The following is a 57,671-nucleotide window of genomic DNA, read 5'->3' on the forward strand; positions in this document are numbered from 1 at the left end:
CATTGGGATGTTGTTGAATTTCTAGATACCAAAAAAATAAATGCCGATGAGAAGTCGCGTATTCAAACTCTTTCTATTGGATTGATTGTGGAAAATAAGTTTTTCCAATTAGCAAAAGAAAATAAAGACTTGTATGTATTCGCTCCTTTCAGTGTCTTTAAGGAATATGGTGTTCATTTGGATGATATGAGAATGGACGATATGTACGAAGAGCTTGCGGCCAACCCAAATGTGAAAAAGCGCATCGTCATGTCAGCACGGGAAATGATTACAAAAATAGCGCAAATTCAGCTGGAATCAGGTTACCCGTATTTTATGAATAAATCCAATTCAAATAGAGCGCATGCCCTTAAAGATATTGGCCAAATTAAAATGAGTAATTTGTGTACAGAGATATTCCAGCTTCAAGAAACATCTGAAATCAATGATTACGATCAAGAGGATATCATCCGCCGTGATATTAACTGTAATTTAGGCTCTTTGAATATACCAAATGTGATGCAGCCTGGCGATGTCTTTAGGGATTCTGTCCATGTTGGTATTGAGGCATTAACAACTATCTCGGATATATCGGATGTGAAAAATGCTCCATCTGTTAAAAAAGCCAATGAAGAGCTTCATGCAGTCGGATTAGGTGCGATGAATCTTCATGGATATTTAGCGAAAAATAGAATCAGTTTTGAATCAGATGAAGCAAGAGACTTTACGGCGACTTTCTTTATGATGATGAACTTCTATTCAATTGAAAAAAGCATGCTGATTGCAAAGGAAAAAGAAGAAACGTTCAAAGACTTCGAAAAGTCGGAGTATGCAAAAGGAACTTATTTTGAAAAGTATAAAGAAGTAAGTTTTGCTCCGAAAACAGACAAGGTAAAGCAATTGTTCGAAGGGATTTCTATTCCGACGTGTGAGGATTGGGCAAACTTAGCGGAACAAGTGAAAAAGTATGGGTTATATAATGGGTATCGCCTTGCTGTTGCACCGACGCAATCGATTGGTTATATCCAAAATGCGACAGCGTCTGTTATGCCGGTTGTTAATCAAATAGAGTCTCGTACGTATGCAAACTCTACAACCTATTATCCAATGCCTTATATGGATGAAACGAACTTCTGGTTCTATAAATCTGCGTTTGATATGAACCAATTTAAGATCATGGATTTAATTGCAGCTGCACAAGAGCATGTAGATCAGGGAATATCTTCTATTCTTTATGTAAACTCAGATGTTTCAACGAAAGAGTTAGCCCGATACTATATTTATGCCAATGAAATAGGTTTAAAATCACTTTACTACACACGGACTCGCAATTTAGCAATTGACGAATGTATCGCATGTGCCGTTTAATAGGTGAAGAAATTGGGGAGCAATGTCTCCTCTTTATTTAAAGATAAGAAAGTTTAAAATTTTTTAACTTAGATTAGTGTCTAGCGCAAGCAGCTAGCTCTTGTGAAAAATAACCCCATGCCTCTAAAAGTAAAAAAACGCTTTTTGAATCATGTGAACATTTTTCTTCAGAGCTGTTCGAGGGCGCTTGCGCTGGTTTCTTATTGAATTACTGGGGGAAATGACATGACAAAGTATGCTGTTAACTGGAATCAACATGAAGATGATTTCACACAGATGTTTTATACGCAAAATACTAGACAGTTCTGGCTTCCAGAAGAGATTAGTCTTTCTGCTGATAAAAATACATGGGGAGAACTATCGCCAGAAGAGCAAGATACCTACAAAAAAGTGCTAGGTGGCTTGACGTTGTTGGATACAGAGCAAGGTGGAGAAGGAATGCCTTTGATTGGCATGCACGTAGAGGGACTGCAGCGTAAAGGCGTATTGTCCTTTATGGGAATGATGGAACAAATCCATGCTAAATCCTATTCTACTATTTTCACGACATTAGCTACAGATGAAGAGATTGACGAAGTATTTAATTGGGTCCACAATCATTCTCAATTGCAATTAAAGGGAAAACGGATCTCCGAATACTATCAAAAGCTGTTTAAGCCGGAAGTAACTAACTATGATCTTTATATGGCAACCGTTGCTTCTGTCTATTTGGAGTCCTTCTTGTTCTATTCTGGGTTCTTTTATCCGCTGTTTTTGGCAGGACAAGGAAAGCTAACGGCTTCTGGAGAAATTATTAATTTGATAATCCGAGACGAAAGCATTCACGGCGTATATGTTGGTCTTATTGCGCAAGAGCTATTTGCGAAGCTAACACCAGAGGAACAGGAAAAAGCTGCTCGTGAAAGATTAGATTTATTAAACATTCTTTATGAAAATGAACTAGAATATACACAGGATTTGTACAAGCAAATTGGCCTAGTGGATGAAGTGAATAAATTTATCCGCTACAATGCGAACAAAGCTTGCATGAATCTAGGAATTGAGCCTGTCTTTCCGTCAGAGCCAATCAACCCGATTGTGGAAAACGGCATGAAGACAGACACAAAAAATCATGATTTCTTCTCCGTGAAAGGAAATGGCTATGTAAAAGCAACAAAAGTAGAGCCATTGACGGATGAGGATTTTGTTTTTGATTGGAAGTCTAATAGATAGACAATACCAGAGTTTTTTAATCGTTTCAGAATAAGCCCTCCCTTTTTTAAAGGGGAGGGTCTTTGTGTTTCGTTTATGATATTTCCAATATATTGAAAACAAGCTGCATACGAGTGTGCTCCATTCATTAAATATTGTTTAAGAGAAGTTCCTTAAATAAAAATGGTATTTTAGAAATTTTCTAATATAACGCTATTACTTTAATTTTTTTATACGATTTGCGCTTTTTATTTAAAAATATAGAGAGTTAGTATAAAATAGTATCATCTACATAAAATAACAGTAAATGGGGAATGAATTCGTGAAAGGATATCAGTTTTCAGATTCATTAAGTCAAAATATTGTAAAAGGCATTGTAGAGGGATATACCAGTTACCTAGCTGAACGCAAGCAAAAGAAGGCAGAAATGAATATTAGCAGCGCCTATGCTTGGGTGAAAGGGAACCATATTGAACATGCTGTTTCGAAAGTATGTGGAGAAGGAATCGATTATACTTTATCAAAAGCTGGATATACTTGGGGATATTTACGTTTTATTAATAAGGAACATAAAGTTTTATTTATTATAAAAAATAGTTCTGCACTAGAACCAATTGTGCGATCAGCTAAAAAGGAAAATGTAAACGAAGAAAACTATTTGTCACAGTTAGCAGAAATAAATAAAAATTTGGATTTTCCAGAACCAATTAGACAAGTCGAGAATTCAGAGCAATTAGGCTTTACTTTATTTGAAGATGGATTTTTTGTCGATACAAAGGATGCATGTAATGAATTAGACAAAGTTAAAAAAGAATTTAATCGCTTTTATGTGGTTACATATGCAATCGATGAAGCAAAAATGATTTCTGAAATCCATTTAACACTTCCTAGTCCAGCATTATCTCATTTTTATCAAGTTGCGGACTGGACGCAGCTTATTGATAATTTGGGTATAGAGTATGATGAAGAAGCTTTATCTGCAGTTAGAGGTGATTTAGAAGCAGAAAGCAGAGTAGTGACAGGAGACTATGGAATTATTATTCCTAGCCAAAAGCGTACAAATCAAGATGAGTAATTTTAAAGGAGGAACCCAAGTTGTTTGTTGGAGAAAAATTAACCAACATGCGTATACTTCATGGCTTTTCTAGACAAGAACTAGCAAATAATCTTGGAATAACAGAGCAGGCAGTATGGCAGTATGAGAATGGTTACACGACCCCAGGGTTAGAAACGATCAATAAAATGAGGGATATCTTTCAGATAAAAGCTAAATTCTTTTATTCTCCAGATAGGCTTAAGAATCAAATAAGTGAAAATAATATTGCGTATAGAGCGACAGAACGCAGTAGTCGAAAAAAAGCTAAATCAGAAAGTGTTCATTTGGAATATCTTCATTTTATGCTCGACTTTATGGAGAAGTGGATTGCTTATCCCTCTAGCCTTTTGGTGGAAATAAGAAATCAATCAATCGAGCTGCAACATAAAAATGAAATGAATGGCATAGCAAGAGAAGAAACCATTGAGCAAATTGCTTTGTTAACAAGAGAATTAATTGGTTTAAATAAAGAAAGCAATGACCATTTCCTTTTTCTTTTAGAAAAAAGCGGTGCGTTTATTTTCGAAAAGTCATTAGGGACTGAAGTAGATGCATATAGCGTCTGGTCTAACCAAGATAGACCATTTATCATGCTTAGTAATAGGAAAAAATCTTCTGTGAGAAGAAATTTTGATTTAGCTCATGAATTAGGCCACCTATTATTACATCATCGCATCGATATATTTGAGTTAGAACAAAAAGAATTCGACCAAGTAGAAAAAGAAGCCAATTATTTCGCTTCTAGCTTTTTACTGCCTAAAAAGAAGTTCCTCTATGATTTAAAACATATTCAAAGGAAATCTAATCCAAAATCGTATATAGATTTAAAGAAAAAATGGCATGTATCTATTGCGGCAATGGGGCACAGAACGTATTCGTTGAAGGAAATGGATTATCAGCAATATCGATACTTTAATGCTTCATTAAACAAATATCAGTTTAGAAACAAAGAGCCATTAGATAATGAACTTGTTATTATGAGACCGGGGAAAATACGTCATGCCCTTAAATTTTTGGTAGAAAACAAGCTATGTTCGATTCAAGATTTAATAAATCATACAAATTTTGAAGTGGGTCTGTTATCGTATCTATTTAATATCGAAACAGATTTCTTTAAACAATACATGAATCAGCCAAAAGTGTATGAATTCACCCCTAAGGTTTAACTAATACCCTACCCGCTGTAGAAGAAGTTGATTTCCATTCTAGATTAGGATGGGAGTCGGCTTTTTTATTTGTTCAAAGCAATGATAGTCTCCTTTATAGAATCTAAAATGGTATCTTTTCTAATTTTGCATACAACGTAACTTCTACATTAAAGAGCAGCTATTATTAAACTGCTCTTTTTTTACATGGTTTTATTATAATAAAAGAGAGTCAAAGGAAAGACTAGTACATTTCCTGCTAAAATAAGTAAAAATCCATTTAGTGGGTCTTTAATCACAGCATAATTAAAGAGTAATAAAATAATAAAGGTAAAAATAATACTAAATAAATAGGATATATGTCCATTTCTAAGTTTTATCGCTTGTCTTCTTTCATCATTTGGTTCATTAGCAGAAAATAAAATATCTGTTACAACTGAAGTAATTCCGCTAATACAAAATATAACACCTAACATTTTTGAACCATTATCAATTAAGAAGTATGCCCCCATTACTATTAACAAAACACCTAATATAATATTTAATTTCTTCATGATTGATCGTTCCTTTCGTTGTTTGGAATAAAAATGTCTTCAATTCTGCAATTAAAATATTTTGCTATTGAAAAGGCTAATTCAAGAGAAGGGTTGTATCTTTGTTTTTCAATTGAAATAACTGTTTGCCTGCTTACTGTTAAAACCTTGGCTAATGTCTCTTGGGAGATATTGTTCTTTTCTCGAAAATACCTAAGTTTATTTTCCATTGTTTTACACTTCTCCTATATTATGATATGTCAAGTGACCTTTACTGTAAAGTGAACTTTACATATTTTTCCGTTTGTATTATTAACGTATTCTGTTACTTAACTACAAGAATAAGAGTTCAATAGCTTTCTATTGCTTCAAAATTTGAAGGGGAAACCGGTAGAAGTGGGTTGATAGCATATTGAAGTAGAATGATTGTTTCTTCTTTTGAAAAATGAACTGTAATGAAGTATAAATTAAAAATGAGGTGATGATTGCTATGTCAGACGATTTAGCTGATTTTTTAAGAAAGTAAAAGGCTGAGTATAGCCAAGGGAAAGTCGATTGGGATAAAGAGAAGATAAAATGAATTCAAGGTGTTAAAACATTTATGGAGCGGATAAAAGGATGGCTTACACCATCGCAAAAAGAAGGGTTAATTAATATTGTTGAAGGGGAAATAGAACTAACAGAAGAACATTTTGGAAGCTACAAAGTTCCTACATTAGAGTTGGTTATTGGAACAGAAAGCATCAAAGTAGTTCCGGTAGGGCGATTCATTATTGGAGCTAGTGGAAGAGTGCATATTCATTCACTTTTTAATCGTTATAGTGTATTGCATCATTCAGAAAAAGGATGGATCTATCGAAACAAGAGATTGAAAGGTAGCTTTCAATCACTCACTGAAGATGATTTTACAAAGATGTTAAAGGATCTTGTGTGATGAAAACAGAGTTAGATAAAGTTATGAAGTGGTATGAAATTTACTTGGATTGTCAGAAAATCATGAAAACAATCATTAGCAAGAATGCTGAAATAATCCCTCTCGAAAGTGTTTAAATAAAGTAGTTTAAAACTCAGCCAGAAAAAGAATAAAATAGTACCAATTAAAAAATCCTTCTTTTGTTTTTGCACTAGAAACGCAAAAACAAAAGAAGGATTCACTACATGTAAACAGCTTTTAACAACTAACCTCTTCTTCCTGCTTCTTTACCAACTCAATTTCAAATCCTAAATCCTCAATTAGCTTGTGATCTTGATTTGCTTCTTGTCCTTCTGTTGTTAAATAGTTTCCGAGGAAGATGCTGTTGGCAGCATATAAACCTAGTGGCTGCAAACTTTTTAAGTTAACTTCACGGCCGCCTGATATACGGATTTCTTTTGTTGGGTTGATGTAGCGAAATAATGCCAGCACTTTAAGGCAGTAGCGCGGGTTTAATTCGTGAACGCCCTCTAGTTTCGTTCCGTCTATTGCATGCAGAAAGTTGATAGGAATAGAATCGGCATCGAGTTTATGTAAGGAACGGGCAATGTCAATGACATCTTCTTTTGTTTCCTTCATGCCGATAATCGCTCCAGAGCATGGAGAAATGCCATGTTTTTTCACTGTTTCAATTGTATTCACTCGATCATCGTACGTGTGAGAAGTGGTGATATAATCATGATGACGTTCAGATGTATTTACATTATGATTATAACGATCTACTCCTGCGCCCTTTAATTGTGCTGCATACTCTTCTTTTAAAAGACCAAGACACGCACATACTTTCAGACCATATTTTTCTTTGATTTCTTCAACTGCCTCGCTAACCACTTTCACGTCTTTTCGTGTTGGTCCGCGACCGCTTGCCACGATGCAGTAGGTACCTACTTTATTTTCAAAAGCGGTTTTTGCTCCTGCTAAAATTTCTTCTTTTGAAATAAACGGATACTTTTCAATAGGCGCACTGGATTTGGAAGATTGAGAACAGTATCCACAGTCTTCCGGACAATAGCCGCTTTTTGCATTGATGATCATATTTAATTTTACTTTTTTTCCATAATAATGTTTGCGAATCTGAAAGGCACCGTGTAATAAAGGCAATAACTCATCGTCGTCGCATGTAAGAATGCTGAGTGCTTCTTGATCACTTATTATTTTTCCGTCAATCACTTCTTGTGCCAACTGTAACCAATTCATAGTATACTCTCCTCTTGCTTATAGATTTTATTTGTATTTCGAATACGATAAAACACTTTGTATAATCTTGCTGCTAAAAAGCCGGCAATAACAGAAATAATAATATCGCCAGCAATGCTGTATACAAAGCCAATCATGACGACATGGGTCCAGCTGCTTGGAATGTCCATCCAGCTATTCAGCGCCAAGTAAAGATAAGGAACACCAATCGCATAAACAACTAGAAGGCCAGCAAAATTGGCAAGAATAAACTGATAGATTTTTGGCTGATCTATGTGATCAATAATCCATCCGATAACATAGGCACCAGCAATAAAGCCGATTAAATAGCCGAATGTTGGCTGCAGAACATAGCCAATTCCTCCTCCTTGTGTAAAAACGGGAAACCCAACAAGACCGATAAAAACATATACAAGCTGACTTTGCATTCCATTTTTTTTCCCTAATAAACTACCAGATAAAAAGACAAACAAAACTTGCAATGTAAATGGAACATAGGGAAGAGGAATCTTGATAAATGCTCCAATGGCTGTTAATGCTGCAAACATCGAGACAACTGCCAATGAAATAGTAGTGTTTCTATTCATGTAAAAGTACCTCCTTTGAAAAAACGGATGTTTCAAAATACTGCTGAATGGATTCATTTGCGATAGAAATCATCGTGTTGATTTCTTCTTTTGAGATCACATATGGCGGCATAAAATAAAGAATATTTCCAAGGGGGCGCAGCAGCAAGCCCTTTTCGAGAGCAATTTGATAAATATGATAGCCAACTCTAGCCTCACTAGGAAAAGGCTCTTTTGTTGCTTTGTTTTTAACTAACTCAATCGCACCAACCATGCCTGTTTGCCTGTACTCGCCAACATAGGATTGGGGAGTGAAAACAGTGGAGGCAAGTTTATGCATATACCTGCTTTTTTGCTGAATCTGTTCTAGATAGTTTTCCTCCTCAAAAATCGCCAATACTTCAAGGGCTACTCTGCATGCTAATGGATTGCCTGTGTAGCTATGGGAATGCAAAAATGCTTTCATGCTTCCATAATCATCGTAAAAGGCATCATACACATCGTCTGTTGTTACAACGACTGACAATGGCAAGTAGCCGCCAGTTAATCCTTTAGACAAACACATAAAATCTGGTGTGATGCCTCCTTGTTCACAGGCAAACATCGTTCCTGTCCGCCCAAATCCAACGGCCACTTCATCGGCAATCAGATGGACATCATACTGCAAACATAGTTCTTTTAATTTTTTTAAATAAGAGGGAGGATACATTTTCATCCCGGCTGCTGCTTGAATTAATGGTTCGATAATAACGGCTGTCAGTTCTTCGTGATGCTTTTTTAATTTTTCTTCAACAGCTGAAAGGCAAGGTGCAAGACAGCTTGCCGGCTTTTCGTTAAAGGAGCAACGAAAGCAATCAGGACCCTGTGCTCGGATAGTATCCAGCAGAAGTGGTCGAAACACTTCATTATAAAGACCAACTCCTCCAACAGAGAGTGCTCCAAGTGTTTCCCCATGATAAGCATCTGTTAATGCTAGAAACCGTTTTTTAGTATGTTTCTTTTTTTGCTGGTGATATTGGAAGCTCATTTTTAATGCCACTTCAATGGCAGAAGAGCCGTTATCCGCAAAAAATACCTTTGTTAAACCATCCGGTGTAAGTTTCGCTAGTTTTTCTGCAAGCAAAACGGCAGGTTCATGAGTGAAATTCGCAAAGATAGCATGCTCCAATTGAAAGGCTTGTTCTGCTAAGGCTGTGCTTATCCGTTCATTACAATGCCCAAATAAATTCACCCACCAAGAAGAAACGGCATCTATATACTGCTTTTCCTTTTCATCATATAGATAGATGCCTTTGCCCCTTTTAATAACAATAGGAGGAAAATCTTCGTAATCCTTCATCTGGGAGCAAGGATGCCAAACATGTTGTAAATCTCTTTTTTGTAAATCGGAAAGGAGTGTCATCGTTTCTGTATCCTTTCAAAAAATTCGCTGTTCTCTATCTGAATTTGTGTTAATTCAGATGGGCTTTCTAACTTAGGAAGGGTAAGGGAAGGCAAGTTTGTATGCTGTTGAATCGTCTTTATGTTGTCCTTCTCTATATTAGTGCCTTCAAAACGATTAAATACAATCCCGGCAATCGGAATATGATTCTTTTTTAATGCTTCCACAGATAATAAGGTGTGGTTGATCGTTCCTAATTGTGTTCCCGCAGTTAAGATGACAGGAAGCTGTGATTGCTTGATCAGATCAAGCAAATAAAAGGAGCGCTGATCGCTTAATGGAACATATAATCCGCCTGCCCCCTCGCACAGCACATAATCATATGAATCTTTTAATTGGTCAATATGCTGAAGAATAATCTCTTCTTTTATGTCGCGTCCTTCTAACTTTGCCGCATAATGAGGAGAGGCAGCCTCTTTAAAAGAGTAGGTGTTTATATGATTTTCTACTAAAGGCTGTTTGCTGAAAGATTGATAGCATGCTGTGTCCTCATAGTATGGAGTTGAATTTTCTATCATGATGCCTGTTTGAATCGGTTTGTAAGGGATGACGGACGCCCCTTTTGATTGAAAATAGCGCATAAGGTATGTAGTGACGAGCGTTTTTCCTATATTGGTATCTGTGCCTGCTATCCAAAAATAATTTTCCATAAATCTCCTTTTTATATGTTAACTATTTTAGTAAAAAGGTTAACATATAAAAAGGAGATTTGTAAATATATTATTAGAATGAAACGGGCAAAAAAAATACTCTGGATGGAAAGTCCAAGAGTATTTTTTAAAAAGATTGAAATTGTAGAGAAATTGATTGATAGAGATGAAGTTTAAAAGAGCATGTAGAAAATGTTATGTAATTCATCTATAAAAGGAATGTTCATGTTAATCAAAGAGAAGATATCCTAAAAAGGATGGTTTATAAGCGATCGTCTTCCCATAATTTATAAAAATATTCATGTTCTTCTTCCGTATCTGGGCGTTTTTCAATGTTTTCCTCTTCTGTTAAATAAGCTAAGTCTTTCATGGTAATCCTCCTCTAAAATCGTTGTTGTAATAAGGTTTAATTTTAACAAATGATTCCAATTATCGTAATGAAAATCGTTAGTGTCATTTAGATAAACATCGACAGAATAATAGATGTTACTATTAGTAATCTTGCGTTTTTTGTGAAAGGGAAAGGTAATTTTAGAGAGTTTGTCGAAATGTTTTTTTCCTAATTGCATGAGGGAAGTCTAACGAATGATTTATTTTTATCCAAACCAAAAAAATAAAACTAGGTCCTTTTCCCCTAAGACATCTAGTTATTTCTTCTTAAATCATGGATATTTCCCACAATTTTCTTTAATCTTTTGAAAAGTTGTCGATATAATCTATAGAAATTCTAGTTGTTAATTACAGGGGGATGTAAAATGATTGAAAAAGTTGTTTCCCAACCGATATTTACTGCATCTAGACAAATGGAACATAATCCAATTATGACAAATACAAACATAGAAAAAACAAATCATCCGGATGAGACTCTTCAAAAGGAAGAAGCTGATTCTGGAACTCAAATGAATGGAAAGAAGCTGAATGACATCGTGCAAGGCATGAATGAATTTATGGAGCCATCTCATACTTCGGTGAAATTTCAGCTGCATGAAAAGTTAAATGAATACTATGTCACAATTGTGGATGATGTGACCGATGAAGTGGTCAAGGAAATCCCATCAAAAAAATTCTTAGATATGTATGCTGCGATGACCGAGTTTGTCGGTTTAGTAGTGGATAAAAAGGCATAAAGAGGTGAGTGGATTTTGGTTACTAGAATAAGCGGGCTAGCGAGCGGCATGGACATTGATTCCATGGTAGAACAGCTAATGCAGGCCGAACGAAAACCATTAGACAAAATTACACAAAAGAAAACTTACACAGAATGGCAAAGAGATGACTACCGTACGATGAATTCCATGCTGCTTGAATTGGATCAGCAGATTTCCAACGGTGTTTCAAGACAGGCAAGTTATATAAAAAAAGCGGTCAATGTTTCTGACCCGAATGCTGTTTCGATTAAAAACATTAATTCGACGATTGATTTTACCGGGTCTCTTCAAGTGAATAAGTTGGCTACGGCTGCGACGATGTTTAGTACAGCTGAAACGGCTATTACTAATTCATCGGATAAGCTAAATATAGGAGAACAAACAATTAAAATCAGTGCGATTGCAAAAGATGGGAAAATGCAGGAAAAGCCGTTTGAATTGAAAATCACAGCTAATGATACTTTAGATAGTGTAATCGCTAAAATTAATAAAGATTCTGGTGTAACAGCATTTTATGATGCTAATTCTAAAAAGATATCCTTTACTGCTAAAAACACAGGGGATATTGAGAATGGTTCAGAAATTGTCTTATCAGATGATGGAGCATCGGGAGAGAAGTTTTTTAACAATATCTTAAAAGTAAATAGTAATAATAAGCTTGCAGTGTCTTATAATGCTGGAACACAAGGAACCAACGCTGAACTTACCTATAACGGTATGGACATCACTCGTTCTTCTAATACCTTCCAAATTAATGGAGTGGAATTTACAGCAAAACAGGTAACATCCACTCCTGTCACATTTTCTTCAACAGCGGATGTTGATGGAATTATGGATACGATTGTTAAGTTTGTTGATAAATATAATGAAGTGATTGATAAAATAAAAACCAAAACTGGTGAATCAAAGTATCGTGATTATGCTCCGCTTACAACAGCACAAAAGAAGGATATGGAAGAGGATGACATTAAGCTTTGGGAAGAAAAGGCGAAAAGCGGAACTCTTCGCAATGATTCTATCTTATCTGGAATTTTGACGAAAATGAGAGGCAATATAAGCGGTCCAGTTTCCGGATCTACTGGATTTACACAGCTTTCGCAAATTGGAATTACCACAACAAGCAATTACTTGGATGGCGGAAAATTAACCATCGATGAAGATAAACTGCGTGCTGCTATCTCTGAAAATCCAAATGGCATCTATGAACTTTTTCAAAAAAGCGGAGCTGCTACTTCATCTGAGCAAGGAATTGCCCAGCGTCTTCGTGCCAGTTTAAAAACGGCGATGAATGATATCAAGGCAAAAGCAGGCGGGGCATCAAGTGTTAATAATACATTTACGATTGGCAAGCTGCTAAATAATTATGCAGACCAAATTACTCGTTATGAAGATAAATTAAAAACAACAGAGAACCGCTATTATACTAAGTTTACTGCGATGGAAACAGCAATAAGCAAAGCAAATAGTCAATCAACTTATTTAACCAATATGTTTAGTTCGTAATAAAGGAGTTTTAAAAACATGGCAACTTCCAATCCATATCAATCGTATCAGCAAAACGCTGTTACTACTGCATCGCCAGGGGATCTAACATTAATGCTTTATAACGGTTGCTTAAAATTTATTCACTTGGCAAAAAAAGCAATCGATGAAAAGAATATAGAGGTAAGAAATGTTAATATCCAAAAAACACAAAATATTATCCAGGAATTAATGGTAACATTAAATATGGATATTCCTGTTTCTAAAAACATGATGGCTCTTTATGACTATATGAACCGTCAGTTAATGAGGGCAAATATTGAAAGCAATCGCAGCATTTTAGAAGAAGTAGAACTATTAATTACGGAATTCCGTGATACTTGGAAAGAGGCAGTCCAGCTTAATCGTCAAAAGCAATATGGTCAAGGCGGTCAGATTTAATGGAAGCAATAAAGCAATGTTATACGATTACGGCAAGTTTAATTCGAGTATTGAAGGAAGACACTGATAAAGAGGAGTTTATTCCCAAAGTAGAAGAGTTGCTGAATCAAAGACAAGCTTGTTTGACCTTGCTATCCCCTCCACAAACGGGAAGAGAGAAGCAGCTTGGAAAAGCATTGTTACAGCAAGATGAAGAGCTGCTACAGCTTATGAATGAGGAAAAAAACAATATACAGCAGGAATTGAAAAAGCTGAAAATAAAAAAAGCATCCAATCAAAAATATGTGAATCCATATCAGTCCCTGCAGACAGATGGCGTATTTTATGATCGGCGTAATTAATAGAATACTAAAGCAAAGAAAAAATGCACGAGAGATTTCAAATACGAATCTCTTGTGCATTTTTTCGTGTAAAGGAATGATATAAAGAACAAAATGATGTGGAAAATCCGAATTCTATCCATCATCCATATTACATGAAAGCTAACAGAAGCAGGCAGCAGCTTTCATTTTTTATAAAAAACAAGAGGAAGGACACGGATGCCCTCCTCATTTATATATAAGCGAAGTTCAAATCACTTTTGACATGGCATTACGAGTTTGTTTAGCTACTATGTCTTCATCCACTAAAATAACATCTGAAGCTATGTTTTCAGGTGCAATAATAGTATGCTCGTTAACGGTTACATTACAAGCAACAACTGCTTTTTCAACCACTGCATTTTCTTTAACTACTGCACCAGGAAGAAGCACAGAGTCTTTTATAATCGCTCCTTTTCCAATCGTTACTCCGTTGAATAAAACAGAGTTTTCTACCGTTCCATAGACCTCGCAGCCTTCACTTATTAAGGAATGATTAACGTTAGCGGTTTCATCAAGAAACGAAGGAGGGTAGGATTGTTCATCAGTGAAGATGTTCCACTTTTTATCATTTAAGAAAATATTGCTTTCTTTATTTAATAAATCCAAATTTGCTTCCCAGAAACTATCAACTGTACCGACATCTTTCCAATAGCCTTTAAAGTTGTAGGCGAATAGTTTAAGATTGTCGTTTAGCATGGCAGGAATGATATCTTTGCCAAAATCCTTCGAGGACAATTCATTTTTTTCTTCTTTATCTAAGTAAGCTTTTAATGTTTTCCAATTAAAGATATATACACCCATGGAAGCTTTATTGGAGAGAGGCTTGGCAGGTTTTTCTTCAAAATCAATAATTCGATTTTGCTGACCATCTGTATTCATGATTCCAAATCTGCTTGCTTCAGCCCAAGGTACCTCTGTTACAGAGATGGTGGCTTCGGCTCCTGTTTTTATATGCTGTTGAAGCATTTTATCATAATCCATTTTATAAATATGATCACCAGAAATCACAAGTACATATTCAGGATCATACTGTTCAATAAAAGCAGTATTTTGGTAAATGGCATGTGCCGTGCCATTATACCAGCGTTCTTCATTTCCGCATTGATAAGGAGGTAGGATACTTAAGCCGCCTTGTCTACTGTCTAAATCCCAATCTTTTCCGTCGCCAATATAATTTTGTAAAATATGTGGCTGGTATTGTGTTAAAACGCCAACAGTATCAATTCCTGAATTGCGGCAATTACTTAAAGTAAAATCAATGATGCGGTATTTACCGCCAAATGGTACAGCAGGTTTAGCCAGCTGTTCTGTCAATTTTCTAAGTCTTGTCCCTCTTCCACCAGCTAAAAGCATTGCAACACATTGTTTCTTCAAATGAATTTCCCTCCTGTATGCGTTTTCTTTAAATGCATGTATAGTTACTATAACCGATCGTCTTCCCAAAGCTTATAGTAGTATTCCTCTTCTTCTTTATGTTCTAGCGTTTTCTCTAGATTTTCTTGGTGATCTGTTAATCGAAGTAATTCTTTCATGGTGTTCTCCTCTTTCTTCGTTGATATCTTGTTCAATTGAAATTATTGTAGCAGACTTTACTTGTTTAAATAATGAAAAGATTTAGAGTAATTTAGCTAAACATCGACAAAATCCTGCACTGAATTAAACGTTAATCGTCTTTTATTCGCTGAATTGAGATGTTTAATAGATAATTTGTCGAAAGGTTTTTCATGTAACTGGTTTAAAGCAGCCATAATGTAGGTAATCGACCTTACAATATGGTTGTAGTGGTTCGGTTTGATATGTAGAGGTTTCTACAAATAACAAACGAGCTGTCTTTCTTTTCCCATTTTCACAAGTTGAGTATCTTGATGTATTTATAGCCGTTTATTTTCTAAATGAAACCTAAATTTTTTTCGAGTGATTAGTTTTTTTATTTTTATTGGTGGCGTATACATTATGGTTGTGTGTTTTTAAGGCATCTGTTGTTGTAGCTCTCTCAATGGGGCCGCAGCCTGCATACACTTCGCTTTCCATGGGGCGGGCGGCGAGCCTCCTCGGAGCATGCTCCTGTGGGGTCTCGCCTGTCCCGCAATTCCCATAGGAGTCTTCGTGTATTCCGGCTGCTTCCTGTTTCAAACTTAGAGTATAAAACGAAATGGAAAGCTGCTTCTTTTCATGCGCCATGTAGCAAAATTAGTTTCATGGTTGTCTACCCTGAAAAAAGGATTTGGCTCTCTCAATTAGTCCGCAGCCTGCATACACTTCGCTTTCCTGCGGGCGAGTGCCGAGCCTCCTCGCTACGCTGCGGGGTCTCGTCTTTCTCGCATTCCCGCGGGAGTCTTCGTGTATGCTGGCTGCTCTTTGTTTCAATACCTATCAACGAACTTAATAAAATTGCTTATTTTTTGCCTTCATGTTGCAAATTTTGTTTGGATGGATGTGTATTCGAAAAGTAGGCTTGGGTTGAGTTGGTTCTCATTGGCTGATTTCATGCTTCGGGGAAAGCTGTAGCTTTATTTTTAAAATAATCTAAACTAGGTCGTCTCAAGGTATAAAAAGGAATTTATTGTTGCGAACTTTGCGTAATTATTTTAAAAATCACTTATTTTTCACAAATTTGTCGAAATTTCTAAAAGTTTTAGCAGGAAATGGACGGGGTAGACTAGAAATAGATAGTATAGTCAAAAAAATTCCTTTGAAGAATATTTACGATATTTATTTGGGAATATAAGACTTGCACTGGAAAATATAAAGGAGGAGTAACTATATGAACTTCAACATTAGAGGAGAAAACATTGAGGTAACTCCAGCGATTAGAGAATATGTAGAAAAGAAAATTTCTAAACTAGAGCGTTATTTTTCCGAAACACCAGATGCAAATGTGATGGTCAATTTAAAAACGTATAATGATAAAACATCAAAAGTCGAAGTAACAATCCCGATGAGTCAATTGGTGCTGCGTGCAGAGGAAGATCATGTGGACATGTATGCTGCGATTGATTTAATAGTCGATAAATTAGATAGACAAATTAGAAAACATAAAACAAAAGTAAATCGTAAATACCGTGAAAAAGGCAGTGTGACAGAATTGTTTGGAGCATTGGAAACAAGCACTGCAACTGCCGTAGAAGAAGATGAAGGTGAGTTCGAAATTGTCCGCCAAAAACGCTTTAATTTAAAGCCAATGGACAGTGAAGAGGCAATCTTGCAAATGGATATGCTTGGACATAACTTTTTTGTTTACACAGATGCGGAAACAAATTCCACCAATATTGTGTATAAACGAAAAGACGGGAAATATGGTTTAATTGAAGCAAAATAACAAATTGCAAATCGCAGGGCTAATGGTCCTGCGATTTTTTTGTTCTGAAAATTTAATAAATATGGCGGAAATAAGTGTATAATAGAAAAAATGTCGCCACGCTAACTAGTACATAAGTTGTCACTCTAGTATGGAAATGGTAAGATAGATTAGATTAGGAAATTATTTAATTGGAAAATGACGAATGATATATTGGTGAATTATCTTCCAAACTAATATAGAAAAATAATATTGTTAGGCTGCTTTCTATTCAGTTAATAACAATCTAAATGAAAAGTGCCTATTATGTTTCATTAACAGAAGAGACAAATTTTTTTCATGTGATTTTAATGAAGGATAACTATGCTAACAAGGCGAAAGAATCGGTAAAAAATAACCTGTTAGTGTTGAGTTTCTTCCTAACTATAACCATATAAATAAAGGAGCGTTTTTTAATGCTTGGAATTTTAAATAAAGTGTTTGATCAAAATAAGCGCGATTTGAAGAAATTAGTTAAAATTGCGGACAAGGTGGAACTGCTTGCTGATGAGACAGCAGCTTTATCTGATGAACAATTAAAGGCGAAAACAGAAGAGTTTAAAGCGCGCTATCAAAAAGGAGAAACATTAGACGAGCTGCTTGTAGAAGCTTTTGCTGTTGTACGTGAAGGCGCAAAACGTGTTCTTGGTCTATATCCTTACCATGTTCAGCTAATGGGTGGTGCTTCCCTTCACGAAGGAAATATTTCCGAGATGAAAACAGGGGAAGGGAAAACATTAACTGCAACTATGCCAGTTTATTTAAATGCACTTTCTGGAAAAGGCGTACATGTTGTAACAGTCAATGAATATTTGGCTACACGTGATGCAGCTGAAATGGGTGTGCTTTACGAATTCCTTGGATTAACAGTTGGGTTGAACTTAAACTCCTTATCAAAAGAAGAAAAACAAGCTGCTTATAGTGCTGATATTACGTATGGTACGAATAATGAACTTGGTTTCGATTATCTGCGTGATAACATGGTTCTTTATAATGATCAAAAAGTACAAAGACCGTTGTATTATGCTGTTATTGATGAAGTCGATTCAATTTTAATTGATGAAGCGCGTACACCATTAATTATTTCTGGTTCTGCACAAAAATCAACGCAATTATATGTGCGTGCCAATACATTCGTAAGCAGTTTAAAACCAGAAAAAGACTATATTTATGATGAAAAAACAAAAGGTGTTCAGCTGACTGAAGAGGGTATGTCAAAGGCAGAACGTGTTTTCCAAATTGAAAACTTGTTTGATGTTACAAATGTTGCGATTAATCATCATATTTCCCAGGCATTAAAAGCCCATGCCAGCATGCATAATGATGTAGATTATGTAGTGCAAGATGGCGAAATTGTGATTGTTGACCAGTTTACAGGTCGTTTAATGAAAGGTCGCCGCTATAGTGACGGGCTTCATCAAGCTATTGAAGCAAAAGAAAACTTAGAAATTCAAAATGAAAGCATGACGCTTGCAACGATTACATTCCAAAACTACTTCCGCATGTACGAAAAACTTGCTGGTATGACAGGTACGGCTAAAACAGAGGAAGAAGAATTCCGTAATATTTACAATATGAATGTTGTGGTTATCCCAACAAATCGTGATATCGTTCGTGATGACCGTGCTGATTTGATTTATGCGAGCATGGATGGGAAATTTAAAGCAGTAGTGGAAGACATAGCAGAACGTCATAAAAAAGGACAGCCTGTTCTTGTTGGTACAGTGGCGATTGAAACATCCGAAATTATTTCAAAATATCTTTCAAAAAAAGGCATTCCCCATAATATTTTGAATGCGAAAAACCATGAACGTGAAGCGGAAATTATCGCTAATGCTGGTGAAAAGGGTGCTGTCACAATTGCCACAAATATGGCTGGTCGTGGTACTGATATCAAATTAGGTGTAGGCATTAAAGAGGTTGGCGGTTTATCTGTTATTGGTACAGAGCGTCATGAAAGTAGACGTATTGATAACCAGCTTCGTGGACGTTCTGGACGTCAAGGGGATCCCGGTGTGACACAATTTTATCTTTCTATGGAAGATGAATTAATGCGCAGATTCGGTTCTGACAACATGAAAAATATGATGACAAAATTAGGCATGGACGATACGCAGCCTATTCAAAGCAAAATGGTTTCCCGTGCAGTAGAATCTGCGCAAAAACGCGTGGAAGGAAATAACTTTGATTCACGGAAACAGCTTTTACAATATGATGATGTACTTCGTCAACAACGGGAAATTATCTATAAACAGCGTAATGAGGTATTAACTTCTGACAATTTACGTTCCATTGTGGAAGGCATGATTAAATCTTCATTAGAACGCAATGTGTTAGCACATACTCCCGATCATGAAGATCAGGAAACATGGAATATACAGGCAGTTATTGATTATGCATATGGCAATCTTCTTCATGAAGGGGAATTGGAATTAAGTGAACTTCGTGGCAAAGACGGTGAAGAAATTGTCGACATCATTTTTGCAAAAGTAATTAAAAGCTATGATGAAAAAGAAGAACAATTATCGTCTGAGCAAATGCGCGAATTTGAAAAAGTTATTGTGCTACGTGCAGTGGACAGTAAATGGATTGATCATATTGATGCAATGGATCAACTTCGCCAAGGAATTCATTTACGTGCATATGGTCAAATCGATCCGCTTCGTGAGTATCAAGGGGAAGGATTTGCGATGTTTGAGCAAATGGTTATTTCTATCGAAGAAGATGTGGCGAAATATATTATGAAAGCTGAAATTCGCAACAACTTACAAAGGGAAGAAGTAATCAAAGGACAAGCGGTTAATCCTAAAGAAGAAGGCGAAAAGAAACCAAAGAAAAGACCAGTAACTAAAAAAATGGACGTAGGCCGAAACGCTCCTTGTTTCTGCGGCAGTGGCCAAAAGTATAAAAACTGCTGTGGAAAAAATGTATAAAAATCTTTAAATAAAACCTGTCTTTTATTTGAAAAGAGGCAGGTTTTTTGACTGTTAAGATGAATGTGGGGAACTAGGCGAAGGAAGACTAAATTAGAGTATTAAGGAAAAAACGTGGGGAACGCGGAATAACTGGGAGAAACGCGGAAAAAACTCGAGGAACGCGGGAAAAAAGGGAGAAACGCGGAATAAACTCGAGGAACCCGGGAAAAAAGGGAGAAACGCGGAATAAACTTGAGGAACGCGGAAAAAACGTGGGGAACGCGGAATAAACTCGAGGAACGCGGAAAAAACGTGGGGAACGCGGAATAAACTCGAGGAACGCGGAAAAAACGGGAGGAACGCGGAATAAACATGAGAAACGCGGAAAAAACTTGAGGAACGCGGAAAAAACGGGAGAAACGCGGGAAAAACCAGTGATTGTGCAATAAAAGTGGAGCGATTTTGTAATATAAGTGAAACGTTTCACTACTGAAACAACAGAGAAAAGAAAATCTCCTGATGGAAGCCTTCTCTAATCTTGCAGTTCAACTCTTTTCTTCTATAAGTATGGTGCTTGCGCTTATCACAAGGAAAGCCATATAATACATAAAGGAGTAATTAATAGCCATAAATTAAATAAAGGGTGACAAATAAATGGAATTAGCAGATATTCGTAATGAGTTAGAAAAGATAGAGGTAACACTAGAAAACTTTAGGGGGTCTCTTTGACTTAGATAATAAAGAGGCTCGTATTGCGGAGTTGGAAGATGAAATGTTGCAGCCGGATTTTTGGAATGATCAGCAGGCGGCACAAACGGTAATTTCAGAAAGCAATGCACTGAAGGACCAAGCGCATGAATTCTATAATCTTTTTGAAACATATGAAAACCTAGAGTTAACATATGAGTTAGTGAAAGAAGAAGATGATGCGGAGTTAAGAGCGGATTTAGAGGATGAACTTACCCAGTTAATGAAACGTTTAAGTGATTTTGAACTGAATTTACTGCTAAGTGAACAATATGATAAAAACAATGCTATTTTAGAGTTGCATCCAGGTGCTGGTGGAACGGAATCACAAGACTGGGGAAGCATGCTGCTCCGTATGTATACAAGATGGGCGGAGAAGAAAGGCTTCAAAGTAGAAACATTAGATTATTTACCTGGTGATGAAGCGGGTATTAAAAGTGTAACGCTTGCAATTAAAGGTCATAATGCTTTTGGCTATTTGAAAGCGGAAAAAGGAGTGCATCGTCTTGTACGTATTTCTCCATTTGATTCGTCTGGCCGAAGACATACAAGCTTTGTTTCTTGTGATATTATGCCAGAATTTAATGATGAAATTGAAATTGAAATACGCACAGAAGATTTAAAAGTTGATACGTACCGTGCGAGTGGTGCAGGTGGACAGCATATCAATACAACTGATTCTGCTGTACGGATTACCCATATGCCAACAGGTGTCGTTGTTTCCTGTCAAACAGAGCGTTCTCAAATTAAAAACAGAGAAACAGCAATGAAAATGTTGAAATCAAAACTTTACCAAAAGAAAATTGAAGAACAAGAAGAAAAATTAGCAGAGATTCGCGGAGAGCAGAAAGAAATAGGCTGGGGAAGCCAAATCCGCTCTTATGTGTTCCATCCTTATTCCATGGTAAAAGATCATCGTACAAATACAGAAGTGGGGAACACTCAATCAGTAATGGATGGAGATTTAGATATATTCATTAATGCATACCTTCGTTCAAAACTTAGTGTTAGTGAATAAGCTTCCATACAAAAATAACAATTAGAAGCAAAATCGAAAATGCAGTCCTTGAGCACCTGTCTCTAGGGCTGCATTTTTTTATTAGTAGTTTTGTCCGAAAAGAGGCAGGATAAAAATCCAATATAGGTTCTTCTGATTTTGTCGGTAAGCATCTTTTATGAGAGCGTAGAAGCAATGAGTTCTCGTCGATATTGCTATTCAACTCTTTAACACGCTAATCTAGCATGGTTTACACTATTCTTAATGGATGATATACTCTCTGCTGGGAAATAATAAAAAGAAGAAATCTGTCGTTTTATATAATCACTATTTTGGAAAAATTCCTTTATAACGGTTGTACTATCGTGATACAAATAGTAATCATAAAAACGGACAAATTTTTAAAGAGGTGTAGTTTCGTGCGTGAGTATATATACGTAATAATCGGGGCAGCGATTGTGGCGTTAACGTTTAATTTATTTTTACTGCCAAATCATATCGCATCTGGTGGAGTAAGTGGGATTAGTACCATCACAAATACGTTATTTCATTGGGAGCCTGCCTTTGTTCAATGGGCATTTAATATTCCATTATTTATTGCTGGAGTTATTTTATTAGGAAAAAAGTTTGGAGCAAAAACATTAGTTGGTACGATTTTTCTTCCGTTTGTCGTGTATTTATCGAAGGATGTAGAGCCTTGGACAAATGAGCCATTATTAGCAGCATTATATGGTGGAATAGGGATAGGTCTTGGAATTGGTATTGTTTTTAAAGGGAAAGCTTCTACAGGTGGAACGGATCTTGCAGCCCAGCTAATTAATAAATATACTGGCATGTCTTTGGGAAAATGTGTTGCCATGATTGATGGGTTAATCGTTATTACGGCAGCGATTGTTTTCAATATAGAACAAGGACTATATGCTTTGATTGCCCTGTTTGTTACAAGTAAAACAATAGACCTTGTTCAAGTTGGAATTGGAAGCTCGAAAATGGCTCTGATTATCACGGAGAAGCAGGACGCTGTCAGAGATCAAATTTTAACGAAAATTGATAGAGGAGTTACGCGGCTGACTGCACATGGGGGCTATACGGACAATGAACGCCCGATTCTTTTATGTGTGGTTGATCAATCACAGTTTACGAGATTAAAGACGGTTGTGCAATCGATTGATTCTACAGCGTTTGTTATTGTAATGGATGCTTCAGAGGTGTTGGGAAAGGGTTTTAAATAGAGAGATGCTGGGAAGGGAGTCTGTTGGAATATTTATTCGCATGGATTATCAACGCTTTTCCGCTTTTCTTTTGGCTATCCGGAAAAGAGGAATGCACGCTCAATTAGTCCTCAGCTGGAATACACTTCGCATTCCTGCGGGAGTCTTTGTGTAGTCCGGCTAAATTACTTTCTTCATGCATTGGTGTCTACTTGAAAAGGGATGCTCTAAAAAATACAAACTAGCCCTCTCCACTTTTGGTTGAAACGATAAAATTTCAGAAAAGAGCTTAAAATAAAAACAGAATTGGTATAATAAAGAAATGAATACTCATAAGGGAGTGTGTCTTGGGATGAAGAAGCTGCTTGTTCTGCTGTTTTTTATGTTGATTGTGTTAACTGGATGCGGTAATAAGGATGATTCGTCTTCTAGCTCTGCAAAAGCAGGCGATCCGGAAAAACTTTATAATCAGAAATGTTCCATTTGTCATGGCAGTAATTTAGAAGGCGGCGGCGGTCCGAAATTAGATGCTGTTGGTTCGGAGCTTTCTAAAGAAGACATCGAGAAGATTATTCTTGAAGGAAAAGGAACAATGCCTAAAGGAGTTTTAAAAGGGGAAGATGCAAAAGCAGTAGCTGAATGGCTATCTGAAAAAAAATAAAAAAAGAATGCCTTATTTTTTATCGATGGGATTAGAAAATCGATAAGAAAAAGCATTCTTTTTTTTAGTTTATTACAGAAAAATAAGGTGAAGGGAAAAAATCTCTATAACTTAAACCAAATTGTCTCAAAACGTGAAAAGAAATTTATAACAGTGAATTTGGAGTTATTATAAAAACATTTCATGAATGCTTCATTTATAAAAATAAGTAAATTTTTCCTTTTTTAGTGCTGGTAAATAGGTTAAAATATCTATAATAATAAATATTCGCAAAAAAAATGGGGGAAATGGTCGACATGTAGTACTATTAGAGCAGGAGATATACCCGTTAGATAATAAGAATAGTACTTTTTGAGATGTTTGAAAAGAAAATGTAATAATTTTTTGAGTTAATTTACCGTGTTATGATGATATAATAACTTAGGTAATAAAAATAACAAGCTAATTTTTTTTAGCTTGATTCATTTAAATGCTAAATATTTGTCGAATTGTGTTTTTTTTTGCGAAAGTTTCTAACAAATAAAAATCAGGTGTGATATTAAATGATAGAAATGAAGAATGTTGTCAAAAAATATTCCAATGGTGTAATAGCCGTCAATGGATTGGATGTTAAAATAAATCAAGGTGAATTTGTTTACGTAGTAGGACCAAGTGGTGCAGGAAAATCTACTTTTATAAAAATGATGTACCGAGAAGAAAAGCCAACACAAGGTACAATCACAATAAATGGAATTAATTTAGCGAAATTAAAATTGAAAAAGGTACCGTTATTACGGCGGAGCATGGGAGTAGTTTTCCAAGATTTTAAGTTGCTCCCTACCTTGACTGTATATGAAAATGTTGCCTTTGCACTGGAAGTAATTGAAGAAAATCCAAAATATATTAAAAAACGTGTCATGGAAACACTAAGTCTTGTTGGTCTCAAACATAAAGCAAGAATGCTACCAACAGAACTGTCCGGTGGAGAACAGCAGCGTGTGTCGATTGCACGTTCGATAGTAAACTCTCCTAAACTAGTGATTGCTGATGAACCAACCGGAAATTTGGATCCGGAGACTTCTTGGGAAATTATGAATCTACTAGAAGAAATCAATACTAGAGGAACAACGATTATTATGGCGACGCATAATAAGGAAATTGTAAATACGATTAAGCATCGTGTTATTGCAATTGAAAGTGGAAGAATAGTTCGGGATGAGCAGCGAGGTGATTACGGATATGAAGGCTAGAACAGTTCGTAGACACGCAAGAGAGAGTTTTAAAAGCTTATTTAGAAATGGATGGATGACATTTGCATCTATAAGCTCAGTAACCATTACGTTAATACTTGTTGGTGTCTTTTTCGTTATAATGATGAATTTAAATAAAGTTGCAACAACAATTGAGGAAAATGTAGAGATTCGTGTACACATTGATATTGCTGCAAATCAAAAGGAAAAAGATGTTTTACAAGAAAAGATTAAAGATATAGCAGAGGTTAAAAGTGTCAAGTTTTCTCCTAAATCAGAGGAATTAGAAAATTTGATCTCCAGTCTCGGTGATGATGGAGATGCCTTCAAACTGTTTCAACAAGATAATCCGTTAAACGATGTATTTATTGTTAAAACAACAGATCCGACAGACACAATAAAGGTTGCTGATGAAATTAAAGAATTTGACCATGCAGCGAAAGTAAAATACGGACAAGGTTCTGTTGAAAAACTATTTAAAGTGATAAAAGTCAGTAGAAATGTTGGTATTGTATTAATCATTGGTTTGCTCTTCACAGCAATGTTTTTAATTTCTAATACGATTAAAATTACGATTGTGGCAAGAAGAAGAGAGATTGAGATTATGAAATTAGTAGGTGCTACGAACTGGTTTATCCGCTGGCCATTCTTTCTTGAAGGTATGTGGTTAGGAGTACTAGGATCGGTTGTGCCGATTGCGGCAGTTTCAACCGTTTATTATTACGCCTACCAGTATGTAAAACCTAAACTAGCTGCGAATTTTATCCAAATTCTTGATTATACACCGTTTGTATATCAAGTTTCCACATTGCTTCTTCTAATGGGAGGAATTATTGGAATTTGGGGAAGCGTTATGAGTATTCGTAAGTTTTTAAAAGTTTAAAGTGACACAAATCTTATAGTGAGTAATAAGGGAAGACGATAGATCAATGGGGATGCCCCACATGGTGGTTTCAGATTCTAGTTTAATCATGTGGGGATATTTAATGTGTGCAAAATAAGTACTTACATAAATAGAGTGATTTGATAAAGAGAAAGGAGCTATAGGCTTGAAAAAATCAATAGTAAAATTAGCGGTTGTTGCTACACTTGGGATTAGCGGTGTAGTCATGCAAACACCAAAATCCACTACATATGCAGCTAGTTCCTTAAACGATCTAAACAAGCAGAAAGAAGAAATCGAAAATAAAAAAAATAAGGTTGAATCAAAATTAACCGATAAAAATGATGAAATAGCAGATGTTCAGGGGAAACAAACCGATGTAAAGGCGGAAATCGAACGATTAAATACGGCTATCTCCAGCACACAAGTGAAAATTATTGAAAAAAAGGAACAAATAGCGACCACAAAAGCAGATGTTAAAAAGTTAGAAGCACAGATTAAAGAAGTGGAAAAAAGAATTGAAAAAAGAAATGAACTTTTAAAAGAGAGAGCTAGATCTTATCAAGAAACTGGTGGTGCTGTCAGCTATATCGATGTGTTGATGGGGGCACAAAGTTTCAGTGATTTTATTGACCGAATGGGCGCAGTAGCAACCATATTAGCTGCAGACCAAGATATACTAAAAGAACAAGAAGCAGATAAAAAGCTATTAGAAGATTCAAAAACAGATTTAAAAACGAAATTAAGTGCTCTTGAAAAGATGTTAGGTGATTTAGAGGGCATGAAGTCCAGCTTAAATAAACAAAAAAAAGAAAAAGATAATTTAATGGCATCCCTTAAGAATAAAGAAGATGCTATTCATACAGAAATGTTATCACTAGAAGAAGAAGAATCTATTTTAGCTGATCAAAAGGTAGCGATGCAAAAAGCAATTAGCCTTGAGAAAGAACGTTTAGCTGAGGCAGCGAGACAAGCAGAGATTGCGAGAAAAGCAGAATTAGAAAGACAAAGAAAAGCAGCAGCTGCAGCAGCGAAGGCCGCACAAGCAGCAAAAGCGAATAATACAGCGGCTTCTAGTTCATCTGCTGCTGCTTCTAATACAGAAGCAAGCTCTGATAGTTCTTCGACAGAGCCAGCACCAGCACCACAAGTTTCATCTGGCAACTTTACGAAACCAGCAAATGGCAGGGTCACATCTGGATTAGGCCAGCGTTGGGGTTCATTCCATGCTGGAATAGATATTGCGGCAAGTGGAGCAGTACCAGTTGTTGCAGCAGCGGATGGAGTGGTTATTCGTTCTTATACATCTCCTAGTTATGGAGAAGTCGTTTTTATCTCTCATTCAATTGATGGCCAAATTTATACAACCGTGTATGCACATATGCGATCTGGCAGCAGAACGGTTGGAGCAGGCCAAGTGGTTCAAAAAGGCCAGCATATTGGTACAATGGGGAATACTGGGGATTCCCAAGGTCAGCATTTGCATTTTGAATTGCATAGAGGCGAATGGAATGCAGCGAAATCAAATGCAATCAATCCAATTGGTATTGTTCCAATGTAATAGTTAACTAGTTGTTTAAACAGTCTTGTGGTATTCCACTAGGCTGTTTTTTTGTCCGATTTATCGTTTTTTGTCGAAAAATCGATAAGTTGAACAAAAAAGAAGATAAATCCTCTGAAAAAGAGGAGAAAAGAAAAAATACGAAGATAAACCTCCCAAAAAAGAAGAAGCAGGAAAAACAGCTCCTGAAATAATGATTTTATGCCGACTGCTGTAGTTATTATTATCCTATTTTATTATTTATCAAACATCAAAACTGCTGATAGGATGGGGTTAGTTCTTTATTGCTTAAGGAGAGACTTCTCTATGTTATAATAGGCTATATTCTAGTTGATTGTTGATTTTTATAAGAAATAATGACAAAATAGCGGAGACTTTTGTGGAAAAATTGAGAGAAATAGACTTCAAGGAATTCAGTATGTTGATAACGATTAACATTATTATTGAACAAAGCCATTAAGAAAATGTTTGAAGCAGAGGGGAAAGTGGTAAGATGACAAGTTTTGAAAATAATGATCATCCAATAGATCATTCAAACAGCCAGTTGGATGAAGAGACTTTATTTATTGTTTCTCAAACATTTAAAGCACTATCTGATCCGACTAGAATTAGAATTCTTCATTTACTATCAGAAAAACCTCATTCTGTTAATGGAATTGCAGAAGGTTTGCAAATGCTGCAATCCACTGTTTCTCATCAATTAAGGTTTTTAAAGAACCTGCGTCTTGTTAAATATCGCCGAGAAGGAACAACGATGATTTATTCTTGTGATGATGAACATGTGATGGGAGTATTGAAGCAAATGATTGATCATGCAAGGCACCATTAAAATAAGGGAGAACGAAATTTTCTTCCCTTATTTTTGACAGAATGATGAAGAAGAATTCTTCCAATTATAAAAAAAACCAATATCCGTTGACAGTATGGAACATTCCTTCATATAATAAATATGTATATATGAATAATTGTGCATATATTAGTTTTTATAGTGTATTCCAAATAATATTATTTAAATAAATAATTTGGTGGAAATAAAAGAATCCTAATCGAATAACGTAATGGAAGATTTTATGGGGAAGAGGAGATTATTATGAATGAGGGGAAACAGCTGACAAAAAAAGAATATGTATTAGAAGGTCTTGATTGTGCTCATTGTGCAATGAAAATTGAAAAAGGAATTGCTTCTATTTCTGGTGTAGACAATTGTTCGGTGAATTTTGCTACTCAAACTTTATCGATGCACGTAAATAAGAAAGAAGTAGAGGAAATTGTATCAAATACCCAAAAAACGATTCTTAAATTAGAACCTCATATAAAAATAAAAGAAACAACAAAGCAACAGATTGCTAGTACTACCTTGTTGTTAGAAGGCTTAGATTGTGCCCATTGTGCGGGTAAAATAGAAAAAGAAGTATCGGATTTGAATGGTGTTTCCGAAGCTTCCGTTGATTTCGTATCAAAAAAACTGATAATAAAAGCACCAAGCAGCAAGCTTAATCACTTAGTAGAACAAGCAATAACTTCTATAAAGAGAATAGAGCCACAGGTAAAAGTGCAGCTTGCTAATCCAAAAGAACAGAATCACCATCATGACCATGGACATAGCCATGATCATGGCAGTGGCAATACGAAAAAAATGATTTTTCGTTTAGGGATTGGTTCAATTGTAGGTGCAATTGGATTGTTTGCGCCACTATCTGTTGTTACCGAGTTTTTTGTTTTTCTACTTGCTTATGTCATTATTGGTGGAGATATTGTTTTACGAGCGGTAAAGAATATTCTGCGCGGTCAATTGTTTGATGAACACTTTTTAATGGCGATTGCTACAATTGGTGCATTTGCAGTGAAACAATATCCAGAAGGCGTCGCGGTTATGTTGTTTTATCAAGTTGGAGAACTGTTTCAGGGAATTGCCGTTAATCGTTCACGCAAATCAATCAGCAGTTTAATGAATATACGTCCTGATTATGCAAATATCAAAATAGGGAACGAGCTGAAACAAATAGCACCAGAAGAAGTGAAAATTGGCGATATAATCATTGTTAAGCCTGGTGAAAAGGTGCCCTTAGATGGAAAAGTAATAGATGGAAATTCTATGGTAGACACTTCGGCACTGACGGGAGAGTCTCTGCCGAGAGAGATAGAAGCAAATAGTGAGGTATTAAGCGGATTTATTAATAAGAATGGTGTTTTAACAGTGGAAGTAATGAAGGAATTTGGCGAGTCGACTGTTTCAAAAATATTGGAGTTAGTTCAAAATGCAAGCAGCCGTAAAGCACCTACAGAAAACTTCATCACTAAATTTGCGCGATACTATACACCGGTTGTTGTTATTATAGCAGCTGTGCTAGCGGTTATTCCCCCATTATTTATAAGCAATGCTACATTTTCGGATTGGGTTTACCGTGCGTTGATCTTTTTAGTTATTTCTTGTCCATGTGCATTAGTTGTATCCATCCCACTTGGGTTTTTCGGTGGTATTGGTGCCGCATCTAAGAAAGGAATTCTTGTAAAAGGGAGCAACTATTTAGAGGCATTAAATGATGTAAAGTATGTTGTATTTGATAAAACAGGAACCTTAACAAAAGGAGTTTTTGAAGTAGCATCTATTCAGCCTGTTAGTGGATTTTTAAAAGAAGAAGTATTAAAAAATGCTGCATATGCAGAAATCCATTCGAACCACCCGATTGCTGTATCCATTCGTAAAGCATACAAGCAAGAAATCGATACAGAACTAGTCGAAGATTATAAGGAGATTGCAGGACACGGCATTCAAGTAACAGTAAATGGAAAACAAATTTTAGCAGGAAATTATAAATTAATGGAAAAAGAAAAGATTAATTTTAGCGTTAATAATGAGGTTGGAACAATTATCTATGTTGCTGTTGATCGAACATTTATTGGATCGATTGTTATTTCAGATCAAATAAAACAAGATTCTGCTGAAGCAATCAAGCTTTTAAAAGAGCTGGGCATGAAAAAGACCGTTATGCTAACAGGGGATAGCAAAGCGGTTGCAGAAAAAGTAGGCGAAGTGTTAGGGCTTGATGAAGTTCATGCAGAGTTGCTGCCACAAGATAAAGTAGAGCAGATAGAGAAATTGGATTGCATGAAAAACCGAAAAGAGAAGATTTTATTTGTTGGAGATGGCATAAATGATACGCCTGTATTAGCAAGAGCAGATGTAGGCATGGCGATGGGAGGTCTTGGTTCAGATGCAGCGATAGAAGCAGCAGATATTGTCATTATGACCGATGAACCATCTAAAATAGCAACAGCTGTGAAACTTGCAAAACGTACACGAAGTATTGTTTGGCAAAACATTGTATTTGCACTAGGAGTAAAAGGAGTATTTCTTTTATTAGGAGCATTTGGTATTGCAACAATGTGGGAAGCGGTATTTTCCGATGTAGGAGTAACATTGCTGGCTGTTCTGAATGCGATGCGTGTGCTGAGAGTGAAGGAAATATAAGAACAAATGAGAGAGGCGCTTCCATTGAAAAAGATGGAAGTCCTCTTTTTTAAAAGGTAAGAAAGTTTAATATTTGCATAGGAGGAAATTATGATATCACTCCATAGAATTATAAAATTGCGGGATTTAGAAATTTTTCATGTCTTAAAAAATGGAATAATTTTATCTTATGTAGTAATTGAAGATACTAGAAATCCATTTACAGAAGAAGATAAAAAACTAGAACCATTATGTTATATGGACGAAGAAGATATAAACAATATTTTAAATGTTTTTAGGATTTCATTAATTAATGATGAAAAATTAAATGAAGAAGATTCAATTCTTTTAAGATCATATTTTTCGGATTTTGTTAATAATACAAATTTAACAAATTTTGTTTTTAAGGAATATATTCAAGAAGATTTGTATGATAATGAAGTTAGTATAAAATCTATTAATAAAATTTTACATAATATAGGTTCAAATTATATTATTAAAGAATTTGATGAAAGAAATTGGATTTATTTATCTCAAGATTAAAATATAAACATATAGAAATTTCAAAAAGCTATAAACCTTTTTATATCAGGGATTATAGCTTTTTTTATTCTCCCTTGTTTTAAGATAGAGAATAGTAAGGGGGTGCGAGGGCTTCCCCAACAAGGAAATCGTTCGCAATATCTTAGACGATAAGTTTAAGATCACAATCTAGCGAATACGAATGGAACAACAACGCTGGTTTAGGTTATGCCATTTTAGGAGCATAAAAAATATTTTTCTCTCACCTCGCTTGCGCTTTTCTTATTTTTGAAGGAAAAAAATATGTGTTAAACGGAGAAGGAGGGTTCAGGACAAGTGATTCATGAAAGAACCAGAACGTCCACTCCCTCTCCTACTTCTTTAAAAAAATCATTTCATCATAACTTGTCCGGCATCATCATATAAATGAAGCAATGTGTGCTAGGAGTTTGATTGAGAAAGGACGATCATGATGAATCGAAAATGGCTTGTAGTTTGTATGACGGGATCGCTGCTTACAGGAGCGGGTGGAACCTATATTGGAATGAGTAGTTTTTATAAAGAAAAGCTAGAAGCGAATAGTTATACAAAGGATGGGGGACATACAGATTCATTAACAAAGGTGGAAACCGCTTATGACTTGATTTTTAACAATTATGTAGAAAAGGTGGACAAAAAGAAGCTGGAAGAAGGGGCTATTAAAGGCATGCTTTCTACATTAGATGATCCTTATTCTGTTTACATGGATAAAGACACAGCAAAGCAGTTTGACCAAGCATTAGATCCTTCCTTTGAAGGGATTGGTGCAGAGGTGAGCACAGAAGATGGAAAAATTGTGATTGTTGCACCAATAAAAGGCTCTCCGGCAGAAAAAGCAGGGGTAAAACCAAATGATGAAATTGTAAAAGTAGACGGGCAAAACGTAAAGGGAGAGGATTTGTATGAGGTAATTAAAAAAATCAGAGGAAAAAAAGGCTCTAAAGTGGAGTTGGAAATTGTTCGATCTGGTTTAGATAATCCTCTTACTATGTCGGTTGTGCGGGATGAAGTGCCACAAATAACCGTGTATTCTTCGATAAAAAGAGAGGGAGGAGAAAATATTGGCTATTTGCAGATCACCTCTTTTTCTGAAGAAACCGCTTCTGAGTTCGATAATGCAATGAAGGCATTAGAAAAAAAGGGGATTTCTGGTTTAGTTCTAGATGTCCGAGGCAATCCTGGTGGACTTCTTTCTAGTGTAAATAGTATTTTAGAAGAGTTTGTTACGGAACAAAAGCCGTATGTGCAAATTGAACATCGGGATGGACAAAAAGAAACATATTACTCGCATTTAAAAACTAAAAAAGACTATCCAGTTGTCGTGCTTGTAGATAAAGGAAGTGCATCGGCTTCTGAAATTTTAGCAGGTGCTTTAAAAGAAGCAGCAAATTATACATTAATCGGTGAAAAAACATTTGGCAAAGGGACCGTTCAACAAGCTGTTCCAATGGATGATGGCAGCAAAATAAAATTAACCTTATTTAAATGGCTGACACCAGATGGAAATTGGATTCATAAAAAAGGAATAGAGCCAAATTTAGAAGTAGAGCAGACGGAGCTCTATCAAACACATCCATTACAAATAAAAGAAACATTAAAAGTAGAAAATAATGATGAACAAGTAAAATACGCACAGGAGATATTAACGAGCTTAGGCTACAGAACAGACAGAGAAGACGGCTATTACAGCACCCAAACGGAAACAGCAGTAAGAGCTTTTCAGCATCAAAATGGCCTGCAGGCAACAGGCATGATTGATACACAAACTGCTGCGAAAATGCAGGAAGAAGTTCGGTCAGAGATGAAAAAAGAAGAAAATGATATACAGCTGCAAACAGCACTGCGGTATATTGTGAAGTGAAAATAATGATCAAATAGTAATTTAATGGTGGAAATGTTATTGTAACTTTGAGTAATTTCAACTGAAGTTTTATTGACCAAATTTCTTAAACTTTATTCTTTATTGTTTCATTTTTCTATAGGAAAGAACCACCAAGAAGGAATCTCTCCTGGTGGTTCTTTCCTTTTATTGATTCAAAATGCTATCCTCTAGCATTAATTTTTCATCGCCATATACCCTTGTAATATGTGTTTTTCCCCAATTGCATAATGCGTCTAGAATACTTTCTAAGCTTTTTCCGTATTCGCTTAATTCATATTCGACTTTTGGAGGGATTTGCTGGTAGATAATGCGGTTGATAACGCCGTCTTCTTCTAGTTCACGAAGCTGCTGTGTCAGCATTTTTTGTGTAATGTTTGGCATCAGTCGTTTTAACTCACTCGTCCGTTTTTTTCCATGAGTCAAATGACAAAGGATGACACATTTCCATTTCCCGCCGATCACCTCAAGCGTTGCTTCTACCGAAATATTGTATTTTTTATTTTGATTTTCCGCTTTTTTAACCGACATGTCCATAACCATTTCCTTTCATTGTAATTATTAGACAATCATGCAAATGAAAATTCGCACTATGAAGACTGAAGATAGGCAGTTTTCCGTTTAAAGGTAAGAAAGTATAAAGTTTTTCAAACTAGATTAGTGTCTAGCTCCAGCGCCTAGCCCCTGTGAAAGATAACCTCCTGCCTCTAAAAGTAAAGAACACTTTTTGAGTCAGGAGAACATTTTTCTTCGGGGCTGAGCAAGGGCGCTTGCGCTTTTCTTATGTTTGATGCACAGATCAGGTTGAATACACGAAGACTCCTGCGGAAAGTGAAGTGTATTCAATTTGCGGACTCTATTCAGAATAGCTAATAAAAATTGAACTTCCTTCAAAATAGGAAAGGAGATTTGTTTGCGAATGTATAGGCACTAAAAAGTACCTATATACCTTTTTAGTTCCTACATTACTTGAAAGTGCGTACTTTTTTTATTTGTCTATATGATTCATAATAACACTTGCCGGCAGAATTGCAATTTAAATTTATTTTTCGATAACATTCGGTCACTTGTGAGAATGTATATAGTTTTTTTATAAAAGAGAGGAGGATATTATGGCTTTAAATAAAAGTAGCATCTTAGCATTATTGGCTTTAGCAATAAGTGCTTTTGCAATAGGCACAACTGAATTTATCAGCGTTGGATTGCTGCCGCTCATTTCAGATGATCTAGGTATATCCATTACAACGGCTGGTCTTACTGTATCTATCTATGCATTAGGCGTTACGGTAGGTGCACCAGTCCTCACTTCTTTAACATCTAATATGCAAAGGAAATCATTGCTGCTTTGGATTATGGTTATTTTTATCCTTGGTAATAGTATTGCTGCAATGGCTACAAATATAACTGTTTTGCTTATTGCACGAATTATTTCGGCATTTGCTCATGGAGTGTTTATGTCTATTGGTTCTACTATTGCGGCAGATGTTGTGCCAAAGGATAAAAGAGCAACTGCTATTTCTATTATGTTTACTGGATTAACGGTTGCAACGGTAACAGGAGTTCCTTTAGGGACATTTCTTGGTCAGCAATATGGCTGGAGACTTGCCTTTATTGCGATTGTAATCATTGGTATTATTGCCTTTATTGCCAATAGCATTCTAGTTCCATCTAATTTGCAAAAGGGCAGCAAGGTAACTTTTAGCGATCAAATCAAACTCGTGCGAAACGGCCGTTTATTGCTAATGTTTATCATCACGGCGTTAGGTTATGGCGGTACATTTGTTGTCTTTACGTATTTATCACCGCTACTTCATGAGATAACAGGCTTTAAAGAAGGAACGGTTGCAGTCATATTGCTTGTATATGGAATAGCGATTGCGATTGGCAATATGATTGGCGGAAAACTTTCAAATAAAAACCCATTGCTGGCATTGTTCTATATGTTCCTTATTCAAGCAATTGTGTTATTTATTTTATTGGCGACCATTCCATTTAAAGTAGCCGGGCTTATCACAATATTCTTTATGGGATTATTAGCTTTTATGAATGTTCCAGGCTTGCAGGTGTATGTCGTTATACTTGCAGAACGTTTTGTACCAACTGCAGTAAATGTGGCATCGGCAATTAATATTGCAGCATTTAATGCTGGCATCGCAATTGGTGCTTATTTAGGAGGAATCGTTACAGATCAGCTTGGAATAATCCATACTACATGGGTTGGCGGAATAATGGTTGTATTAGCCGTTATTTTGACAGGTTATAGTTTAATGCTAGAAAAAAGAACTCCACAAAAGGAAGAATACTAATCCAAAACGAATAGAAAAGAGGAAAAATGAGATGACAAACTTACAATCAACGGTTGCATTAACAAATGGAGTAAAAATGCCTTGGTTAGGTTTAGGCGTATTTAAAGTAGAAGATGGGGAAACAACAACTTATTCTGTGTCTACTGCAATAAAAAATGGCTATAGAAGCATTGATACTGCAGCTATTTATGATAATGAAACTGGTGTTGGTAAAGGGATTGCAGAAGGAATTGCAGCTGCTGGCATTAAAAGAGAAGATTTATTTATTACATCAAAGGTTTGGAATGATGATTTAGGATATGAAGAAACTTTAAAAGCATTTGATGTAAGCTTAGAAAAATTAGGATTAGATTATTTAGATCTATATCTGATTCATTGGCCAAAAGAAGGAAAATATAAAGATGCGTGGAAAGCAATGGAAACATTATATAAAGCGGGAAAAATAAAAGCAATTGGTGTAAGTAACTTTCAAATTCATCATTTAGAAGATTTGATAAAAGACGCGGAAATTAAACCGATGATTAATCAAGTGGAGTTACATCCACGATTAACACAAAAAGAACTTATAAGCTTCTGTCAAAAACATGATATACAAGTAGAAGCATGGTCTCCATTAATGCAAGGTCAGTTATTGGATAATGAAGACTTACAAAAAATTGCTGAGAAATATAATAAATCAGTTGCACAAGTTATCATTCGCTGGGATCTGCAAAATAATATTATTACAATTCCGAAATCAATTAAGGAACACAGAATTCAGCTCTGAAGAGTAAAAGTTTTTCGAGATAATTCCACCTAACACTCGCCAAATATAGGATAATTAGGATATACAAAACCCTATTATATTGATATTTGGGAGGATTTTTTTTATGATAACTAGAAAAGACAAACGTGATAAAGAAAAAGGGATAAACTTTTTATTCGAGTTTCTGAAAACGCAGAAACACTTTTTTAAAGATTTTAATAAGTTGCTTAAAAAAGTAAAGGATCCAAGACACCAGGGCTATACCATTTATGACCCAGAAGTCCTTTTGATGATGGTTATTTTAAAAAACACCTGTAATCTAAAAAGCATGCGTGAAATGACGAATGAATTCAACAAGGACGAGTGCATTGAAAATATAGGAAAAATTTTAGGGATTGAACATTTGGAAGAATTACCCCACTATGACACAATCAATAATTTTCTTTCTCGGTTGAAACCAGCAGAACTTGAACATATCCGAACGTACATGATCAAAGAATTATTGAAAAAGAGGTGCTTTGATTCTTATCGGATTGAGGGGAAATATTGGGGCGTTATCATTGATGGTACAGGCATTTTCACGTTTAATGAAAAGCATTGTGACCACTGCTTGAGACGAAATTACAAGGAAAAGGATAAGGAAACGGGTGAAGAAAAAACAAAGACCATCTATATGCATCACGTCCTAGAAGCTAAATTGGTTGTTGGAGATATGGTGCTGAGTGTTGACTCAGAATTTATTGAAAATGAATCGGAAGACGTGGAGAAACAAGATTGTGAACTAAATGCTTTTTATCGATTGGCTACAAGACTTAAAGACACATTCAAACGGCTGCCCATCTGTATCATTGCCGATAGTCTTTATGCGTGTGAAAAGGTCTTTAACCAATGCAAGAAATATAAGTGGAACTATTTATTTCGATTCAAGGAAGATCGCATCAAAAGTATTGCCAGTGAGTTTCAGGTATTAAAAAATATGGAAGACAATGTCTTGAATATAAATGAAGATAGCCAACAAGGAAGAATTACTTGGGTGAACGGAATTGTTTATAGGGAACATCAACAAAGTGTGCTGGAATACGAAATGGAGACGAAAAAGGGAAAACAAAAGTTTCTTTTCCTTACCAACATAAAAATCACAAAAAAGAATGCCAAAAGGCTCGTTAACACTGGACGAAGCCGTTGGAAAATAGAAAACGAGGGATTTAACAGACAAAAAAACCTACGCTATCACATTCAACACGCAAGCAGTAAAAATTACAATGCCATGAAAAATCATTATTTATTGGCCCAGATTACAGAAATCATAATGGTGCTTCATGAGCAAGGGTCGAAAGCATTGAAGCGCGTCAAAAAAACGGTAAAAGAAATATCCTCGCGACTGTTAGAAGCCTTGCGCGGGCAAACACTAACAAACGAGGATATAGTACAACTGGGAAAACCAATGCAAATTAGATTTACCTAGTGCCATAATTATAACAAAAGGATGTGGTGTTGGGAAAGAGAAAAGTAGTTATCCACAATTTCACAATGGAAATGACGAAATTGGCTTGTCTTTTTTGGTAAAAAGGACGAAAATGACAATGGTAAATTTTTACATGTGAATAAGTTACTTTAACATCTTTCACATTTTTTTATCAAAGTTTACTCCTCGGAGCTGCACAGAATTATTGAAAATGGCAATGTCTTTGATTTTGTGTTAACAAAGGAAGAAATAGAATTGATTGATTCACTGAATCAAGATACAAGAGTAGGGCCAGATCCAGATAACTTCGATTTTTAATAGGATAAATAGATTTAATGATGCTGAAAAGAAGTTCTCTCGATGAGTCCGCAGTCAGAATACACTTCGCTTTCCTGTGGGTGAGTGCCGAGCCTCCTCGCTGTGCTGTGGGGTCTCGTCTTTCTCACATTCCCACGGGAGTCTTCGTGTGTTCTGACTGCTCTATGCTAGTTATATTAGACTATAAAATAAAGCGGGTATCTGCTTCTTTTCATGTACCATGGTACGAATTTTATTAGTGTAGGTGTCGACCCAAGGAGAAAAATATTTCTTCTTGGGTTATTTTTTTTGTTTTTGTATAGAGTGTTAATGTGAGATTCGCAGTTGAATTGTTTCCACTGTAAAGCGTTGATCTGGTTAGTAGGACTGGTCTCTATGAATCATATTTCAGTTGGAGTTTATGTGTTTTTCCCTTGTTTTGATCTGTGAATAAGGTTTATTTTATTACGGTCTTTTTTTAAGCTATTTTATAAAGAGTTGATGTTTACTAAGAATGTTACTGGGAAGGGGAAAGTTTGTTAGGGAGAAAGTAACTCAAGATAATACCTATTTTGAGAACTTTACTATATAATATTTTTAGAATAAACATGAGATAATAAATAGGAGGTAGCTAATTTGAAAGTTGGCGTTATCGTATTAGGGATTTTTCCAGCAGGAGTAAAACAAATTATTTATAAGCTTTATAATGAATTATCACCGAAGCATCAATTGATTGGGCTGGAGATAGGGAAAGATGAAAAGGTTCTTTATCAGGAATTAAAACCAACCAGTGATTCTCCTTATCTAGGTAACTCGATGTTGAAATTATCTGTAACGAACCATATAGCTAATTGGGAAGAAATTTTTGCAGGAATGGATGTTGCAATTATTGTTGGAAATCAACAAGCAAAAGCAGAATGGGAAAAAGAATTGGCAGCTAGCAAAAAAGTCCGATCTTTATTTGTACCAGTTTCTATACATAATAATATAGAAGATTCCGAATGGTCATTAGGCTACGATACAGCACTTAACAGTATTACTCAAAATATATTAAAGGTACAAGATACGATTCATTCTTTAAAATATGACAAACCAAGATTGTTTGGTTTTTCGATAGAAGGACAGCCTCCAACTCATATGCTGAAAGATATTTCGATAGCGGTTGATGGATATTATGTAGCAAATGAATATAAAGCAGATGAAATCATGCAGTTGAATGATGCTATCTCTAAATCCTTTAATAGTTCGAATACTTCCAATGTTTTGATTTATAATGTGTCATTAGCAAATGTCGTGGAAAATGAAGTGGTTAGCAAAGTAGATGCTGATTGGAAATATGCAGAAATTGATGAAGCATTATGCATGGGGACAAATCCAACTGCCATTGACCGGATAATAGCAAATCAATTAGCGGAAGGCATTTTGCAGTGGACTGCCAATGACCAACAAACAGGCGAATTGACTGTGCAAAAAGATGGCGTTATCTTTAAAAGTACGAAAGCTTGAACAAATGCACAGAGTGAAAAACAAAATATAACCTAAAACTGCCAGACCATCCCTAATTTTTGAGGAGGTCTGGTTTTTTTACTATTGATAAGAGATACGTTGCTTTTGGATGAATGCTGTCCATCATCTCAATATGAATCAAAAACCAACAAAAAATAAATTAATTATCACCACCAGTATGTATTTCTACTGTAAAGATTCTTCGTGTTTTATAAAAATATAAGAATTTAGGCAAAGGTTTTCATTGTTGTTGTCATCGTAAAAAGTATCTTTCCCTATTGTTTTTCCCTGAAAGAAGTATGTTTAACAAATGCTTATCCGGGAACAGGTTCCATATAATTAAAATGGAAGGGAGTTTTACTTATGACAGAAAAAAGACCAACGTCACAACCACCACAAACACAAAACCAACAACCAGGCATTGAATCGGAAATGATGCCAAATCCTCATTTTGCTAATAATCTAGCAGGTGTTTCACATAAACTGAAAGGAAAAGTAGCACTCGTAACAGGAGGAGACAGCGGAATCGGAAGAGCTGTATCTATTGCATTTGCCAAAGAAGGAGCAGATGTAGCGATTAACTATTTAAATGAGCATGATGACGCGGAAAAAACGAAGAAGTTTGTAGAAGAAGCAGGAGGAAAGTGCGTTCTAATTCCAGGAGATGTTGGAAATAAAGCGTTTTGTCAGGAGCTTGTCGATCAAACTGTTCAAGAATTAGGAGCATTGGATATTCTTGTTAATAATGCAGCAGAACAGCATCCAAAGAATAGTATAAAAGAAATTAGTGAAGAGCAATTGGAACGTACATATCGTACGAATATTTTTTCTATGTTCTTTATGACACAAGCAGCATTAGATCATATGAAGCCAGGAAGCTCCATTATTAATACAACATCGGTTGCAGCTTATAAAGGAAATCCACAGATTATTGATTATTCTTCTACAAAAGGTGCGATTACGACATTTACCCGTGCTTTATCAGGGTCATTAGCAGATCAAGGAATTAGAGTAAATGGAGTTGCCCCAGGTGAAATCTGGACACCACTTATTCCAGCAACCTTTACGGAAGAAATGGTAGAAAATTTTGGTCAAACAGTGCCAATGAAACGAGCAGGTCAACCAGAAGAGCTTGCACCAAGTTATGTATTTTTAGCTTCTGATGATGCATCTTATGTAACGGGACAAGTTTTCCATATTAATGGCGGAATGATTATTAATGGATAAATCGAGGGCTTGTTATCCATGAATATTAAATGAATGTTCATGAGACTCCTGATTAAAAAATGAACTGACAAGATTCTCTACAACGAGGAACCTTGTCAGTTCGTATGTAAGAAGCAAGTGATAAAATACAGAAAACATGGGCTTACTATTTGGAGGGGCGACACCCGTGAAAAGAAGCAGATTTCTATGTTGTTTTATTATCTCTAGCAGCCTGAATATACGAAGATTCCCCCGTGAATGCACGAAAGACGAGACTCCAACCATAGTGCATGCGACGAGAAAAATCGACGCTCGCCCGCAAAGTCTTATGCAGGCTGTGAATGGTTTGAGAACACCTATTTTCGGTAAACATCCAGATGTGCTAAAGGCATCGAGATGATTGCAAATGTCTCCTTTCTCTTGTTATAAAAAATTAATTTCCATAAATAAGAGGTGGTCTCGATGTTAGTCCTTAGTTTTTTCCTTGCATTAACAATTGTTATTGTCCACTTATTGTCCACTAATTTTCGTTTTTTGTCCCATGTTCCGAGAAGTAAATATCTATCCTTTTTTGCAGGGATTTCTGTTGCTTTTGTTTTTGTTGAAGTGCTTCCAAATTTAAATAAACATCAACAAAATATAGAAATGGCTAGCCAGTTTAAATGGATTTCTTTATTTCAAAACCATGCGTACCTAGTTGCAATGATTGGTTTTTCCGTATTTTACGGATTGCAGAGACTATTGATTTTTTATAAAAAAGGGAGAAATAGTGAATATGTAACAGTAAGGGTTTTTTGGATCCACATTGCTTCCTACTTTATATATAATGGATTGATTGGCTATATATTGCATGATGAAGACTTTGGTACGGTAAAAGGAATGTTATTTTATTTTTTTGCTGTATTGGTGCATATTATTTCCAATGATCGTGGCCTTCGGGATACTCATAAACATACATACGATAAAATTGGAAGAAAGCTGCTTTCCAGTGCGGTTATGATTGGCTGGTTTGCAGGAGGAATAATAGAAATATCTCAACCTGCATTATCTACTGTTTTTGCCTTTCTTTCAGGGGGAATGATTATTAATGCAATGAAGGAAGAATTGCCAAAAGAAAACCAAAGTAGTTTTGTAACCTTTACTATAGGATGTATTTTATATACCGCCCTATTGCTTGCTTCTGAATAAAAGATAAAGTACTTAACATCTAATTTAAAGTAGGTGTGAACAGGGAAGATAAATTTAACTATTTTTACTATATCTTTTATATCTTTGCAGAAAAAGTAAGACACAGACTTTCTATTAAAGACTTTGTAGAATATAATAGAATAATAGAATGAACATCCTTCCATCTGTATCTTAAATTGATCGGTGCATTTCATTTAGAATAAACAATGCATAGAAACGTTTATTCATGAAATGGTTGTTTATTGAAGGTGTTTTTTATTTGCAATATTATACCTCTTTTTAAAAGAATAAACATAAAAAGTTTTTTTATTTAAAGTCTTCGTAAAAGGTAGGTGTCCTAAATGGGGCAAGAGTGGCTGTTTGAATTTTTAAAAGGAACCAGTAAGTTTTTTCTAAATCCAATTTTATATTTTTCGCTTTTATTGGCTGCATATATAGGGGTTACGAGAGTGAAAAAAGAACGAAAGTATTTTTCCGTTCGTGCTCAAAATGCTTATTTTGAACTGAAGCAATTATTGCCAATAGGGCTGATAATAGGATTATGTTTATCCGTTTTATCTGTTTTAGTTGTACTTGTTGTTCCAATGGAGTTAGTTATTTATGTAAGCTTCATAGCTATTTTGGGCAGTTTACTTTTTAAAACAAGATTGCTTTCACCTGTATATACAGTTGGCTTTGGAATACTATTAAGTATCATTTCTTTATATCAAAAATGGGATTTCTTCTTATTTTCGCAAAGTAATATAGACAGAGAAACGTATATTTTTCCAACAGCTATTATTCTTTTAGGTTTTTTACTCGTTGCGGAAGGAATCTTAATTCAAAAGAACGGTGTAAAAGGAACTTCTCCCCGCTTGAAAAAAAGCAAAAGGGGTCAGTCTATTGGTGTACATATTTCAGAACGAGTTTGGCTAGTGCCACTATTCCTTTTTATTCCACACGGAGTTCTCTCTATTCCAATTGAAGGATGGCCGGCATTTACAGTAGGAAACCAAACGTATTCCCTTATTTTAGTACCGTTTTTAATAGGATTTAAACAGGAAATAGTTGGCATGCATCCAGCTTTTGCGGTAAAAGCGGTTGGCAAGCATATTGTAGGATTAGGAATTATTATTACTTTAAGCGCTGTTGCAGCATATTTCTTGCCAGTTGCAGCTATTGCCAGTGTTTTGGTAGCTATGATAGGTCGTGAATGGATTTCTAAAAGACAAAAAACGAAAGAAAAAAATGAAACCATTTATTTTTCACGAAAAAATAATGGGGTAATGATTTTAGGAATTGTTCCAGATTCGCCTGCAGATAAAATGGAGCTAAAGGTGGGCGAATTAATAACAAAAGTAAATAATATTTTGGTTCATGACAAATGGGAGCTATATAAAGCATTGCAGCGGAACTCTGCACACTGCAAGCTGGAAGTGCTTGATATACACGGAGAAGTCCGTTTCGTACAGCGGGCATTATATGAAGGCGATCATCATGAACTCGGGTTGCTGTTAATTCAAGAGAAGCAATTTAAAGGAAATGCAGCAGTGTGATGGAATAAATGCTACCAAACTTACTCGCGCTTTAGTTGAATGAAAAGCCTTGCTATCTACTCGATGATGAGATGGATAGCAAGGCTTTTATTATAGAAAAAAGCCTGAAATTTGGATTATACCAAAGATACGGATGGTATCAATGCGTAGACATATTCAACAAAACGCGGATGAAAAGAAGCAGGTTTCTTAAGTTTATAAGCAGGGAGCAGTCGACTTCTGTGGGAATTGCGAGATAGGCGAGACCTTGAAGGAGCATGCGCCGAGGAGGCTCAAGCGTAGCCCCACGGAAAGTGACGTGTATTCAGACTGCGGACTATTTGAGAGAGCTAAACCCTATTTTCAGGGTAGAGCAATACAATTGATTAGTAGGTTAAGAAAAGATGAAAAGTAACATGAGACAATCTTTAACAGTCATATAGTAAAGAAAAAATAATTAAGGTGGGAGTAAATGACGATATATGAAAATAACCAAGCTTGTTTTGTCGTTTTCATACCATTTGCCACAATCAAACGATTTTTTATCATGGATATGGTAATCGGAACTGTCGCATTTTATTTTTTTAAAATAATGTGTAATCATATTCTTTTGGACAGCATTGCATCAATGGCTGTTACCGAGACAATGAAAAGAATTCAGAAACACCTCTTTAAATAATGTATACTAGTAGTGGTTGTTCAAAAAGTCCGATAAAAAAGGCACATCGAATTTCTTCGTTGACTTCGTTTTCGTTTCACACGTTGCTTACAGGATCTTCAACTAAAAACGCTCACATCCTTTTTATCCTATTTTAGAACACGGACTAGTAGCTATTTACTTATCGAATATTCATGTCACACATAGAAAAATACAGTAAGGGGGATAAAGATGCATGAAAATTTAATATTAGCTTTTGGATTAACCTTATTTGCTGGTCTTGCTACAGGAATTGGCAGCATGTTGTCCTTTTTTACCTCTACAACCAATACGAAATTTTTATCATGGATGCTTGGATTTTCTGCTGGGGTGATGATTTATGTATCCATGATTGAAATATTTTTCAAAGCAAAAGTCGCGCTTGTAGATGCTTTAGGTAATCAATTAGGAAATTGGTTAACAGTAGGAGGTTTTTTCGCTGGAATTTTAATTATTGCACTTATTGATCGGTTTGTTCCAGAACAAGGGAATCCCCATGAACCAAAAAAAGTGGAGGATATTAATTCATTAAATGTTGTGGAAAAAAAAGATCAATCGCTCCTGAAAATGGGGACGTTTACAGCATTAGCGATAGCGATTCATAATTTTCCAGAAGGAATTGCCACATTTACAGCAGCATTGGAAGATCCAGGGCTTGGGATAGCGATAGCAGTAGCCATTGCTATTCACAATATTCCAGAGGGAATTGCCGTTGCCGTGCCAATTTATTTTGCAACGGGGGATCGGAAAAAAGCGTTCAAGTTATCCTTTTTATCAGGACTGGCAGAACCGGTTGGAGCAATAATTGCTTTTCTGATTTTAATGCCATTTTTGAATGATGTGATGTTTGGCTTGATTTTTGCAGCAGTTGCAGGAATCATGGTGTTTATATCATTGGATGAATTATTGCCTGCAGCAAAAAAATATGATGAAGGCCATTTATCTATTTATGGATTGATTGCTGGCATGGCTGTTATGGCAGTAAGCTTATTATTGTTTATATAAAATAGAAAAAAGATGAATGAAAAAAGAAAATAGTCTCTTTTTCGTTCATCTTTTTTTATGCCTTAAGACGCTCTTGACTCCTGTTTCCTTGCTGTTTTTTTGGAAGCAAATAACCTCCAGCCTGTCATAAAGGCACCTACTAAACAAAGCATAGTCGAGCCAATAAAAACAACATGCATCCCTTTTAAAAAGATATCAGGTCTGTTTGGTATGAGTGCCGTTACCCTGTAGCCAGCCTGCATGCTCATAACAGAAAACAAAATACTTGTCGCTAAAGAAATTCCGACGATCATACCTAAATTTCTGACAAGGGAATTAATACTGCCTGCAATGCCTAATTGCTTTTTAGAAACGGTAGACATTACTAATGAATTGTTTGGCGATTGAAATAAACCGGAGCTCGCTCCAAGCAGGATAATCCATAAAGCTACGGTTGTAAGAGAACTTTCTTCATGTAGATACGTTAAGCCAATTTGCGCTGCAACCATTAATAATAGACCGGCAAATGTAATGATTTGTCCGCCGATTTTATCGGAAAGACTTCCGCTTAAGGGCGCAACAACTGCCATGGTAATCGGGAAAAGCATAAGAAGATACCCAGCATGTAATGGAGATAGCCCCAAAATACTTTGTGTATAAAACGGTGCTAAAATATTAAAACAGAAATTAGCAACAAATACTAAAAATCCACAAACAATACTAATGGAAAACAAGGAGTTTTTAAAGATAGATAAATGAAGCATTGGACTTTTCGACTTTGATTCAATAAGGAAGAAAAGAATCAAGGTAAGTGCTCCCAAACCAAATGAAACAAGGATGAATATATTGCTATACCCCTTTTGCTGCCCTAATAATAGGCCTGTGAAAAGGAATAGAATCGATAAAGCAAATAAAAGGCTGCCTGGAATATCGATGGCTGCATTTGTTTTTGTTGTATCTTTCGGCAATAAATTCCAAGCAAGAGTAATCGCCAAAATGCCGATAGGAATGTTTATCCAAAAAATATATTCCCAGCCAAGACTAGAAAGAATCACGCCACCGAGACTCGGGCCAGCAATACTGCCTAATGATACAAATGTGCCGATGAGCCCTAATGCTTTTCCACGTTCTTTTGGAGGAAAGATTTCAGTGACAATGCCTTGGCTATTTGCCATCGTCATGGATGCACCAACTGCTTGAATAACACGGGAAATAATTAAAAAAGATAAAGAGGTGCTAAACCCACAAAGGAAGGAACCAATAATAAAAATAATCGAACCATATTTAAAGATTTTTATCTTTCCTACTGTATCTCCTAGCTTTCCGAAGAAAAGAATAGCGGCACAAATCGTCATTAAATAACTGCTGACAATCCATTCTGCCTTTGCAAAAGGAAGATGCAATTCATGTGACATGGTAGGCAATGCAATATTGACGATGCTTGCATCTAATGTCGCCATAAAGGTAAATAAGTTGAGAATTATTAAAATAATCCAGCGTTTATTATGCACAGATTGCTCATTTAATGGAGCTTTGTATTTCGTACGCAAATGGTTCACCTCCTTATCATAATGTTCACTATACCGGCAATTATGTCATCCTGAGAATATTCGGATAGTATTTTTTTATTAGAAGATCGTTGCATATGCAACTATTCGTATTCATTGTAAAATAAAATAGTTGCGTATGCAACCAATTTATTTTATTCTACATAAGGTAGAAATATACTTACAGCAATGAGGTGATGAAATTGAAGGACATGCCATTAGGGAGATTAGTATCATTGATTCATCGACAAAATCAGAAATTCCTTTCCAAAGAGTTTAAAACATATCGAATTGGAAATGGAGGACAATACGCATTTCTAAAAACAATTATTTTACAGCCAGGAATAAATCAAGATGAGTTAAGTTCCTTCTTAAAATTTGATAAAGGAACGACTGCTAGAGCAGTAAAGCAATTGGTGGAGGCTGGATATATAAAGAAGACAATTGACCAAAAAGACAGACGTTCCAATAATCTTTTTCCTACAGAAAAGGCGATTGAAGTTTATCCAGCGATACAAGCCATTTTGCAAAAATTAAATGAAGAAGTGACCAAAAACTTATCAGCCGAAGAAGAAGAACAGTTAATTCATTTGCTGCAGAAAATATATGTAAAATAAAATATTCTCCATAAAAAGGAGAGTTATCTGTAACCATAATGATCAGAAAAATACGCTATTGTCGAAATTGTATGCATTCTGAGCTTGTCCAGCCTGAAAATAAGTAATATAAGGGATTTTTTACAGAAGGTGTTTTTGGTCATTCGAACATTCTTGATTTAATATCTCTAATTCTAGTTTCATTTTTTCTGTTTCCAATAAGAAGTTCTCATGCTTCCTTTTTTCCAGTTCTATTTGATCCTTCAACATCGTTTGTTTTAACTTAGTTTGTTTATGTAAATGGTCTGTTAAAATGCTAATAACAATAGGCACCATTACCAGAGCAGTAACTGTTATCATGTCAATTCCTCCTATATCTTTACGATGGATTGGATAGTGGTAGATGTTTGGCTCCGTACGATTCTGATTATTAATACGTAAAATAGGTAGTAATAGTTTCAATTGTTTTTATAAACATATGCGGAACTGTAAAGAAACACATTTTTTTGTAAGCGGTAACAATAGCTGTAATTTTTTATATATGGTTTATATTTGGTGAATTAGAAAAAGTTCCTAAAAATTTTTTTGAATAAGTAAAGCATGAAAAGAAAAGATAAAGGAGTAGCGAAAATACAACTAACAGGAGGAGAAAATAATGACTGTAATTAATAATGTCAAACAAACTGTTGCTGGGTTGAAAAGTGCACAGGCAAGTTTAGAAACCTTTGCCTTAGCTACAGATAATCAAACTGCAAAGCAGCTTTATCAAAATGCAGCACAACAAACACAGCAAGTTATCGATACTTTAAATCCACGAGTACAAGAAATTGAACAAGAAGAACCACAATATTCACAACAATAACAGTTATCTAGGTATGATTGGTTTCATTGCCAATCATACCTAACGAAAAGGAGATTGCTTATGACTGTAGCATCAAATGTTAAACAAACATTAGCAAGCTTAAAAGGCATTGAATCACAGCTATCCACCTTTGCTATTCATTCTATGGAGGAAGAAGCACAAAAAAACTTTCATGAAGCAATGGTATTAGTTGGTGAAATAAAAAATGATATTCAATTAAGAGTATATGCATTGGAAAGAGAAGAAAACGAATATAGTTCATCTTAATAAAAGGGAGTTGAGAAGATGATAACAGGTTTAGAAGTAGTATTCCGCGCATTTTTATTTGTCATCATTCTTTTTATAACAGCGAAACTATTAGGGAAAAAGCATATATCACAGCTATCATTGTTTGAGTACATAGCAGGAATCACACTTGGTGATATTGCTGGGGAAGTTATTTTAAGTAAAGAAACTAAAATTGTCCATGGTCTATTAGGGATATTTGTATTTGGTATTGTTTCTTATTTAGCAGATGTAATTTCATTAAAAAGTAAAACGTTGAGAAATGTTATTGAGGGTACTGGAACGGTTTTGGTGGAAAATGGAAAACTATTAGAAGAAAATTTGAAAAAAGAAAAATATACAATTGATGATTTCTTTACCCTTTTGAGACAAAAAAATGTATTTAGTTTGTCAGAAGTGGAATATGCTGTGCTTGAACCAAAAGGTATGTTAAGCGTCATGTTGAAGAAAGAAAATCGTCCGCTGACACCTAAAGACGTAAAAATGCAAATGCCCAATGAAAAGGTGCCACAAACGATTATCATGGATGGAAAAATTTTGTTTGAACCGTTGAGTAAGGCGGGGAAAACAATGGATTGGTTAGAAATAGAGTTAAACAAACTAAACATCACACTTGAAAATGTTTTTTTAGGACAAGTGAATTCATATGGTGAATTATCCGTTGATATTTTTGATGATCAAATAAAATTGGCAACACCACAAGAACGTCCACTGCTACTCGCAACGATAAAAAAAATACAGGCTGATTTAGAAACTTACGCTTTGCAAACGGAAAATATAAAGGCAAAGGAAATGTATGCAAAAAACGCGGAGAAAATGGTGGAAGTAGAAAGATCTGTTAAAGTATATTTAGAAAATTAGGGGATAAAGAAAGCGCAGATGCCCTTGCTTGTTCGGTTTCGCGGGGCAAGCACCGAACTGCTTGGTTGGTACACTCCTGCTTATTTTCTTGTAACTCGCAGGAGTCTCGTGTCCCCGCCATTCCAAAGCAACAGGATGCGTGTTTTCAAATTCTTCCCTACTCCGTTTTTAAATAAATAAATTTCAGCTATATTCTATTGATAATAGCGATAATACTGCAGGTATATGTTTTTTATTAACACTCTCCCCCTTGTTTTATTCTCCCTTCATCATTTTCAATTAAAGTGCGCGTGTGCTACGGCTTAATTTTTGAGCATCAGAACGTATGGTAATCATACGACTTTTTAACAACCTCTTAAAGACTTAGCTACCCTCTGTATTCTTGTATCGTATACAATATGATAAAGAAGATTTATTTCCTTTCCGTTATGTGCTAACAAAAAGTAGTGAAAATGGATTTGTAGGAAGGTCTATATTAACATTAGTCGTATGTAGAAACACAAGAGTTGGACAGATAATGGCAAGTGGAGGTAGTAACTTGAATGAAAAAGCAGTAGTAGGAGAAAAAGCAGCAACAGAGTTTATTAAAGATGGCATGACGGTAGGATTAGGCACTGGATCAACTGTTTATTATACGATTGTAAAAATAGCGGAGCAAATCAAAAATGGAATGCATATTAAAGGTGTTCCCACATCCGTGCAAACGGAAAATTTAGCAACAAATCTTGGCATACCCTTAGTGAAAATAGATGAGATAGAAAAAATTGATCTTGCAATTGACGGGGCGGATGAAATAGACCTTCAATTTAATGCTATTAAAGGGGGAGGCGGAGCATTATTAAGAGAAAAGATCATAGCAGCTGCAGCTGAAAAATTTATCGTTGTAGCAGATTCAACTAAGGTTGTACCCTTTCTTGGGAAATTTCCTTTACCTGTAGAGGTTATTCCATTTGGTGCTGGATTAACGGAGAAGCATATTCGGAGATTGGGATGTACAACGGCATTCCGACATCAAAAGGATACTAAATTTGTAACGGATAATGGAAATTATATTATTGATTGCAGCTTTCCAAGCATTCAAAACCCAATGGAATTGGAAATAGCCTTAAATAAAATTCCTGGTGTAGTGGAAAACGGATTATTTGTTCAAACAGCAGATCATATCATTACATTAGATACTAATAAGAAAATTATTATTTTATAAGAAAAGATTATGTCTTTATGCAAGCATATAATAGTGGATAAAGTGAAATTTTAAGTTAGGAATTTTCTTCCTAATGTATTCTTTTTTCTGTATTTACAATATTTTTGTGTCTTTTTCTTTGTATACATTTCTTTATTTAGAATTTAGTTATATCATCATAAGGGGAATAGTCCAAAATGCGAATAATCGTTTAAACATAATAAGGATGAATTTTTCTATTGACTAACTCCAGCGCCTAGCTCCTGTGAATATTGCCTCCAGCCTCTAAAAGTAAAAAACACTTTTTGAGTCAGGAGAACATTTTTCTTCGGAGCTAAACAAGGCGCCCCGAGCTTTTCTTAAAATATACGGAGATGTGAAGGCATTCTCTGTTTGATGATAAAGGAGAATACGAATGACGTTAAAAGATGAAGCATTGCGAATGCACCAAGAAAAACAAGGGAAGTTAGAAGTGAATGCAAAAGTGGAAGTGAAAAATGCTCATGATCTAAGCTTAGCATATTCTCCAGGAGTGGCAGAGCCGTGTAAAGCTATTTATGAAAATCCTGAATCCGTATATGATTATACGATGAAGGGGAATATGGTTGGTGTTGTTACGAATGGTACGGCAGTTCTTGGATTGGGTAATATTGGTGCCGCCGCATCCTTGCCAGTAATGGAAGGGAAAGCAATTCTTTTTAAAAGTTTTGCAGGCGTGGATGCATTTCCAATTGCTTTGGATACAACGGATGTAGATAAAGTAGTGGAAACCGTTACGTTATTAGCTCCGACATTTGGGGGAATTAACTTAGAGGATATTGCAGCACCGCAATGTTTTGAAATTGAAGAAAGATTAAAAGCAGCGTTGGATATTCCAGTATTTCATGATGACCAGCATGGAACAGCGATTGTAACGCTGGCAGGTCTAGTAAATGCATTGAAAATAGTAAAAAAAGAGATGAAAGACTTAAAAATAGTATTAAATGGCGCTGGAGCAGCTGGGATTGCCATTACAAAGCTTTTATATTCATACGGTGTTACCAATATGATAATGTGTGACACAAAGGGAGCTATTTATGATGGCAGACCTGAAGGCATGAATAAAGTAAAATCTGCTGTAGCTGCCTATACAAATGTAAAAAAAGAATCCGGTTCATTAGAGGACGTTATTAAAAACGCGGATGTATTTATTGGTGTTTCTGTAGCTGGTGCATTAACACAAGCTATGGTCCAATCAATGAATAAGGACGCTATTATATTTGCGATGGCAAATCCGGTACCTGAAATTAATCCAGAGGATGCAAAATCAGCTGGTGCAAAAGTAGTTGGAACAGGACGCTCTGATTTTCCTAACCAAGTAAATAATGTGTTAGCTTTCCCAGGAATTTTCCGAGGAGCATTGGATGTTCGTGCAACGGATATTAATGAAGAAATGAAAAAAGCAGCAGTTGAAGCTATTGCAAGTTTAATAACAGATACTGAATTAACTGAAGATTATGTTATCCCAAGTCCATTTGATCCACGTGTAGCTCCAGCCGTATCAAAAGCAGTCGCAGCAGCAGCTTTAGCTTCTAATGTGGCAAGAGTGAAAGTAGATCAAAGTAAATAACACTAGTTTTATAGCAAACTCCTACAGGATTAGCAAAAAATAGCAGGAGTCTTATCCTTCGACCAGCTGCGCGTCCACGGAAAGCGCAGTGTATTCCGTCCGTAGACTATTTATGAGCGCTTGTTTTAAGGAAAGATATAATTTTGTTTATGCTTGAAAAAGGTGCATCCAATAAGCCAATTAATCGGCTATTGGATGCACCTTTTTATGTGATTGCGGTTCTATTATATTCTATCTTAAAGCTTAATTAATTTGCTTTTCCGAATGTTTCTGCGTTTGAAAGGGAAGTGCTTTTCTTTTTCGTTTTAACATTAAATAATAGATTTAGGAGGATAGCTGCTAAACTTCCAGTAATAATTCCATCACTTACAATAATGCGAATGCTTGATGGGAGTTGTGCAAATAAATCTGGAACAGCAGTGGCTCCTAAACCAATTGAAATGGAACAAGCCATTACCAATAAATTAGCATGATTATTAAAGTCAACGGTACTTAGCATCTTAATTCCTGAAGATACGACCATTCCGAACATAACAACTGTTGCTCCTCCTAAAATGGCAGTAGGAATAACGGTTGCAAAAGCAGCAATCTTTGGAATAAGACCTAAAAATACTAAAATACCACCAGCTGCAACGACAACATTTGGCGTTTTTACTTTAGACAGCTGAACGAGTCCAACATTTTGTGCAAAAGTATTATATGGAAAAGCATTAAAGATTCCTCCAAGCGTAATAGCTAATCCTTCAGCACGGTAACCTCTCGTTAAATCCTTTTCATTAATAGGGATATTACATATTTTACTTAGTGCAAAGAATACACCCGTTGATTCAATAACAATTACTATTCCGACAATTAGCATCGTAATAATAGGGCCAATTTCGAATGTTGGTGTTCCAAAATAAAATACTTTCGGAAGATGAAACCAGCTAGCATCAGCTACAGCAGTAAAATTAACCTTCCCAAGCATCGCGGCAACAACTGTACCAAAAATAATGCCAATTAGAACGGATAATGACTGTAAATAACCTTTTGCAAAACGATTAAGAAGCAGGATAAATAGCAGTACACCAAAGGAAAGACTCAAGTTTTCAAGGGAGCCAAAATCCTTGCTTGTAGCGCCGCCACCCATATTTTTAATACCAGTCGGAATCAGTGACAACCCAATAATGGTAACGACAGTTCCAATAACTACAGGTGGAAAAAGTTTTGTGATTTTACTAAAAAATGGTGCGAAAATAACAATAAAGAGACCAGTGAAAATAATTGCGCCATATATGGCAGAAACACCGTATGTAGTACCAATCGAAATCATCGGTGTCACAGCAACAAACGAGCTTCCGAGGACTACTGGAAGACCAATGCCTAAATATTTATTTTTCCATGCTTGCAGCAAAGTGGCAATTCCGCATGTTAATAAATCGATCGCTACTAAATAGGATAGCTGCTCAGCTGTTAAGTTTAATGCTCTTCCTACTAATAATGGAACCAAGATAGCGCCTGCATACATAGCAAGAACATGTTGAAGACCTAAAGAAAATAGTTTCATACTACCGTTTTTCGTATTGCTCAATGCAATCTCCCCTTTTATGTATATAGTGTTAAAAAATCTGACAAAATAAGTAAACTTTAATAACATCATAAAAGGAAGGAGAAGATAAGTCATTGGTTAAATTAAACAAACTATTTAGAAAATATAGTATATTTTCTAAAGAACGATCCTTCAAATAGCAAATCAATTAAAAAGTAGCCTGCTAAAGAACATTTTATTTATTTGCACCACGGCCCGTGAAAAAAAGCAGTTTCTCTAAGTTCTTTGGTATTTTGAAGTAGGGAGCAGCCGGAATACACGAAGACTCCTATGGGAATTGCGGGACAGACGAGACCCCGCAGCGAAGCGAGGAGGCTCGGCGCCCGCCCCATGGAAAGCGAAGTGTATGCAGGCTGCGGACTATTCGAGAGAGCCAAATCCATTTTTCAGGATAGACACCTATGCAAACAAATTTGCACCACGGCCCGTGAAAAGAAGCAGTTTCTCTAAGTTCTTTGGTATTTTGAAGCAGGGAGCAGCCGGAATACACGAAGACTCCCGTGGGAATGCGAGAAAGACGAGACCCCGCAGCAAAGCGAGGAGGCTCGGCGCTCGCCCACAGGAAAGCGAAGTGTATGCAGGCTGCGGACTAATTGAGCGTGCAGCGAAGCCTTAAAACAATGATCATCTTGTCTGTAAAATAGATTTTATTCGAAACGCTAACCGCAAGTGAAAAGTTAAATCCGCATCTTTTAAGCTTCTCCCTAATAACTCTTCACATTTCTCAAGACGATAAATAACAGTATTCCGATGCACAAACAACCTTTTAGCAGTTTCAGATATTTGACAATGAGTCTCTAAATAAACAGATAAAGTATTAAGTAAAATTTGTTCTTCTTCCTGCTGCTGTTGAACAGAAAAACCTTGAAAGATATGATCATAAAACTCCAGTAAGTCCTTCATTGGAATAATACGAAGCATTTCAGAAACATCTTTTGGTCGATGTGCTTGAATGAATTGCATATTTCCAGAAAGTTGCCCGGTATGAAAAGCACTTACTGCTTCTTTATAGGCATTTGGCACATTAAACAGATTATGTCCAACGTTGCTTATCCCAAAGGAAATAGTTTTTTTGAAGATATTTACAATATAATCTTGCAGCTCTTTTAAATAAGGGATAAGCATGTTGTCAATATCTAATCGCTGCTCAGGCACTTCCATGATAAGAATGCACATATCCCCTTTTAAGAATAAGTGAACAGGGAAAGGCGCCTTAGTCATTTCAGTTTCTAAAAATTCATAAATATAATCCGTCTCTAAATGGTATTGTGTAAAACTTTTTTGTTTTTCTTCTTGATCTATTTTCCCAATAATTATTATATTAGGCTGATCTCTTTTTAATTGAAATTCTTTTGCTCTATTTTCAATTTCCTCTTTAGAAGTAAAAGACTCCTCGACAAAATGAAGAAAAAACTCATTTCTTGCACGTCTAGCATACTGTTTTAACGTATTTTCTCTCATCAATTCAAAGGATAATACATTTGTAGCTTGTTCAATTAATAAAAGAAGGCTTTGTTCATGTATGGGAATATTGCCAAGAACAACTAAATAAGCTGGTTTTCCTATATGTGTAAGTACAGGGAAAATACTAACGGTTTCTTCTGTATGCCGTATGGTAAAACAAGTATTTGGCGTATTTTTCAATAAAAGTTGATAACCTCTCGCATACAATTGGGTGATTTGATTTTCAACCGGATATTTAGATTGGGAAGATGAATGGATTTGAAAATGCTGATCAAATAGAATCACTTTTTGACCAATCATATTCGACAATTCATCTAGAAGCTTTCGTATGCCTTTTCCTTTTAAAATATGTTGAGTGAATCTCCGATGTATTTCAAAGGCAGTGGTTAATTCTGTTGTCCGTTGATCTAAAATATAATTTAATGTTGCATTTACAATTTCTCCAAGTGACATCTCCAATGGAATTTCCACTATTGGAAATCCATGATCATTGGCGAACTGTATTGCTTCATCTGGAATTTCGGATAAAAAACGTTTTGTTTTAATTCCTAACGCAGTACAGTTTTGTTTATGCATTTGTTTAACAAGTTTTACAATACTATATGGTTCATCCTTTAAATGGTAGGCAGTTGTAATAAGAAAGTCATTTGGATTGAGATAATGCATGATATCAGGGGCGTCCATCATGGTGATGTTTTTAATCTCTTTATGAAGCCCTGAATCACCAGCGGCAACTTTTATATGTTGAAATAAAGGTTTATTTAAGATTTCGATTAGTTTCATATTCCCCTCCGTTTATGTTAAGAAAGATAACATTGTAAAATTATTATCTTTCATTATACCTTTACCTTTAGTTGTTTTGCACAAAAAAAATCGATAATTCTAACATTTTTTCTAATGTAATGTAGTTATATCCTTATTACAATAAAAAATAAATGTTATAAAAGATAACAGAATAATTAGGAAATTAGATATATTTATTAAAATAGCTACAGACAAAGGCGGTTTGTGACATATATTCATCGAGAGGAAGAGTAGAATGAAAACAACAATTAATTTGCAAACAGCAGAGGTGGAAAAATGGATAGAGTGGCTGGCTGATTTTGGACGAACGGCAAATGGGGGAGTCACAAGACTTCTATATGATAATGTTTGGCAAGAAGCTCAATCAGCTTTAAAAACAAAGATGAATGAATGCGGATTAATAGCTTATTATGATGGAGTTGGAAATTTATTTGGCAGGCTCGAAGGAACAGAAGTCAAAGATAAGATAATTCTGACAGGTTCTCATGTGGATACAGTAGTAGATGGCGGAAAATATGATGGTGCTTACGGCGTGCTTGCTAGTTTATTAGCAGTTAAAAATTTATATGAAAATTATGGCCCCCCAAAAAAAACAATTGAAGTAGGCTCTTTTTGCGAAGAAGAAGGAAGCAGATTTCCACTTGCATTTTGGGGATCAGGCTCTATTACTGGGAAATTTAAAATGAAAGACAGTGAAAAACTAAGTGATGCAAATGGTGTTCCGTTTCATGAAGCAATGGAGAAAGCTGGATTTCCAGCAGAAGGAAAATCCGCGGCACGGAATGATATTGAGCGTTTTATTGAAGTCCATATTGAACAAGGTGCGGTTTTAGAAAAGGAACAACAATCGATTGGCATGGTCACACATATTGTTGGACAAAGAAGATTTACTATTAAGATATCAGGTGAAAGCAATCATGCCGGCACAACACCAATGTCTTATCGTAAAGACAGCATGCATATTGCATCAGAGTTAATTGCATTTGCTTTAAATAAAACTGCTTCGTTTGGAGAAGATTTAGTAGCTACAGTTGGGAAGCTTTCGGTTTCTCCCAATGTACCAAATGTTATTCCAAATGAGGTTATTTTTACATTAGATGTTCGTCATTATGAAGAATCAACCATTGCTGAGTATTGCAAAACTGTTTTTGCCTATTTTGAAGAACGATGCAGGGAGAAAGGCACTGGCATTGAGATTGATCAATGGATGGCTGTAAAACCAGTACAAATGGATCAAAAACTAATCTCTATTTCAGATGATATTCTAAAAAATATGTCTATTCCGTACAAAAAAATGGTTAGCGGGGCAGGACATGATTCTCAAATATTTGGAACCTTTTGTCCTACAGCTTTATTCTTCATTCCAAGTAAAAATGGCATTAGCCATTCACCATTAGAATATACAGATGCAGAAGATTTAAAGAATGGAATAATGGTTTTAACTGAAATGCTTTATAAAATCGCCTATTAAAATGCACACCATGGCACATAAAAAGAATCAGATTTCTATTTTGTTCTATGGATTTAGTTTGAAGAAGGGAGCAGGTTGAATACACGAAGACTCCCACAGGAGCTTTAGCACCAAGGAGGCTTAAAGATAGCCCCAAGGAAAGCGAAGTGTATTCTGACTGCGGACTCATTGAGAGCGCCAACCTTTTTTTCAAGACAGGTTACTAAAAGAGAGGATGAAATAAAATGAGCTATAAAGAACTTAACACCCCATTGAGAACGATTATGACACCAGGACCAGTAGAAGCAGATCCAAGAGTATTAAGAGCATTAAGTACACCGATAGTTGGTCAATTTGACCCAGCTTTTACATCTATTATGAATACAGTGATGAGTATGCTTCAAGAAGTGTTTCAAACGAAAAATAAATGGGCATTCCCTGTTGATGGAACATCTAGATCGGGATTAGAAGCAGTATTGGGGAGCATTATTGAACCGGGAGATAAAGTAC

50 protein-coding genes and 1 pseudogene (2 of these 51 only partly in view) are annotated in these 57,671 nt (G+C 35.7%); 39 read left to right on the forward strand and 12 right to left on the reverse strand.

All coding sequences use genetic code 11. From position 1 onward, the window contains the following. From nrdE to AC5LWL_RS04995, 4 genes are all read left to right on the forward strand, one after another. A protein-coding gene (gene nrdE, locus AC5LWL_RS04980) for a class 1b ribonucleoside-diphosphate reductase subunit alpha (protein ID WP_493433292.1) crosses the window boundary here: on the forward strand, positions 1–1,347 show its 3' portion. The gene continues 747 nt to the left of window position 1, outside the view; the window shows 1,347 of its 2,094 coding nt (coding positions 748–2,094); its start codon lies off the left edge, out of view; the stop codon is at positions 1,345–1,347. Positions 1,348–1,572: 225 nt separating this feature from the next. Beyond that, positions 1,573–2,559 (forward strand): class 1b ribonucleoside-diphosphate reductase subunit beta, encoded by a 987-nt coding sequence (gene nrdF / locus AC5LWL_RS04985; protein ID WP_493433293.1) that lies wholly within the window; start codon positions 1,573–1,575, stop codon positions 2,557–2,559. A 301-nt stretch (positions 2,560–2,860) separates the two neighbouring features. After that, complete coding sequence (locus AC5LWL_RS04990) at positions 2,861–3,613, forward strand: spr1630 family ClpXP-sensitive toxin (RefSeq protein ID WP_493433294.1); 753 nt, start codon at positions 2,861–2,863, stop codon at positions 3,611–3,613. Positions 3,614–3,633: 20 nt separating this feature from the next. Continuing rightward, positions 3,634–4,800: a spr1629 family repressor/antitoxin gene (locus AC5LWL_RS04995; protein WP_493433295.1), complete on the forward strand. Its 1,167-nt coding sequence runs from the start codon at positions 3,634–3,636 to the stop codon at positions 4,798–4,800. Positions 4,801–4,982: 182 nt separating this feature from the next. Here AC5LWL_RS04995 and AC5LWL_RS05000 read toward each other — a convergent pair whose 3' ends face one another. Continuing rightward, positions 4,983–5,333, reverse strand: coding sequence for a hypothetical protein (locus AC5LWL_RS05000; RefSeq protein WP_493433296.1), 351 nt, complete (start codon positions 5,331–5,333; stop codon positions 4,983–4,985). After that, on the reverse strand, positions 5,330–5,542 hold the full coding sequence (locus AC5LWL_RS05005) for a helix-turn-helix transcriptional regulator (protein ID WP_493433297.1): 213 nt from the start codon (positions 5,540–5,542) through the stop codon (positions 5,330–5,332). The genes AC5LWL_RS05000 and AC5LWL_RS05005 overlap by 4 nt, the downstream gene beginning before the upstream one ends. Positions 5,543–5,913: 371 nt before the next feature. On the opposite strand from AC5LWL_RS05005, the gene AC5LWL_RS05010 reads away from it, so the two are divergent. Further along, positions 5,914–6,246 (forward strand): hypothetical protein, encoded by a 333-nt coding sequence (locus AC5LWL_RS05010; protein ID WP_493433298.1) that lies wholly within the window; start codon positions 5,914–5,916, stop codon positions 6,244–6,246. Between the two features lie 237 nt (positions 6,247–6,483). Here AC5LWL_RS05010 and bioB read toward each other — a convergent pair whose 3' ends face one another. The 4 genes from bioB to bioD are packed head-to-tail and all read right to left on the reverse strand — an operon-like array spanning position 6,484 to position 10,139. After that, on the reverse strand, positions 6,484–7,482 hold the full coding sequence (bioB, locus tag AC5LWL_RS05015; RefSeq protein ID WP_493433299.1) for a biotin synthase BioB: 999 nt from the start codon (positions 7,480–7,482) through the stop codon (positions 6,484–6,486). After that, positions 7,479–8,069 carry a biotin transporter BioY gene (locus tag AC5LWL_RS05020; protein WP_493433300.1) on the reverse strand — a complete coding sequence of 197 codons (591 nt, stop codon included), beginning with the start codon at positions 8,067–8,069 and terminating at the stop codon, positions 7,479–7,481. The genes bioB and AC5LWL_RS05020 overlap by 4 nt, the downstream gene beginning before the upstream one ends. Beyond that, positions 8,062–9,450, reverse strand: a complete 1,389-nt coding sequence (gene bioA / locus AC5LWL_RS05025) for an adenosylmethionine--8-amino-7-oxononanoate transaminase (protein ID WP_493433301.1) — start codon at positions 9,448–9,450, stop codon at positions 8,062–8,064. The genes AC5LWL_RS05020 and bioA overlap by 8 nt, the downstream gene beginning before the upstream one ends. Further along, positions 9,447–10,139, reverse strand: coding sequence for a dethiobiotin synthase (gene bioD / locus AC5LWL_RS05030; RefSeq protein WP_493433302.1), 693 nt, complete (start codon positions 10,137–10,139; stop codon positions 9,447–9,449). Before bioD ends, bioA begins: the two co-directional genes overlap by 4 nt. A 755-nt stretch (positions 10,140–10,894) precedes the next feature. Here bioD and flaG point away from each other — a divergent pair. The 4 genes from flaG to fliT are packed head-to-tail and all read left to right on the forward strand — an operon-like array spanning position 10,895 to position 13,551. After that, positions 10,895–11,266 carry a flagellar protein FlaG gene (flaG, locus tag AC5LWL_RS05035; RefSeq protein WP_493433303.1) on the forward strand — a complete coding sequence of 124 codons (372 nt, stop codon included), beginning with the start codon at positions 10,895–10,897 and terminating at the stop codon, positions 11,264–11,266. 15 nt (positions 11,267–11,281) lie between these two features. After that, entirely contained in the window at positions 11,282–12,790 is a 1,509-nt protein-coding gene (locus tag AC5LWL_RS05040) for a flagellar hook-associated protein 2 (protein WP_493433304.1), read from the forward strand. Positions 12,791–12,808: 18 nt separating this feature from the next. After that, positions 12,809–13,210 carry a flagellar export chaperone FliS gene (fliS, locus tag AC5LWL_RS05045; RefSeq protein WP_493433305.1) on the forward strand — a complete coding sequence of 134 codons (402 nt, stop codon included), beginning with the start codon at positions 12,809–12,811 and terminating at the stop codon, positions 13,208–13,210. Then, positions 13,210–13,551 (forward strand): flagellar protein FliT, encoded by a 342-nt coding sequence (gene fliT / locus AC5LWL_RS05050; RefSeq protein WP_493433306.1) that lies wholly within the window; start codon positions 13,210–13,212, stop codon positions 13,549–13,551. Before fliS ends, fliT begins: the two co-directional genes overlap by 1 nt. A gap of 228 nt (positions 13,552–13,779) precedes the next feature. Here fliT and AC5LWL_RS05055 read toward each other — a convergent pair whose 3' ends face one another. After that, complete coding sequence (locus AC5LWL_RS05055) at positions 13,780–14,946, reverse strand: glucose-1-phosphate adenylyltransferase (RefSeq protein WP_493433307.1); 1,167 nt, start codon at positions 14,944–14,946, stop codon at positions 13,780–13,782. A 1,390-nt stretch (positions 14,947–16,336) separates the two neighbouring features. Between AC5LWL_RS05055 and hpf the strand changes: the two genes are divergently transcribed. The 12 genes from hpf (at position 16,337) to AC5LWL_RS05115 (ending at position 32,986) form a co-directional block, all read left to right on the forward strand. Continuing rightward, positions 16,337–16,891, forward strand: a complete 555-nt coding sequence (hpf, locus tag AC5LWL_RS05060; protein ID WP_493433308.1) for a ribosome hibernation-promoting factor, HPF/YfiA family — start codon at positions 16,337–16,339, stop codon at positions 16,889–16,891. 434 nt (positions 16,892–17,325) lie between these two features. Beyond that, complete coding sequence (gene secA / locus AC5LWL_RS05065) at positions 17,326–19,842, forward strand: preprotein translocase subunit SecA (RefSeq protein ID WP_493433309.1); 2,517 nt, start codon at positions 17,326–17,328, stop codon at positions 19,840–19,842. Positions 19,843–20,478: 636 nt separating this feature from the next. Next, a protein-coding gene (prfB, locus tag AC5LWL_RS05070; RefSeq protein ID WP_493433310.1) for a peptide chain release factor 2 occupies positions 20,479–21,589 on the forward strand; the annotation gives its coding sequence in 2 pieces (ribosomal slippage) (positions 20,479–20,550 and positions 20,552–21,589; 1,110 coding nt in all). A 398-nt stretch (positions 21,590–21,987) separates the two neighbouring features. After that, positions 21,988–22,800: a YitT family protein gene (locus AC5LWL_RS05075; RefSeq protein WP_493433311.1), complete on the forward strand. Its 813-nt coding sequence runs from the start codon at positions 21,988–21,990 to the stop codon at positions 22,798–22,800. A 331-nt stretch (positions 22,801–23,131) separates the two neighbouring features. Then, positions 23,132–23,440: a cytochrome c551 gene (cccB, locus tag AC5LWL_RS05080; protein ID WP_493433312.1), complete on the forward strand. Its 309-nt coding sequence runs from the start codon at positions 23,132–23,134 to the stop codon at positions 23,438–23,440. Positions 23,441–23,982: 542 nt separating this feature from the next. Further along, a complete protein-coding gene (gene ftsE / locus AC5LWL_RS05085) occupies positions 23,983–24,669 on the forward strand; it encodes a cell division ATP-binding protein FtsE (RefSeq protein WP_493433313.1) in 687 nt (228 codons plus the stop codon). Beyond that, the gene (gene ftsX / locus AC5LWL_RS05090) at positions 24,659–25,552 is read left to right on the forward strand and encodes a permease-like cell division protein FtsX (protein WP_493433314.1); all 894 of its coding nucleotides are present in this window, start codon (positions 24,659–24,661) and stop codon (positions 25,550–25,552) included. Before ftsE ends, ftsX begins: the two co-directional genes overlap by 11 nt. Before the next feature lie 166 nt (positions 25,553–25,718). Continuing rightward, positions 25,719–27,113 carry a murein hydrolase activator EnvC family protein gene (locus AC5LWL_RS05095; protein WP_493433315.1) on the forward strand — a complete coding sequence of 465 codons (1,395 nt, stop codon included), beginning with the start codon at positions 25,719–25,721 and terminating at the stop codon, positions 27,111–27,113. A gap of 493 nt (positions 27,114–27,606) precedes the next feature. Continuing rightward, positions 27,607–27,942 (forward strand): ArsR/SmtB family transcription factor, encoded by a 336-nt coding sequence (locus AC5LWL_RS05100; protein ID WP_493433316.1) that lies wholly within the window; start codon positions 27,607–27,609, stop codon positions 27,940–27,942. Positions 27,943–28,203: 261 nt separating this feature from the next. Beyond that, on the forward strand, positions 28,204–30,585 hold the full coding sequence (locus AC5LWL_RS05105) for a heavy metal translocating P-type ATPase (RefSeq protein ID WP_493433317.1): 2,382 nt from the start codon (positions 28,204–28,206) through the stop codon (positions 30,583–30,585). Between the two features lie 90 nt (positions 30,586–30,675). Then, positions 30,676–31,107 (forward strand): terpene synthase, encoded by a 432-nt coding sequence (locus AC5LWL_RS05110; RefSeq protein WP_493433318.1) that lies wholly within the window; start codon positions 30,676–30,678, stop codon positions 31,105–31,107. 451 nt (positions 31,108–31,558) lie between these two features. After that, positions 31,559–32,986: a S41 family peptidase gene (locus tag AC5LWL_RS05115; protein ID WP_493436544.1), complete on the forward strand. Its 1,428-nt coding sequence runs from the start codon at positions 31,559–31,561 to the stop codon at positions 32,984–32,986. A gap of 165 nt (positions 32,987–33,151) precedes the next feature. Here the strand turns inward: AC5LWL_RS05115 and AC5LWL_RS05120 are convergent, their stop codons facing one another. After that, a complete protein-coding gene (locus AC5LWL_RS05120; RefSeq protein ID WP_493433319.1) occupies positions 33,152–33,541 on the reverse strand; it encodes a winged helix-turn-helix transcriptional regulator in 390 nt (129 codons plus the stop codon). A gap of 572 nt (positions 33,542–34,113) precedes the next feature. Between AC5LWL_RS05120 and AC5LWL_RS05125 the strand changes: the two genes are divergently transcribed. From AC5LWL_RS05125 to zupT, 10 genes and pseudogenes are all read left to right on the forward strand, one after another. Continuing rightward, positions 34,114–35,310: an MFS transporter gene (locus tag AC5LWL_RS05125; RefSeq protein WP_493436545.1), complete on the forward strand. Its 1,197-nt coding sequence runs from the start codon at positions 34,114–34,116 to the stop codon at positions 35,308–35,310. Positions 35,311–35,341: 31 nt separating this feature from the next. Continuing rightward, positions 35,342–36,076 (forward strand): aldo/keto reductase, encoded by a 735-nt coding sequence (locus tag AC5LWL_RS05130; RefSeq protein ID WP_493433320.1) that lies wholly within the window; start codon positions 35,342–35,344, stop codon positions 36,074–36,076. Positions 36,077–36,179: 103 nt separating this feature from the next. Beyond that, positions 36,180–37,520, forward strand: a complete 1,341-nt coding sequence (locus AC5LWL_RS05135; protein ID WP_493432582.1) for a transposase family protein — start codon at positions 36,180–36,182, stop codon at positions 37,518–37,520. A gap of 183 nt (positions 37,521–37,703) precedes the next feature. Next, positions 37,704–37,838, forward strand: a pseudogene (locus tag AC5LWL_RS05140) (aldo/keto reductase); the annotation flags it as partial. A 615-nt stretch (positions 37,839–38,453) separates the two neighbouring features. Further along, positions 38,454–39,323 carry a 6-phosphofructokinase gene (locus AC5LWL_RS05145; protein WP_493433321.1) on the forward strand — a complete coding sequence of 290 codons (870 nt, stop codon included), beginning with the start codon at positions 38,454–38,456 and terminating at the stop codon, positions 39,321–39,323. Positions 39,324–39,686: 363 nt separating this feature from the next. Beyond that, positions 39,687–40,550: an SDR family oxidoreductase gene (locus AC5LWL_RS05150; protein WP_493433322.1), complete on the forward strand. Its 864-nt coding sequence runs from the start codon at positions 39,687–39,689 to the stop codon at positions 40,548–40,550. 441 nt (positions 40,551–40,991) lie between these two features. Beyond that, complete coding sequence (locus AC5LWL_RS05155; RefSeq protein ID WP_493433323.1) at positions 40,992–41,717, forward strand: hypothetical protein; 726 nt, start codon at positions 40,992–40,994, stop codon at positions 41,715–41,717. Positions 41,718–42,058: 341 nt separating this feature from the next. Next, entirely contained in the window at positions 42,059–43,252 is a 1,194-nt protein-coding gene (locus tag AC5LWL_RS05160; RefSeq protein WP_493433324.1) for a PDZ domain-containing protein, read from the forward strand. Between the two features lie 451 nt (positions 43,253–43,703). After that, complete coding sequence (locus AC5LWL_RS05165; RefSeq protein ID WP_493433325.1) at positions 43,704–43,910, forward strand: hypothetical protein; 207 nt, start codon at positions 43,704–43,706, stop codon at positions 43,908–43,910. A 210-nt stretch (positions 43,911–44,120) separates the two neighbouring features. Further along, positions 44,121–44,933: a zinc transporter ZupT gene (gene zupT, locus AC5LWL_RS05170; protein ID WP_493433326.1), complete on the forward strand. Its 813-nt coding sequence runs from the start codon at positions 44,121–44,123 to the stop codon at positions 44,931–44,933. Between the two features lie 62 nt (positions 44,934–44,995). On the opposite strand, the gene AC5LWL_RS05175 is transcribed toward zupT, so the two are convergent. Continuing rightward, positions 44,996–46,462 carry an MFS transporter gene (locus tag AC5LWL_RS05175; protein WP_493433327.1) on the reverse strand — a complete coding sequence of 489 codons (1,467 nt, stop codon included), beginning with the start codon at positions 46,460–46,462 and terminating at the stop codon, positions 44,996–44,998. A gap of 233 nt (positions 46,463–46,695) precedes the next feature. On the opposite strand from AC5LWL_RS05175, the gene AC5LWL_RS05180 reads away from it, so the two are divergent. Next, on the forward strand, positions 46,696–47,076 hold the full coding sequence (locus AC5LWL_RS05180; RefSeq protein ID WP_493433328.1) for a MarR family winged helix-turn-helix transcriptional regulator: 381 nt from the start codon (positions 46,696–46,698) through the stop codon (positions 47,074–47,076). Between the two features lie 120 nt (positions 47,077–47,196). Here the strand turns inward: AC5LWL_RS05180 and AC5LWL_RS05185 are convergent, their stop codons facing one another. Next, positions 47,197–47,415 carry a hypothetical protein gene (locus tag AC5LWL_RS05185; RefSeq protein ID WP_493433329.1) on the reverse strand — a complete coding sequence of 73 codons (219 nt, stop codon included), beginning with the start codon at positions 47,413–47,415 and terminating at the stop codon, positions 47,197–47,199. Between the two features lie 295 nt (positions 47,416–47,710). Here AC5LWL_RS05185 and AC5LWL_RS05190 point away from each other — a divergent pair, with 295 nt between their 5' ends. The 5 genes from AC5LWL_RS05190 (at position 47,711) to ystJ (ending at position 51,855) form a co-directional block, all read left to right on the forward strand. Then, positions 47,711–47,917, forward strand: coding sequence for a DUF1657 domain-containing protein (locus AC5LWL_RS05190; RefSeq protein ID WP_493433330.1), 207 nt, complete (start codon positions 47,711–47,713; stop codon positions 47,915–47,917). A 60-nt stretch (positions 47,918–47,977) separates the two neighbouring features. Then, positions 47,978–48,184: a DUF1657 domain-containing protein gene (locus tag AC5LWL_RS05195; RefSeq protein ID WP_493433331.1), complete on the forward strand. Its 207-nt coding sequence runs from the start codon at positions 47,978–47,980 to the stop codon at positions 48,182–48,184. Between the two features lie 18 nt (positions 48,185–48,202). After that, positions 48,203–49,063, forward strand: coding sequence for a DUF421 domain-containing protein (locus AC5LWL_RS05200; protein ID WP_493433332.1), 861 nt, complete (start codon positions 48,203–48,205; stop codon positions 49,061–49,063). 538 nt (positions 49,064–49,601) lie between these two features. Beyond that, positions 49,602–50,267: a ribose-5-phosphate isomerase RpiA gene (gene rpiA, locus AC5LWL_RS05205; protein ID WP_493433333.1), complete on the forward strand. Its 666-nt coding sequence runs from the start codon at positions 49,602–49,604 to the stop codon at positions 50,265–50,267. Between the two features lie 394 nt (positions 50,268–50,661). After that, positions 50,662–51,855, forward strand: a complete 1,194-nt coding sequence (ystJ, locus tag AC5LWL_RS05210) for an NADP-dependent malic enzyme (RefSeq protein WP_493433334.1) — start codon at positions 50,662–50,664, stop codon at positions 51,853–51,855. Positions 51,856–52,102: 247 nt separating this feature from the next. On the opposite strand, the gene AC5LWL_RS05215 is transcribed toward ystJ, so the two are convergent. Continuing rightward, positions 52,103–53,401 (reverse strand): nucleobase:cation symporter-2 family protein, encoded by a 1,299-nt coding sequence (locus AC5LWL_RS05215; protein ID WP_493436546.1) that lies wholly within the window; start codon positions 53,399–53,401, stop codon positions 52,103–52,105. A 666-nt stretch (positions 53,402–54,067) separates the two neighbouring features. Continuing rightward, a complete protein-coding gene (locus AC5LWL_RS05220) occupies positions 54,068–55,690 on the reverse strand; it encodes a PucR family transcriptional regulator (protein ID WP_493433335.1) in 1,623 nt (540 codons plus the stop codon). A gap of 256 nt (positions 55,691–55,946) precedes the next feature. On the opposite strand from AC5LWL_RS05220, the gene allC reads away from it, so the two are divergent. Both allC and AC5LWL_RS05230 read left to right on the forward strand, forming a co-directional pair. After that, positions 55,947–57,182, forward strand: a complete 1,236-nt coding sequence (allC, locus tag AC5LWL_RS05225) for an allantoate deiminase (protein ID WP_493433336.1) — start codon at positions 55,947–55,949, stop codon at positions 57,180–57,182. Between the two features lie 224 nt (positions 57,183–57,406). Further along, on the forward strand, positions 57,407–57,671 hold the beginning of the coding sequence (locus AC5LWL_RS05230; protein WP_493433337.1) for a pyridoxal-phosphate-dependent aminotransferase family protein. It continues 968 nt past the right edge of the window; only the first 265 of its 1,233 coding nucleotides appear in the window; the start codon lies at positions 57,407–57,409; its stop codon lies beyond the right edge, outside the window.

Source organism: Niallia sp. WK069_GA_01 (assembly GCF_983173855.1).

What these genes read in the sequence shown, in the direction of transcription:
- AC5LWL_RS05190 (WP_493433330.1), top strand. Translation starts at nt 47,711, where the DNA reads ATGACTGTAATTAATAATGTCAAACAAACTGTTGCTGGGTTGAAAAGT.
- AC5LWL_RS05165 (WP_493433325.1), top strand. Translation starts at nt 43,704, where the DNA reads ATGACGATATATGAAAATAACCAAGCTTGTTTTGTCGTTTTCATACCA.
- AC5LWL_RS05200 (WP_493433332.1), top strand. Translation starts at nt 48,203, where the DNA reads ATGATAACAGGTTTAGAAGTAGTATTCCGCGCATTTTTATTTGTCATC.
- bioB (WP_493433299.1), bottom strand. Translation starts at nt 7,482, where the DNA reads ATGAATTGGTTACAGTTGGCACAAGAAGTGATTGACGGAAAAATAATA.
- AC5LWL_RS05185 (WP_493433329.1), bottom strand. Translation starts at nt 47,415, where the DNA reads ATGATAACAGTTACTGCTCTGGTAATGGTGCCTATTGTTATTAGCATT.
- nrdF (WP_493433293.1), top strand. Translation starts at nt 1,573, where the DNA reads ATGACAAAGTATGCTGTTAACTGGAATCAACATGAAGATGATTTCACA.
- zupT (WP_493433326.1), top strand. Translation starts at nt 44,121, where the DNA reads ATGCATGAAAATTTAATATTAGCTTTTGGATTAACCTTATTTGCTGGT.
- secA (WP_493433309.1), top strand. Translation starts at nt 17,326, where the DNA reads ATGCTTGGAATTTTAAATAAAGTGTTTGATCAAAATAAGCGCGATTTG.
- AC5LWL_RS05010 (WP_493433298.1), top strand. Translation starts at nt 5,914, where the DNA reads ATGGAGCGGATAAAAGGATGGCTTACACCATCGCAAAAAGAAGGGTTA.
- fliS (WP_493433305.1), top strand. Translation starts at nt 12,809, where the DNA reads ATGGCAACTTCCAATCCATATCAATCGTATCAGCAAAACGCTGTTACT.
- AC5LWL_RS05130 (WP_493433320.1), top strand. Translation starts at nt 35,342, where the DNA reads ATGACAAACTTACAATCAACGGTTGCATTAACAAATGGAGTAAAAATG.
- AC5LWL_RS05105 (WP_493433317.1), top strand. Translation starts at nt 28,204, where the DNA reads ATGAATGAGGGGAAACAGCTGACAAAAAAAGAATATGTATTAGAAGGT.
- AC5LWL_RS05150 (WP_493433322.1), top strand. Translation starts at nt 39,687, where the DNA reads ATGACAGAAAAAAGACCAACGTCACAACCACCACAAACACAAAACCAA.
- AC5LWL_RS05160 (WP_493433324.1), top strand. Translation starts at nt 42,059, where the DNA reads ATGGGGCAAGAGTGGCTGTTTGAATTTTTAAAAGGAACCAGTAAGTTT.
- allC (WP_493433336.1), top strand. Translation starts at nt 55,947, where the DNA reads ATGAAAACAACAATTAATTTGCAAACAGCAGAGGTGGAAAAATGGATA.
- AC5LWL_RS05155 (WP_493433323.1), top strand. Translation starts at nt 40,992, where the DNA reads ATGTTAGTCCTTAGTTTTTTCCTTGCATTAACAATTGTTATTGTCCAC.
- ftsX (WP_493433314.1), top strand. Translation starts at nt 24,659, where the DNA reads ATGAAGGCTAGAACAGTTCGTAGACACGCAAGAGAGAGTTTTAAAAGC.
- AC5LWL_RS05115 (WP_493436544.1), top strand. Translation starts at nt 31,559, where the DNA reads ATGAATCGAAAATGGCTTGTAGTTTGTATGACGGGATCGCTGCTTACA.
- hpf (WP_493433308.1), top strand. Translation starts at nt 16,337, where the DNA reads ATGAACTTCAACATTAGAGGAGAAAACATTGAGGTAACTCCAGCGATT.
- AC5LWL_RS05005 (WP_493433297.1), bottom strand. Translation starts at nt 5,542, where the DNA reads ATGGAAAATAAACTTAGGTATTTTCGAGAAAAGAACAATATCTCCCAA.
- AC5LWL_RS05195 (WP_493433331.1), top strand. Translation starts at nt 47,978, where the DNA reads ATGACTGTAGCATCAAATGTTAAACAAACATTAGCAAGCTTAAAAGGC.
- AC5LWL_RS05110 (WP_493433318.1), top strand. Translation starts at nt 30,676, where the DNA reads ATGATATCACTCCATAGAATTATAAAATTGCGGGATTTAGAAATTTTT.
- AC5LWL_RS05220 (WP_493433335.1), bottom strand. Translation starts at nt 55,690, where the DNA reads ATGAAACTAATCGAAATCTTAAATAAACCTTTATTTCAACATATAAAA.
- ystJ (WP_493433334.1), top strand. Translation starts at nt 50,662, where the DNA reads ATGACGTTAAAAGATGAAGCATTGCGAATGCACCAAGAAAAACAAGGG.
- AC5LWL_RS05135 (WP_493432582.1), top strand. Translation starts at nt 36,180, where the DNA reads ATGATAACTAGAAAAGACAAACGTGATAAAGAAAAAGGGATAAACTTT.
- flaG (WP_493433303.1), top strand. Translation starts at nt 10,895, where the DNA reads ATGATTGAAAAAGTTGTTTCCCAACCGATATTTACTGCATCTAGACAA.
- AC5LWL_RS05120 (WP_493433319.1), bottom strand. Translation starts at nt 33,541, where the DNA reads ATGGACATGTCGGTTAAAAAAGCGGAAAATCAAAATAAAAAATACAAT.
- AC5LWL_RS05215 (WP_493436546.1), bottom strand. Translation starts at nt 53,401, where the DNA reads ATGAAACTATTTTCTTTAGGTCTTCAACATGTTCTTGCTATGTATGCA.
- fliT (WP_493433306.1), top strand. Translation starts at nt 13,210, where the DNA reads ATGGAAGCAATAAAGCAATGTTATACGATTACGGCAAGTTTAATTCGA.
- bioD (WP_493433302.1), bottom strand. Translation starts at nt 10,139, where the DNA reads ATGGAAAATTATTTTTGGATAGCAGGCACAGATACCAATATAGGAAAA.
- AC5LWL_RS05020 (WP_493433300.1), bottom strand. Translation starts at nt 8,069, where the DNA reads ATGAATAGAAACACTACTATTTCATTGGCAGTTGTCTCGATGTTTGCA.
- AC5LWL_RS05000 (WP_493433296.1), bottom strand. Translation starts at nt 5,333, where the DNA reads ATGAAGAAATTAAATATTATATTAGGTGTTTTGTTAATAGTAATGGGG.
- cccB (WP_493433312.1), top strand. Translation starts at nt 23,132, where the DNA reads ATGAAGAAGCTGCTTGTTCTGCTGTTTTTTATGTTGATTGTGTTAACT.
- AC5LWL_RS05100 (WP_493433316.1), top strand. Translation starts at nt 27,607, where the DNA reads ATGACAAGTTTTGAAAATAATGATCATCCAATAGATCATTCAAACAGC.
- bioA (WP_493433301.1), bottom strand. Translation starts at nt 9,450, where the DNA reads ATGACACTCCTTTCCGATTTACAAAAAAGAGATTTACAACATGTTTGG.
- ftsE (WP_493433313.1), top strand. Translation starts at nt 23,983, where the DNA reads ATGATAGAAATGAAGAATGTTGTCAAAAAATATTCCAATGGTGTAATA.